General features: G+C 62.4%; 48 protein-coding genes and 1 pseudogene (2 of these 49 cut by a window edge). 19 read left to right on the top strand and 30 right to left on the bottom strand.

Annotated elements, in window-relative coordinates; genetic code table 11:
- From purH to cutA, 11 genes are all read right to left on the bottom strand, one after another.
- Positions 1–1424, bottom strand: partial view of a bifunctional phosphoribosylaminoimidazolecarboxamide formyltransferase/IMP cyclohydrolase gene (purH, locus tag IE071_RS15195; protein ID WP_189442443.1) — the 5' portion only. 187 nt of this gene lie to the left of the window's left edge; the window shows 1424 of its 1611 coding nt (coding positions 1–1424); the start codon lies at positions 1422–1424; the stop codon falls past the left edge of the window.
- A gap of 81 nt (positions 1425–1505) precedes the next feature.
- A complete protein-coding gene (locus IE071_RS15200; RefSeq protein WP_189442444.1) occupies positions 1506–1745 on the bottom strand; it encodes a helix-turn-helix domain-containing protein in 240 nt (79 codons plus the stop codon).
- A 262-nt stretch (positions 1746–2007) separates the two neighbouring features.
- Positions 2008–2862, bottom strand: a complete 855-nt coding sequence (locus IE071_RS15205; protein ID WP_189442445.1) for a zinc-ribbon and DUF3426 domain-containing protein — start codon at positions 2860–2862, stop codon at positions 2008–2010.
- Between the two features lie 69 nt (positions 2863–2931).
- Entirely contained in the window at positions 2932–3831 is a 900-nt protein-coding gene (gene prmA, locus IE071_RS15210; protein ID WP_189442446.1) for a 50S ribosomal protein L11 methyltransferase, read from the bottom strand.
- A gap of 91 nt (positions 3832–3922) precedes the next feature.
- Positions 3923–5290, bottom strand: coding sequence for an acetyl-CoA carboxylase biotin carboxylase subunit (gene accC / locus IE071_RS15215; protein WP_189442447.1), 1368 nt, complete (start codon positions 5288–5290; stop codon positions 3923–3925).
- Positions 5291–5300: 10 nt separating this feature from the next.
- Positions 5301–5762 carry an acetyl-CoA carboxylase biotin carboxyl carrier protein gene (gene accB, locus IE071_RS15220; protein WP_189442448.1) on the bottom strand — a complete coding sequence of 154 codons (462 nt, stop codon included), beginning with the start codon at positions 5760–5762 and terminating at the stop codon, positions 5301–5303.
- Between the two features lie 75 nt (positions 5763–5837).
- Positions 5838–6296 carry a type II 3-dehydroquinate dehydratase gene (gene aroQ, locus IE071_RS15225; protein WP_189442507.1) on the bottom strand — a complete coding sequence of 153 codons (459 nt, stop codon included), beginning with the start codon at positions 6294–6296 and terminating at the stop codon, positions 5838–5840.
- 143 nt (positions 6297–6439) lie between these two features.
- Complete coding sequence (locus IE071_RS15230) at positions 6440–6982, bottom strand: TlpA family protein disulfide reductase (protein ID WP_189442449.1); 543 nt, start codon at positions 6980–6982, stop codon at positions 6440–6442.
- Complete coding sequence (locus IE071_RS15235; protein ID WP_189442450.1) at positions 6982–9183, bottom strand: protein-disulfide reductase DsbD family protein; 2202 nt, start codon at positions 9181–9183, stop codon at positions 6982–6984. The genes IE071_RS15230 and IE071_RS15235 overlap by 1 nt, the downstream gene beginning before the upstream one ends.
- A 98-nt stretch (positions 9184–9281) precedes the next feature.
- On the bottom strand, positions 9282–10193 hold the full coding sequence (locus tag IE071_RS15240; protein WP_189442451.1) for a DMT family transporter: 912 nt from the start codon (positions 10191–10193) through the stop codon (positions 9282–9284).
- 122 nt (positions 10194–10315) lie between these two features.
- Positions 10316–10654: a divalent-cation tolerance protein CutA gene (gene cutA, locus IE071_RS15245; protein ID WP_189442452.1), complete on the bottom strand. Its 339-nt coding sequence runs from the start codon at positions 10652–10654 to the stop codon at positions 10316–10318.
- Between the two features lie 246 nt (positions 10655–10900).
- Here cutA and IE071_RS15250 point away from each other — a divergent pair, with 246 nt between their 5' ends.
- The 6 genes from IE071_RS15250 to IE071_RS15275 all read left to right on the top strand — a co-directional run bounded on the left by IE071_RS15250 (position 10901) and on the right by IE071_RS15275 (position 18636).
- Positions 10901–11194 (top strand): co-chaperone GroES, encoded by a 294-nt coding sequence (locus IE071_RS15250; RefSeq protein ID WP_007081521.1) that lies wholly within the window; start codon positions 10901–10903, stop codon positions 11192–11194.
- A gap of 127 nt (positions 11195–11321) precedes the next feature.
- Positions 11322–12974 (top strand): chaperonin GroEL, encoded by a 1653-nt coding sequence (gene groL / locus IE071_RS15255; RefSeq protein ID WP_189442453.1) that lies wholly within the window; start codon positions 11322–11324, stop codon positions 12972–12974.
- Between the two features lie 1084 nt (positions 12975–14058).
- A complete protein-coding gene (locus IE071_RS15260) occupies positions 14059–15423 on the top strand; it encodes a DNA cytosine methyltransferase (RefSeq protein WP_189442454.1) in 1365 nt (454 codons plus the stop codon).
- Positions 15359–17086: an ATP-binding protein gene (locus IE071_RS15265; protein ID WP_189442455.1), complete on the top strand. Its 1728-nt coding sequence runs from the start codon at positions 15359–15361 to the stop codon at positions 17084–17086. The genes IE071_RS15260 and IE071_RS15265 overlap by 65 nt, the downstream gene beginning before the upstream one ends.
- A 235-nt stretch (positions 17087–17321) precedes the next feature.
- Positions 17322–18077 carry a hypothetical protein gene (locus IE071_RS15270; RefSeq protein WP_189442456.1) on the top strand — a complete coding sequence of 252 codons (756 nt, stop codon included), beginning with the start codon at positions 17322–17324 and terminating at the stop codon, positions 18075–18077.
- 220 nt (positions 18078–18297) lie between these two features.
- Positions 18298–18636 carry a hypothetical protein gene (locus IE071_RS15275; protein ID WP_189442457.1) on the top strand — a complete coding sequence of 113 codons (339 nt, stop codon included), beginning with the start codon at positions 18298–18300 and terminating at the stop codon, positions 18634–18636.
- 104 nt (positions 18637–18740) lie between these two features.
- On the opposite strand, the gene IE071_RS15280 is transcribed toward IE071_RS15275, so the two are convergent.
- Positions 18741–19436 carry a hypothetical protein gene (locus tag IE071_RS15280; protein ID WP_189442458.1) on the bottom strand — a complete coding sequence of 232 codons (696 nt, stop codon included), beginning with the start codon at positions 19434–19436 and terminating at the stop codon, positions 18741–18743.
- Between the two features lie 899 nt (positions 19437–20335).
- On the opposite strand from IE071_RS15280, the gene IE071_RS15285 reads away from it, so the two are divergent.
- The gene (locus tag IE071_RS15285) at positions 20336–21505 is read left to right on the top strand and encodes an IS1595 family transposase (protein ID WP_189442459.1); all 1170 of its coding nucleotides are present in this window, start codon (positions 20336–20338) and stop codon (positions 21503–21505) included.
- 597 nt (positions 21506–22102) lie between these two features.
- Here IE071_RS15285 and IE071_RS15290 read toward each other — a convergent pair.
- Positions 22103–22660, bottom strand: coding sequence for a hypothetical protein (locus tag IE071_RS15290; RefSeq protein WP_189442460.1), 558 nt, complete (start codon positions 22658–22660; stop codon positions 22103–22105).
- A gap of 213 nt (positions 22661–22873) precedes the next feature.
- Positions 22874–24772: an LTA synthase family protein gene (locus tag IE071_RS15295; RefSeq protein WP_189442461.1), complete on the bottom strand. Its 1899-nt coding sequence runs from the start codon at positions 24770–24772 to the stop codon at positions 22874–22876.
- 196 nt (positions 24773–24968) lie between these two features.
- Between IE071_RS15295 and glnE the strand changes: the two genes are divergently transcribed.
- Positions 24969–27812 (top strand): bifunctional [glutamate--ammonia ligase]-adenylyl-L-tyrosine phosphorylase/[glutamate--ammonia-ligase] adenylyltransferase, encoded by a 2844-nt coding sequence (gene glnE / locus IE071_RS15300; RefSeq protein ID WP_189442462.1) that lies wholly within the window; start codon positions 24969–24971, stop codon positions 27810–27812.
- Positions 27813–27848: 36 nt separating this feature from the next.
- On the opposite strand, the gene IE071_RS15305 is transcribed toward glnE, so the two are convergent.
- On the bottom strand, positions 27849–28835 hold the full coding sequence (locus tag IE071_RS15305; RefSeq protein ID WP_189442463.1) for a mitochondrial fission ELM1 family protein: 987 nt from the start codon (positions 28833–28835) through the stop codon (positions 27849–27851).
- Between the two features lie 137 nt (positions 28836–28972).
- Between IE071_RS15305 and IE071_RS15310 the strand changes: the two genes are divergently transcribed.
- On the top strand, positions 28973–29566 hold the full coding sequence (locus tag IE071_RS15310) for a malonic semialdehyde reductase (protein WP_189442464.1): 594 nt from the start codon (positions 28973–28975) through the stop codon (positions 29564–29566).
- 39 nt (positions 29567–29605) lie between these two features.
- Positions 29606–30199 carry a YceI family protein gene (locus IE071_RS15315; protein ID WP_189442465.1) on the top strand — a complete coding sequence of 198 codons (594 nt, stop codon included), beginning with the start codon at positions 29606–29608 and terminating at the stop codon, positions 30197–30199.
- A gap of 68 nt (positions 30200–30267) precedes the next feature.
- Here IE071_RS15315 and IE071_RS15320 read toward each other — a convergent pair whose 3' ends face one another.
- Entirely contained in the window at positions 30268–31560 is a 1293-nt protein-coding gene (locus IE071_RS15320; protein ID WP_189442466.1) for a Yip1 family protein, read from the bottom strand.
- 198 nt (positions 31561–31758) lie between these two features.
- Here IE071_RS15320 and IE071_RS15325 point away from each other — a divergent pair, with 198 nt between their 5' ends.
- The 4 genes from IE071_RS15325 to IE071_RS15340 all read left to right on the top strand — a co-directional run bounded on the left by IE071_RS15325 (position 31759) and on the right by IE071_RS15340 (position 35252).
- Positions 31759–31968, top strand: coding sequence for a zinc-finger domain-containing protein (locus IE071_RS15325; protein WP_189442467.1), 210 nt, complete (start codon positions 31759–31761; stop codon positions 31966–31968).
- 78 nt (positions 31969–32046) lie between these two features.
- Positions 32047–33174, top strand: coding sequence for a glycosyltransferase (locus tag IE071_RS15330; RefSeq protein WP_189442468.1), 1128 nt, complete (start codon positions 32047–32049; stop codon positions 33172–33174).
- A gap of 70 nt (positions 33175–33244) precedes the next feature.
- A complete protein-coding gene (locus IE071_RS15335) occupies positions 33245–34510 on the top strand; it encodes an O-antigen ligase family protein (RefSeq protein WP_189442469.1) in 1266 nt (421 codons plus the stop codon).
- Positions 34497–35252: a glycosyltransferase family 2 protein gene (locus IE071_RS15340; RefSeq protein ID WP_189442470.1), complete on the top strand. Its 756-nt coding sequence runs from the start codon at positions 34497–34499 to the stop codon at positions 35250–35252. Before IE071_RS15335 ends, IE071_RS15340 begins: the two co-directional genes overlap by 14 nt.
- Before the next feature lie 14 nt (positions 35253–35266).
- On the opposite strand, the gene IE071_RS15345 is transcribed toward IE071_RS15340, so the two are convergent.
- The 3 genes from IE071_RS15345 to lpxL form a co-directional block, all read right to left on the bottom strand.
- Complete coding sequence (locus IE071_RS15345; protein WP_189442471.1) at positions 35267–36343, bottom strand: glycosyltransferase family 4 protein; 1077 nt, start codon at positions 36341–36343, stop codon at positions 35267–35269.
- On the bottom strand, positions 36340–37080 hold the full coding sequence (locus tag IE071_RS15350; protein WP_189442472.1) for a polysaccharide deacetylase family protein: 741 nt from the start codon (positions 37078–37080) through the stop codon (positions 36340–36342). The genes IE071_RS15345 and IE071_RS15350 overlap by 4 nt, the downstream gene beginning before the upstream one ends.
- A 186-nt stretch (positions 37081–37266) precedes the next feature.
- Complete coding sequence (gene lpxL / locus IE071_RS15355; RefSeq protein WP_229792939.1) at positions 37267–38184, bottom strand: LpxL/LpxP family Kdo(2)-lipid IV(A) lauroyl/palmitoleoyl acyltransferase; 918 nt, start codon at positions 38182–38184, stop codon at positions 37267–37269.
- 100 nt (positions 38185–38284) lie between these two features.
- Here lpxL and waaA point away from each other — a divergent pair, with 100 nt between their 5' ends.
- Complete coding sequence (gene waaA / locus IE071_RS15360) at positions 38285–39550, top strand: lipid IV(A) 3-deoxy-D-manno-octulosonic acid transferase (protein WP_229792940.1); 1266 nt, start codon at positions 38285–38287, stop codon at positions 39548–39550.
- A gap of 75 nt (positions 39551–39625) precedes the next feature.
- Here the strand turns inward: waaA and IE071_RS15365 are convergent, their stop codons facing one another.
- Positions 39626–40927, bottom strand: a complete 1302-nt coding sequence (locus tag IE071_RS15365; protein ID WP_189442475.1) for a TolC family outer membrane protein — start codon at positions 40925–40927, stop codon at positions 39626–39628.
- 32 nt (positions 40928–40959) lie between these two features.
- Positions 40960–41619: a protein-L-isoaspartate O-methyltransferase family protein gene (locus IE071_RS15370; protein ID WP_189442476.1), complete on the bottom strand. Its 660-nt coding sequence runs from the start codon at positions 41617–41619 to the stop codon at positions 40960–40962.
- A 265-nt stretch (positions 41620–41884) separates the two neighbouring features.
- Here IE071_RS15370 and IE071_RS15375 point away from each other — a divergent pair, with 265 nt between their 5' ends.
- Both IE071_RS15375 and IE071_RS15380 read left to right on the top strand, forming a co-directional pair.
- The gene (locus IE071_RS15375; protein WP_189442477.1) at positions 41885–42535 is read left to right on the top strand and encodes a TetR/AcrR family transcriptional regulator; all 651 of its coding nucleotides are present in this window, start codon (positions 41885–41887) and stop codon (positions 42533–42535) included.
- Between the two features lie 211 nt (positions 42536–42746).
- Positions 42747–43346 (top strand): ferritin-like domain-containing protein, encoded by a 600-nt coding sequence (locus tag IE071_RS15380; RefSeq protein ID WP_189442478.1) that lies wholly within the window; start codon positions 42747–42749, stop codon positions 43344–43346.
- 45 nt (positions 43347–43391) lie between these two features.
- On the opposite strand, the gene IE071_RS15385 is transcribed toward IE071_RS15380, so the two are convergent.
- Together IE071_RS15385 and IE071_RS15390 are read right to left on the bottom strand one after the other, a co-directional pair.
- On the bottom strand, positions 43392–44408 hold the full coding sequence (locus IE071_RS15385) for a zinc-binding alcohol dehydrogenase family protein (RefSeq protein WP_189442479.1): 1017 nt from the start codon (positions 44406–44408) through the stop codon (positions 43392–43394).
- Between the two features lie 120 nt (positions 44409–44528).
- Positions 44529–45746, bottom strand: a pseudogene (locus IE071_RS15390) (MFS transporter).
- A gap of 100 nt (positions 45747–45846) precedes the next feature.
- On the opposite strand from IE071_RS15390, the gene IE071_RS15395 reads away from it, so the two are divergent.
- Positions 45847–46767 (top strand): LysR family transcriptional regulator, encoded by a 921-nt coding sequence (locus tag IE071_RS15395; protein ID WP_189442480.1) that lies wholly within the window; start codon positions 45847–45849, stop codon positions 46765–46767.
- Between the two features lie 28 nt (positions 46768–46795).
- Here the strand turns inward: IE071_RS15395 and ppa are convergent, their stop codons facing one another.
- The 3 genes from ppa to pdxR all read right to left on the bottom strand — a co-directional run bounded on the left by ppa (position 46796) and on the right by pdxR (position 49788).
- A complete protein-coding gene (gene ppa, locus IE071_RS15400) occupies positions 46796–47341 on the bottom strand; it encodes an inorganic diphosphatase (RefSeq protein ID WP_189442481.1) in 546 nt (181 codons plus the stop codon).
- Positions 47342–47432: 91 nt separating this feature from the next.
- Positions 47433–48287: a prolyl hydroxylase family protein gene (locus tag IE071_RS15405; RefSeq protein ID WP_189442482.1), complete on the bottom strand. Its 855-nt coding sequence runs from the start codon at positions 48285–48287 to the stop codon at positions 47433–47435.
- 37 nt (positions 48288–48324) lie between these two features.
- A complete protein-coding gene (pdxR, locus tag IE071_RS15410; RefSeq protein WP_189442483.1) occupies positions 48325–49788 on the bottom strand; it encodes a MocR-like pyridoxine biosynthesis transcription factor PdxR in 1464 nt (487 codons plus the stop codon).
- Between the two features lie 243 nt (positions 49789–50031).
- On the opposite strand from pdxR, the gene IE071_RS15415 reads away from it, so the two are divergent.
- Complete coding sequence (locus IE071_RS15415; protein ID WP_189442484.1) at positions 50032–50859, top strand: DoxX family protein; 828 nt, start codon at positions 50032–50034, stop codon at positions 50857–50859.
- Between the two features lie 10 nt (positions 50860–50869).
- On the opposite strand, the gene IE071_RS15420 is transcribed toward IE071_RS15415, so the two are convergent.
- The 4 genes from IE071_RS15420 to IE071_RS15435 all read right to left on the bottom strand — a co-directional run.
- A complete protein-coding gene (locus IE071_RS15420) occupies positions 50870–51874 on the bottom strand; it encodes a redoxin family protein (protein ID WP_189442485.1) in 1005 nt (334 codons plus the stop codon).
- A 291-nt stretch (positions 51875–52165) separates the two neighbouring features.
- Positions 52166–55291 (bottom strand): TonB-dependent receptor plug domain-containing protein, encoded by a 3126-nt coding sequence (locus tag IE071_RS15425; protein WP_229792941.1) that lies wholly within the window; start codon positions 55289–55291, stop codon positions 52166–52168.
- A gap of 255 nt (positions 55292–55546) precedes the next feature.
- A complete protein-coding gene (locus IE071_RS15430) occupies positions 55547–56206 on the bottom strand; it encodes a helix-turn-helix domain-containing protein (RefSeq protein WP_189442487.1) in 660 nt (219 codons plus the stop codon).
- 611 nt (positions 56207–56817) lie between these two features.
- Positions 56818–57671 carry the end of a prolyl oligopeptidase family serine peptidase gene (locus tag IE071_RS15435; protein WP_425503475.1) on the bottom strand. It continues 1237 nt past the right edge of the window, so the window shows 854 of its 2091 coding nt (coding positions 1238–2091); the start codon falls outside the window, past its right edge; its stop codon occupies positions 56818–56820.

Here is a 57671-nt window from a genome sequence, read left to right on the forward strand (position 1 = left end):
ACCTCGAGCTTCTCGTCGGCGGCCTTGATGCCGGCGATCTTCGCGCTGTAGACGCGGCTCATCTGGCCGGCGCCGATGCCGATGGTCTGGCGGTCGCGGGCGTAGACGATGGCATTGCTCTTGACGAACTTGGCCACCTTCCAGGCGAAGATCAGATCGTGGATCTGCGCTTCGGTCGGCGCACGGCGGGTGACAATCTTCAGATCCTCCGCGCCGACCATGCCGAGGTCGGCGCTCTGGATCAACAGGCCCGAACCCACGCGCTTGGAGTTGTTGCCGGGATGGGCGTGCAGCAGGCTGCCATCGTCCGGCAGCGGGATCACCAGCACACGCACATTACCCTTCTTGGCGAACGCCTTCAGCGCCTCATTCGCGTAGCCCGGTGCCAGCACTACCTCGACAAACTGGCGCTCGACGATCGCGCGTGCGGTGGCGCCGTCCACTTCGCGGTTGAACGCGATGATGCCGCCGAACGCCGAGGTCGGATCGGTCTGGTAGGCCAGGTCGTACGCCTTGCCGATGCCGTCCAGACTCACCGCGACTCCGCACGGGTTGGCGTGCTTGACGATCACGCAGGCCGGCTTGGTAAAGCTGCGCACGCATTCCCACGCGGCGTCGGCGTCGGCGATGTTGTTGAACGACAGCTCCTTGCCCTGCAGCTGGCGGAAGGTGGCGAGCGTGCCGGGCGCCGGATACAGGTCGCGATAGAACGCGGCTTGCTGGTGCGGGTTCTCGCCGTAGCGCAGGTCCATCAGCTTGACGAAGCGACCGTTGACCTGGCCCGGGAAGGCGGCATGAGCGGTGATGGCGTCCTGCGTCTCGTTGAGTTCGAGGCCGGACAGGTAGTCGCTGATCGCGCCGTCGTAGCTGGCGACGTTGTTGAATGCGGCGACGGCGAGCTTGAAGCGGGTGGTGCGGCTAAGGCCGCCATGCTGTTCGATTTCGGCCAGCGCGCTTTCGTACTGCTCGGGCGAGGTCAGCACACCGACGTCATTCCAGTTTTTCGCCGCCGAACGCAGCATCGCCGGGCCGCCGATGTCGATGTTTTCGATCGCGTCCTCCAGCGTGCAGGCAGGCTTCGCCACAGTCTGCTCGAATGGGTACAGATTCAGTACCAGCAAATCGATTGGCGCGATGCCCAGCTCGGCCATCACCGCGTCGTCGGTGCCGCGCCGACCGAGCAGGCCGCCGTGCACTTTCGGGTGCAGCGTCTTGACGCGGCCGTCCATGATCTCGGGAAAGCCGGTGACGTCGGCGACGTCGGTGACCGCGATGCCAGCTTCGCGCAGCGCCTTCGCGCTGCCGCCGGTGGAAAGCAGTTCGATACCCTTGTCGGCGAGACGGCGGCCCAGATCGATCAGGCCGGTCTTGTCGGAAACGCTGAGCAGGGCGCGACGGACCGGGACGAGCTGGGGCGTGGACATGAGCGGGTTTCCAGGAGGGGAAAGCCGCTCATTATAGCCGTCTGATTGATGGGCGGCCTTGGTGGGCGGCCCTGATAAGAATTACAGCAGGCCGTGAGCGGCCAGTTTCTTGCGCAAGGTGGCGCGGTTGATGCCCAGTGCACTCGCCGCACGGCTCTGGTTGCCGTCATGGAAGGCCAGCACTTCGCGCAGCAGGGGCAACTCGACTTCGCGCAGCACCAGCGCGTGCAGACCTTCGGCACACTCGGTATCGCCGATGTCGGCGAGGTAGCGACGTACCGTACGGCTGACGCACTCGCTCAGCGCACTGGAAGATCCCACGCTGTGCGGTCCGCCATGCTGAGGGCCGGCGCTATGTGAGCCTGCACTCTGCGACGAGGTCGGTATGGCGGCCTCGACAACAGGCAGTCTTGCGGCATTCACGGACATCTTCCCTCACGTACGAAGCGGCCGCTGTGCGGGCCACTGCCTATGGTTATGACTGACGTTGCAAGTCGCGGCGTGTATCGAATGCTGGTCGGCACTCTGCGCGAGGGACCGAGTCTACCCGTGCCAGCCGATAATTTTAAGTACCAGGGCCGCTCTATTCGAAGTTGAATTCAAACGCCACCGCCTTGTCGCCGGGGTCTTCGAGCTCCAGCAGCAGCACGGCGCTGGCGCCTGGCGCCAGGCCGTGCTGCAGAATCGCGCTGTCGTCGAGGTACTCGCGTGGCTGCAGTCGGCGCATCGCGATGCGCTGACCCTGTGCGTCCGACAAGGTGATCGTCACGATCGGATACGGTTGCGCAAAGACCGCGTCGTTACGCACGCTGGCGCTGATCATCAGTGCACCGGCAACACTGGGATGCGCCTGCACGTTGCTGGCGAGCAGTTGCAACTGCTGTGGTGCGGCGACCAGCGGCACCTCGCAGCCGAGCACGGCACAGCTGCTGCGCAGCCAGCCACCCACGGTGGGATTGCGGATCAGCGGGTCGCGCTCGGCCCAAGCCAGCTGGATGGCGAGCAGCAGCATCAGCAGCACGCACGCGACAAGCCACGGCCAGCGTCGCTCGCCGGACGAGCGCAGGCGGCGGCGAGGCTCACGCTGGCGTGATCGCCTGGGCTGTTTCGCCCGTGGCTCGCGGGCAAAGCGCGGTGCGAACACCAGCTGCGAGAAATCTTCGGTGGCCGGTGTCGCTGCCACGACGGCCTCGTCCTGGACGACAGCCGCGGGAGCGGGTCGCGGTCGATAGACCACCAGATCGAGGCGCGGCGGTTCGAGCGCCGGCTCGTTCACCGCCATTTCGATGAACGGTTCAGGTGGCAGCTGTTCGGTGAGCGTGGCGACGCTGTCGAAGCTGGCCTCGCAATGTCCGCACACGACGTGGCCGTGCGCCTTCGCGAGCGTCTGCGCATCCAGCGAAAACACGGACAGGCATTCGGGGCATTGTGTATACATGCAGGCCGTTTTGAATCGGTGTCCGGCAAGCTTAGCAGGGTGATCGCGCCGACAAGCCGGCGGGCAGTCTCAGCCGCGGCGGCGACCGCTGATGCGGACCCAGTCTTCGCGCGTATCCACACGCAGGTCGTCGAACCATTCGGCGTAACGCTGCAGCAGTTCGTCCTGCTGGCCAATCAGGATGCCGGAGATCGCGAACGGTGCGCCGGGCTTTGCGGCGGCGGCGAACGTCGGCGCGAGTTCGCCGAGTGGGCCGGCGAGGATATTGGCGATGAATACGTCGGCTTGCTCGACAACAACGTCTTCGGGCAGGTACACGGCAAGGCGATCCGCCACGCCGTTGCGTTCGGCGTTGTCGATGGAAGCGGTGAGTGCCTGCGGATCGTTGTCGACGCCGACCGCGCTGGCTGCGCCAAGCTTCAATGCGGCGATCGCCAGGATGCCGGAGCCGCAACCGAAGTCGGTCAGTGTCTTGCCGGCCAAATCCAGGCCGTCCAGCCATTCCAGGCACAGCGCGGTGGTCGGGTGGGTGCCGCTGCCGAATGCGAGGCCGGGATCGAGCCGGACCACCACGAGGTTCTCATCGGTGGGTGGTTCGATGTTCCACGGATAGATCCACAATCGGCGCCCGAATGGCATTGGCTTGAACTGATCCATCCATGCGCGCTCCCAGTCCTGGTCGGCGATGTCGCGGAACGTCAGCTGATCCGGTTCCAGCCACGGCAGCAGTTCGCCGAGTGCTTCGGTGAGGCCACGACGGTCGGTGCCGGCATCGAACAGCGCGTTCAGCGTGATCGTCGGCCACAGCGGCAACTCGCCCACGCCGGGTTCGAAGATCGCCTGCTCATCCGGCGTCTCCGCATTGGCGTCCTGCAGCGTGATCGACAAGGCGCCGAGATCGTCCAGCGCTTCTTCGGTGCCGGGCTGCTGCTCGGTGCGGACAATCAGGGAGAGTTCGAGCCAGGGCATGCGATGTCCGTGGGTGAGGCGTGGCGATAGGCGACATCCGCTGCGCGGCGAATGATGGCTCGCGCAGCGGACGGTTCTTGCGGCGCGGCGGTCAGTGACCGGCGGCGGGGTGTTCCTTCTGCTCTGCCATCCGCTTTTCCAGATAGTGGATGTTCTGCCCACCGTGCTGGAAGCCGACGTCGGCCATGATGCGCTGCTGCAGCGGGATGTTGCACTTCACGCCTTCGATCACCGTCTCGGCCAGCGCCAGACGCATGCGTGCAATCGCGGTCTCGCGATCGGGGCCGTGCACGATCAGCTTGCCGATCATCGAATCGTAGTTCGGCGGAATCTTGTAGCCGTCGTACAGATGCGTGTCCACGCGCACGCCGGGACCGCCGGGTGCCTCGAAGCGCTTCACCGTGCCGGGACTCGGCATGAAGGTGTCCGGATCCTCGGCGTTGATGCGGCACTCGATCGCGTGGCCACGGATGACGATGTCTTCCTGCCTGATCGACAACTTTTCGCCGCCGGCGATCAGCAGCTGTTCGCGCACCAGGTCGACGCCGGTGATCAGCTCGGTCACCGGGTGCTCGACCTGGATGCGGGTGTTCATCTCGATGAAGTAGAAGCGACCGTTCTCGTACAGGAACTCGAACGTGCCGGCGCCGCGGTAGTTGATGCGGATGCAGGCGTCGACGCAGACCTTGCCGATCGCGGCGCGCTGTTCGTCGGTGATGCCCGGCGCCGGCGCTTCCTCGACCACCTTCTGATGGCGGCGCTGCATCGAGCAGTCGCGTTCGCCGAGATGGATCGCGTTGCCTTGGCCGTCGGCGAGTACCTGGATCTCCACGTGGCGCGGATTCTCCAGGAACTTCTCCATGTAGACCTGCTCGTTGCCGAACGCAGCCTTCGCCTCGGCCTTGGTCATCGTGATGGCATTGCCCAGGTGCGCCTCGGTACGCACTACGCGCATGCCGCGACCGCCGCCACCGCCGGCGGCCTTGATGATCACCGGGTAGCCGATTTCGCGGGCGATCTTGATATTGGTATCGACGTCCTCGCCAAGCGGACCGCCGGAGCCGGGCACGCACGGTACGCCAGCGGCCTTCATCGCGCGGATCGCCTCGACCTTGTCACCCATCAGGCGGATCACGTCAGCGGTCGGGCCGATGAAGATGAAGCCGGACTGCTCCACCTGCTCGGCGAAGTCGGCGCGCTCGGACAGGAAGCCGTAGCCCGGATGGATCGCCTGGGCGTCGGTGATCTCCGCCGCCGCGATGATGCGCGGGATGTTGAGGTAGCTGTCGACCGACGGCCCGGGACCGATGCAGATCGACTCGTCGGCGAGGCCGACATGCTTCAGATTGCGGTCCACGGTGGAGTGCACCGCCACAGTCTTGATGCCCAGACTGTGGCAGGCGCGCAATACACGCAGCGCGATTTCGCCGCGGTTGGCGATGACGACCTTCTCGAGCATCCGGGCGGCCTCAGGCAATCACGAACATGGGTTCGTCGAATTCCACCGGCTGGCCGTTCTCGACCAGAATCGCCTGCACGGTGCCGGCCACGTCGGCCTCGATCTGGTTGAACATCTTCATCGCCTCGATGATGCCCAGCGTCTCGCCGGCCTTGACCTGCTGACCGACCTTGGCGAAGGCTGGCGTGCCCGGTGTGGCCGACGCGTAGAACGTGCCGACCATCGGCGCCTTCACTACGTGGCCGGCCGGCAGCGCGTTCGCGACCGGAGTCTCGACGACGGCAGCAACGGGTGCGGCGACCGCGATCGGTGCGGGTGCGGCCGCCACAGCCACGGGCGCGGCGGCGACCGGCGCAGCGCTCTTCGGTACCCGCGACAGGCGGACGACTTCCTCGCCCTCCTTGATCTCCAGTTCGGCGAGGTTGGATTCCTCGAGCAGGTCAATCAGTTTCTTGATTTTGCGCAAATCCATCGGATCAGCCTTTGTCAGTCATGCCACCGGGGTGGCTGGAATTGAATGGGTTGGCCATGTGGCCGTATTTTGTTGTCACGCAGCGCCGGGCGCTGGCGCCTGCAAACGCTGGATCGCCGCATCCAGCGCCAACCGGTAGCTGTCGCCGCCGAAGCCGCAGATCACACCGACCGCGATGTCCGACAGATACGAGTGATGGCGGAAGGCTTCCCGCGCAAACACATTGGACAGGTGCACTTCGATGAACGGGATCGCCACCGAGGCCAGTGCATCGCGCAGGGCAATGCTGGTGTGGGTGAAGGCGCCGGCGTTGATCAGGATCATCGCGGTCCGGTCGTCGCGGCCCTGATGGATGCGGCCGATCAGCTCATGCTCGGCGTTGGACTGGCACCAGGCCAGTTCGTGCCCAGCTGCCTGCGCACGTTCGGCCAGCCGCTGATTGATATCAGTCAGCGTTTCGTGGCCGTAGATGTCCGGCTCGCGTACACCCAGCAGGTTGAGGTTGGGTCCGTGCAGGACCAGGATCTTCGCCACGGCATCGTCCAGCTTGCGTCCGGAGGCTCCGGCACCCGGCGCAGTGTGCGCGTAGTCGTGGATGTTGTCCAGTTCACTGCAGATCGACGATGTTTGCCGGAGAAGTGCAGGATTTCCATGCGTAGGCGTATGTCGACCCTTGATCAGGGCGTGGCGTGCATCGGTTCGAACCACTGTTCCAGTTGCTGAGTGGACAAGGTTCCAGCATGTGTCGCCAAAATGCTCCCATCCGCGTCGATAAGTACGCTGTATGGCAATATTTCACGGGAATTGCCAAGCTGCAGCGAGGTGCTTGGCGGAGTCAGTTGGCCCAGTAAAATCGGGTAATTCACCGGATGTGCGGCCAGAAAGGCGCGCGCATGGGCGGGCTCATCCATCGCAATACCAATCACGATCGGTGCATGTTCGCCGAACTTTTCCTGTACTTGATTCAGTGCCGGCATTTCTTCCAGGCACGGCCCACACCAGCTGGCCCAGAAATTCAGCAGCACCCGCTGGCCGCGGTAATCGCTCAACCGGTGCAACTTGCCGTCGAGGTCGGGCAAGATGAGTGCGGGCAACGACTGGCCGATCAGTGCCGAATCCATCGTTGTTGCTGGCTGCTTGCCGCGATGTTCGGCGTAACCACCCACGGCGGCGGCCAATACAGCCAGTCCCAGGATCAGCCAGTTGCTGCGACTCAACATCAGCGTGCCGCCTCGGTCAGCGCCTGCTCGACCAGCGAGGATGTCAGTACCGTCGACAGCTGCTTGCCTGGGCCACCGTTTTTCGGGAACACGACATACAGCGGCACACCGGGGGAATGGTATTGCTGCAGGAACGCACTGATGGTGGGATTCACGTCGGTCCAGTCGCCTTTCATGTAGACCGCGCCGGTGCGCTGGAGCAGATCGCGGAACGCCTGGGTGTTCAGCACGGTGTGCTCGTTCGCCTTGCAGGTGACGCACCAGTCGGCCGTCATGTCGACGAATACCGGCGTGCCGGCGGCGCGCAATTCGGCCAGTTTTTCCGGGCTGTAAGCGATAACGCCGTCCTCGCTCGCGGCGACGCTGGACGGCGCCGGCACGTGGGCGAGCAGATACATCGGCACCAGCGTGGCGATCGCCAGGATGGCGACCAGCGTCTTGCTGATCACGCCGCGCGAGCGGCTGCGTTCGAACCACCACAGCGTCATCGCCAGCAGCACCATCGCCACCAGCACCAGGCCGACCGCATCGGCGCCGCGCTGGTTCGCCAGCACCCAGACCAGCCATGCCGCGGTGAGGTACATCGGGAACGCCAGCACTTGCTTCAGCGTTTCCATCCAGCGACCGGGCCGCGGCAGCAGACGCGCCAGTGCGGGTACGAAACCGATCAACAGGAACGGCAGCGCCAAGCCAATGCCCAATGCCAGGAACACCAGCAGCGCGGACAGCATCGGCGCGGCAAACGCATACGCCAAAGCGCTGCCCATGAATGGCGCGGTACACGGGCTGGCCACCACCACCGCCAGTACGCCGGTGAAGAAATCGCCGGCCGGCCCGGAGCGGTTGGCCAGGCTGGCACCGGTATTGCCCAGCGCGGCGCCGAACTGCACCACACCGGACATTGACAGTCCGACCGCCAGCATCACCAGCGCCAGTGCGCCGACCACGAGCGGTTGTTGCAGTTGCGTGCCCCAGCCCAGCGCGTGGCCGGCCGAACGCAAGGCGAGAATGCCCAGGCCCAGCGCGGCAAAGCTGACCAGCACACCGGCGGTATAGAACAGGGCGTGTCGACGTGCAGTGGCTTGGTTCTCGCCGCTTTCGAGCACGCTGACGGCCTTGATCGACAGCACCGGCAGCACGCATGGCATCAGGTTCAACACCAGGCCGCCGCCAAGCGCGAGCAGCAATGCGGCGATCAGGCTGACCTGCAGCGGACCTTCGCCGGCGCTGGCCGGCGGCAATTCCGGTGCTGTCTCGATGGTCTGGCCGGCAGCGGCGACACCGCTGCCGAGATCGACGCTTGCCGCGCGGGTCATCAGCGGATAGCACAGGCCGCCGTCCTGGCAGCCCTGGAAGCTGGCCTCAAGCGTCAGTTGCTTGCGCCCGGCGAGGTCGCCATTGACCGTCACCGGCAATTCGACCTGATCGAAGTACACAGTGACGTCGCCGTAGTGCTCGTCATGATGTGCGGTGCCGGCCGGCCATGCCGGCGTCAGGCTGAGACCGTTGGCATCCTTGAGCTTCAGCGAGGTCTGATCGCGATACAGGTAGTAACCCTTCGGCATCGTCCAGCGCAGCAGCAGCTGATGCGGGTTCTGCGCCAGCGCTTCGAAGCGGAACGCCTGTTCGGCCGGCAGCGGCGCACTGTCCATGCCAGCGGTCGCGCTGTTGGTACGGCTGCCCAGTTGCCCGAGCGCGGCGCCAAGCGGATTGTTGCTGGCCGGTGGGGTCGTGTTGCCAAGGTTAGTCGGCAACGGCAGATCCAGTTGCTCGGTATGCGGCGGGTAGCAGATCTTCGGATCGACCTCGTGGCAGCCCTGATACTGCACGCTCAACTTCAGTCGCGTAGTGCCGGCAGCAACGGTGTATGGCAGCGTGGCATCGACGCCGTGGTGGTACGTCTCGACATCGCCCAGGTATTCGTCGTGATGCTTCTCGCCGTCGGGCAGTTGTGCCTCGCCCAGCGTCACTCCGTTGGCGCCCTTGAACTTCATGCGGCCGCGGTAGAGGTAATAGTCCGGCGCGATCGTCCAGTGCAGCTTCAATACGCCGGGCGAAGAAGCGTCAGCATTGAGCTTGTACGCCTCGGTGACCGGCAGCAGATCGGCGGTGTCCTGCGCAAGAACGGTCTGCGCGCCCGCCAGCAGGGCGAACAGAAGCGACAACAGCGCGGCCCGGCGGCCGTGGAAAATCGAGCGCATTGCAACTCCGCGTTCTGGATCGTGTTTCGACGTGAAAGCGGATTATGGCCCAGCTTTCGATCGGCGCCCGGATATGCGGCATTAGAGCCTGTTTACGATCAGGCCTTTTCGACCTGATCAAGGGAAACGGCGGCATTCGCCCCGAAACGCAGCATGCCGGTGGTCAGCGCCACGCCGAGCAGGATCACCACGCAGCCGCCGGCCATGGCGACGGTGACCGTCTCGCCTAGGAACAGCGCGCCCCATAGCACGCCGAATACCGGAATCAGGTACAGCACAGCCATCGAGCGGGTCGAGCCGATGCGCGCCATCAAGCGGTAGAACAGCACGTAAGCGAGCGAGGTGCACGCCGCGGCGAGGCCGAACATGGCGAACCAGGCTTGCGCCGTGGGCGCTTTCGCCGGCCATAGCCAGACGGTGAAGGGCAGCAGCAGGAGCGCGGCTGCGAACTGGCTGCCGATCGCCACGGTCATCGGTGTCACCACCTGCAGGCGGCGATGGCTGTAATGGGCGCCGAAGGTGTAGCAGAGATTGGCGCCGACACAGGCGGCCATCGCCCAGCCGACCGAGCTGTCGCCATGACCGAAACCAAGGCTGCCGCCGATCAGCCACACCACGCCGGCCAGACCGATCAGCAAGCCGCTGGCACGGGGAAGGTCGAGCCTTTCGCCTAGCCACAGCCAGCCGGAGGCTGCCACCAGCAACGGCGCGATCGCGTCGAAGATGGCTGAGAGACCGGCCGGCAGGCTTTGCGCCGCGTAGGAGAACAGGATGAACGGCAACGCCGAGTTGGCGATGCCGACGATGAGCACCGACCGCCAGTGCGTGCGCAGCTCGGCCAGGCGCTCACGCGAATTCAGCAAGGGGATGGAGCAGATGGCCGCGCCAATGGCGCGCATGCCGGCTAGCGCCATGCCGCCGAACTGGTTGGCACCCATGCGCATGAACAGGAACGAGGCGCCCCACAAGGCGCCAAGCAGCAACAGGGCGGCGGCGTCGGACTTTTTCATGGCATCGGTTTGAAGGTGGCGGAGAACACAGGCTAATTCCGTGCACTGACAGGATCTGTCAGCAGTCTTGCCCGACGCTTTCCGTGTGAGTGGGTCGTCAGGCGTGCCGGACGGCCGCTGCGTCAGCCGCCGACGGTTTGCCGTACCCAGTCCAGATAAGCGGTGTGACCGAACGCCACCGGTACGGCGATCAGCTCCGGCAGCTCGTAGGGGTGCAGTGCCAGCAAGCGTGTTTTCAGCGCGTCGAAGCACCCGGCGGTGGTCTTGATCAGCAGCAATTCCTCGTCGTCGGTGGTCACGGCGCCTTGCCAACGATAGGTGGAACGGATGCCGGCCAGCCGGTTGACGCAGGCGGCCAGCCGTTCGTTGACCAGCGTCTCGGCGATCGTCTGCGCGCAGGTGCTGTCGGGGCAGCTGCAATAGCAGAGCAGGACGGTGTCAGGACTTGTCTGTGGCGCCATCGGCCAAGCCTAAAGGGAAACGGGCCAGTCGCGCGCGGCACAGCTGCCAAAGCCGAGGTGATTTTGCTGATCGCCCTTGAAACCCGTCCCCGTCCACCCAATTAGCTGTCCATCCCTGGTTCAAATGTTCTTGCAGCGGCGTTGCATACCCGTAAAATTGGCACTCATTTACTCAGAGTGCTAACAAGACTGCCGATCCGGGTCTTCAAAGCCTTGTCCCACCTCAATAGTCAGCTGGAGTTGTCCATGAGCACACTGCGTCCGTTGCACGACCGCGTCATCGTCAAGCGTCTCGAAGAAGAGCGCGTCTCCGCCGGTGGCATCGTCATCCCCGACAGCGCCACCGAAAAGCCCACCCGCGGCAAGGTCGTCGCCGCCGGCACCGGCCTGATCATGGCTGACGGCAAGGTGCGCCCGATGTCGCTGAAGGCTGGCGACACCGTGCTGTTCGGCAAGTACGCCGGCCAGGAAATCAAGATCGACGGTGAAGATCTGGTGTTCCTGAAGGAAGACGACATCGTGGCTGTGATCGAAGGCTGATCAGCCTGATCGGGATTCGTGAGCGCGTATATCCGCGCACGCTGCCTTTCCCCGGTTCCTGATCTTTCGCGCTACCGCTTGAAAAGCAAACCCCATTCCTATTCAAAATTTTTGAGGCAAAAATTTTATGGCTGCTAAAGAAGTCCGTTTCGGCGAAGACGCCCGCGCCCGCATGCTCAAGGGCGTGAACACCCTGGCCAACGCGGTCAAGGTCACCCTGGGCCCGAAGGGCCGCAACGTCGTGCTCGAGAAGAGCTTCGGCGCCCCCACGATCACCAAGGACGGCGTGTCCGTTGCGAAGGAGATCGAACTGGCCGACCGTTACGAGAACCTCGGCGCGCAGATCGTCAAGGAAGCCGCTTCCAAGACCTCCGACGTCGCCGGTGACGGCACCACCACCGCGACCGTGCTGGCGCAGGCGTTCATCCAGGAAGGCCTCAAGGCTGTTGCCGCCGGCATCAACCCGATGGACCTGAAGCGCGGCATCGACAAGGCCGTTGCGGCTGCCGTCGGCGAGCTGAAGAAGCTGTCGAACCCGACCGCGAATGACAAGGAAATTGCCCAGGTCGGTACGATCTCGGCCAACTCCGACACCAACATCGGCGACATCATCGCCACCGCGATGAAGAAAGTCGGCAAGGAAGGCGTGATCACGGTCGAGGAAGGCTCGGGTCTCGAGAACGAGCTCGACGTCGTCGAGGGCATGCAGTTCGATCGCGGTTACCTGTCGCCGTACTTCATCAACAACCAGGCTTCGCAGCAGGTTGAGCTGGACGACCCGTTCATCCTGATCCACGACAAGAAGGTCTCCAACGTTCGCGAGCTGCTGCCGGTGCTGGAAGCCGTTGCCAAGGCTGGCAAGCCGCTGCTGATCGTCGCCGAGGAAGTCGAAGGCGAGGCGCTGGCCACCCTGGTGGTCAACACCATCCGCGGCATCGTCAAGGTCGCCGCCGTGAAGGCGCCGGGCTTCGGTGACCGTCGCAAGGCGATCCTGGAAGACATCGCGGTGCTGACCAACGGTCAGGTCGTGTCCGAGGAAGTGGGCCTGTCGCTGGAGAAGACCACGCTCGCCGATCTTGGTCGTGCCAAGCGCATCGTCATCACCAAGGAAAACACCACGATCATCGACGGTGCCGGTGAAGCCGAGAAGATCCAGTCGCGCATCGGCCAGATCAAGGCGCAGATCGAGGAGACCTCCTCCGACTACGATCGCGAGAAGCTGCAGGAGCGCGTGGCCAAGCTGGCCGGCGGCGTTGCGGTCATCAAGGTCGGTGCCGGCACCGAAATCGAAATGAAGGAAAAGAAGGCCCGCGTCGAAGACGCCCTGCACGCCACGCGCGCAGCCGTCGAAGAAGGCGTGGTCCCGGGCGGCGGCGTTGCGCTGATCCGTGCACTGAAGGCCGTCGAAGGCCTGAAGGGCGACAACACCGATCAGGACCTGGGCATCGCGATCACCCGTCGCGCGCTGGAAGCGCCGCTGCGTGCGATCGTGTCCAACGCCGGCGAAGAGCCGTCGGTCATCGTCAACCGCGTCAAGGAAGGCACCGGCAACTTCGGCTACAACGCCGCGACCGGTGAGTTCGGCGACATGGTGGCGATGGGCATCCTGGATCCGACCAAGGTGACCCGCACCGCGCTGCAGCACGCTTCGTCGGTTGCCGGCCTGGCGATCACCACCGAGGCGATCGTTGCCGAGCTGCCGAAGAAAGACGACGGCCACGGCCATGGCGGCGGTGGCATGGGCGGCGGTATGGGCGGCATGGGCGGTATGGACTTCTAAGTCCAGCCTTTCCAGGCAGCACTACGGAAAACCCCGCCTCGGCGGGGTTTTCTTTTTTTGCGCGGCGCTAAGCGGTAGCTGGCGCACACAATAGTGTTTATGGCAGCTCAGCACCCAGATTTGAGGGCCTCAAGTGTCGTCCGCAGAGGCTACCCGACTTCAAATCGGACAAGTAGCAATGGCAGTTGATGCGTGGAAATGAAGAAATCTCAGCCATACGGTTCATCCCAGCGAACTAGCTCGCTCATGCTGACGTTGTGGTCGACGAAGGGCAGCAGGTACCACCGCATACCTTGCAGAGCATTGTAGGCATTTCAATGCCAACCCTTCCTTTCCCCAAACGCTAGTCTGACATCTGGGGCAGCGGTAGCAAACTTTCCGCTTGCGCTTAGCGTGATCGGTATTGATCACGGAAACCAGTCGCTGGAATCCATCGCACACCGGCAACAAAAGATGCCGGCGCGTTGCGGCACGTAGGTGTGCGCCAGTCAATGAAAGTACATTTATTTCGCTGGGCACAAATCCTTGATCGAGCCAGTCGATAGCCGATCCTTGTTCGATCCACTCAACGCAGGAGGCGACGAATGGCCCTCGCGCGACAGGAGTGACAATTACATGTTGCCCAGTCTTGCGATGTGGAGCACCGGGCACGCTCACGGTAAAACCAAGCGTCTCCATTTTTGAGGACCACTCAGAGTTGTGGTATCCCGCCCGGCTCGGTGATCCGTACGTGTGCTGCCACAAATGGCATTGTCCCTGCACAATTGCTTGAAGGATCATCAACAACGGTCGCTCCGCGAATAGCGCGGGATTCAACGCTACCTCATGCATCGTGCTGCCGGTCGTCTTTCGCCAGCGGCTCGGCAGGAAGAGCGACAAAGCGCGCATGTGCCGCTGCAGACTAACCGTATGTGGTGGCAGTTGCCCCTCGAATAAAGTGTGGTTGAAATGCTCGGCGGCCCGAAGAAAAGGTTGGGCCGTGTCGACTAAAGGGGTGCGAGCTTGCGTCATAGTGAAATTGTATCGTACGATACATTTATAGACAATTGTACTTGTCTCTGCACTTTGGCTAGGGCGGGAGCTCATGGGGAAGCAACAGGAGGCGAGCGCAAAAATGGCATGCAGGCCAAAACGCTTTGTTGATTTTTTTGCCGGCCTAGGTGGCTTTCATGTTGGTTTGTCGGCCCTCGGGCATGAATGCGTCTTTGCCAGCGAGTTAGACGAGGAACTGCAGCAGCTTTACGAAAACAACTTTGGCTTGCGGCCCACGGGCGACATTCGCCTTGTTGACGTTAACGATGTCCCGCAACATGACATTCTCTGTGCCGGCTTTCCATGCCAACCCTTCTCTCTGGCAGGCAAAAAAAAAGGTGCCGCATGTCCTGAATCTGGCAAGTTGATCGACGACGTCTTTCGTGTAATTGCGCATCACACCCCGGAATATGTGATGCTTGAGAACGTCCCTAACGTGCTCACAATTGCGGATGGAGAGTTCTGGAACCACATCACAAAGTCTTTTGGCCGACTCGGCTATGAGCTGCAACACCGCATATATTCGCCCATGCAGTTTGGTTTTCCGCAACAGCGGCTGCGACTTTTCGTAGTAGCCTCGCGAACTGGTTTAGACCATTTCGTATGGCCTGAAGGACAACCACAGCCCGTCACACCACTGTCGCGCTTTATCAGGCGCACCACGGCAGACCATCGCCCTGTTGAACCAGCAAAACTTGCAGTGTTGGAACACTGGAATCGACTCTTGGAGCGATTGGAAGTGTTCTCCCACGTAACTTTGTTGGCTCCGGAGCTTGGTGCAACCTATCCATTGGACGGTCTTCCCTATCGCGGATGGCGAGCATGTCGCGGCGCCTTTGGTGACAAACTCGACGATGCAGCATCACGCGTTGAAGCGCAAACGATGTTGCCTCACTACGTCTCTGATCGTCCCGATGGTCGCCCTCCGCAATGGTTGCTCCCATCTATTGAATATTCGCGCGCGGTTTATGCAACAAACCCCGAGTTCTACGACAACTGGAAGCGCGATATCCGGGGGGAACACAATAGTTGGCAAAAACTCGAATGGCGCAGTGATAGGTCGGTGCGGGATATTTGGCAGCACACCTTACAGTTCCGGGCATCTGGCATTCGCGTCATGCGGCCAGAGTTGGCACCTTCCTTGGTCGCCATGACGCCTACGCAGACTCCTATCATTGGTTCTCAACGGCGCTATATTGCAGTTCGCGAGGCCGCTGCGTTACAGGCTCTACACGCGCTGCCAACACTACCGAAGAATACCGCTAAAGCGTTTAAGGCATTAGGCAATGCCGTCAATGCACGGATTGTCCATGAGATTGCTCTTGCGCTAACAGCTCAAGGAGGAAGGGGAAATGTTCGAAGTCAATGTGGCGCCAGATATGGCGATGTACAGCCTTCTGCGCAATCAAGGCTATGATCCAGCCTATGCGCTAGCCGAGTTCGTTGATAACGCTGTTCATGCATACCAGGTGCACTGTAAACAGCGCCAGAAGAAAGGCGATCCGCTTCGCCTAACATTGAAGGTCTACTCCGCCGATTACCACGATGCAACATTGCGGAACAGTATAACTATTGAGGACGATGGTCCGGGCATCAGTCGGGAGCGCCTCCCCGATGCACTTAAGCCGGCCCGCGGGCATGGTGGTCGAGGTCTGAGCGAATTCGGCATAGGCATGAAAGCGGCGGCGGTCTGGTTTAGTGACGCATGGCGGCTTGCCACGATACCCGTCGGCGAGGCCAAGCGGTATGACTTCGCTTTTGATCTCGACGACTTGCTGGATAGTGGCAAGGACACCCTTAAAGTTCATGAGCATACTGCCAAACAGGGATCCCCTAGTGGCACCACGATCACTTTAAGCAATTTGCGTCAGATATTAGACACACACAAATACAAACATGTGTGCGATCTACTTCGAGAGCTCTATCAGAGATTTACTGCAGGCGATTCACCCCGACTCGTCCTGACTGCTTACCTCAACGAAACGCCTCATGCGTTGCAGTACTTGCCCCCTGCACGCAAGGTCCTTTTTGCACCTGTACATCGCCTGGTAGGAAAGGTGACCTATGCGATTGGTGAAGATCGCACGTGGACTGTCCCCATCAGCATGGATTTTCAAGGTCGCCGCATTACCGGTCATATCAGCTTACTGGAGACAGGCAGCTACAAAGATAATCCCGGACTGGTTCTTTATCGCAATGAACGGGTAATTGTCGGCACCACGAAGAAGCCATACTTACCCCAGACCCTATTTGGTACCTCAAATAAGTACGCCCGCCAGCGTGTTTTTGGTGAACTCCATATGGATGGACTGCCTGTTACCTACACTAAGGATGGTTTTCTAATCGACGAGCAGGCTTTTGTGCAGCAGTTGCGCGCTGATCCGAACGTGGCGGCTTTGATCAAGCAAGCTGAGTCGTATCGGACTGATAACGACAAAGTCACCAAGGTTGCGGATGAGGCAGCTTTTGAAGCAGTAACGAAAGGTAAATCCAGTCCAGCTTCAAAGTCTAAGGATCCTACGAAAACCGACGGGAATGTGGGAAGTGGAAAGGAGAATCCTGCTGAAGCACCTGGCAGCCAGAATTCACCGCCAGGAACAGGAGCGCCGCCAGTTCCAGGACCGGAAAGGCCGAGCAAGAAGCCGCAAGATGGCCCATTTGTCTCGACGCTCAAGCGGCTACATGACACAGCCTCATCCCACGGTCTTAAAACAATCATCAACGAAGCGCTTTATCAATATAACTGGCGACGTGATGTCGCCGCCGCTCTGTGCTTACGCATAGTTGTGGAACTTGGCGTGCTGGAGCGTCTAAGACGCGACTTTTCTGTTCACTATGCTCGGGTCGCGGATCAGGGTATTAAGAAGGTACTCAACTATCTTCATACGAACGGTAACGGCGTTTTCGATACAAAACTTGATCATCGTGTAATTAAGTGCGTGCAAAGCGCTGTAGGCGGGCAGCAAATGGCGATCATTTTGCTCAATAACATCGCACATGGCAGCTATCAGCCTACCCACAGTGAGCTAGACAAATTCGTGACGACGCTTGAGCCGTTGCTGCTATGGGCCTACACGTGACAGGCGATATCGCTGGCAATTTTGTTAGGCCCGCTTTCGATCAAAACGGCAGTACCCTACTGATTCGCTTCGCTGGGTTACCAAGGGCGCATCCGGCCATGGTTTTGTAGCCGATTTTGCGCGGCGAATATGCCGTGACGAGAGTAGCTCTTCCAAGCCTGAGATCAACCGGTGTCGGCGATTTGAACACCGTGTGCTACTAAGCTTGCTCTTGAATTCGAGGGAGGGGCCTGCAATGGATGCAAATAGAATCTGGGCGCGCATCGATTTCTTGGGTGCCTTTGGCGGCCTATGGTTTGGAATTGCCGCTAGGGATGCGCTGAGCGCCGCTTTCGGCTGGGCCACGATCGTAAACGTGGCTGCGCTTGCCTACGTCGGTCAAAAGCTAGGGTTTTCAGTCAGCGCTGGACAGGGTTGGAGCCAAGTTCTATTTTACGCGGCGATCTGTTTTTCCGTCGGTGTGGCGATAGCATTCGCCGTCAATTTGGCTTTTGTCTCCCACTTCAAGGCCTATCGCGAGCTTCGTCCTTTGGCACTGGGCATTAGGAACAACCTGAGATCCCCAGATTTCGTATGCAACAATACAGCCCGCGGCTACAATGCCTCCGTAACGGTGACAAACCGGTCAAGTAGGCACCTGCTCGATTGCGTTGTGCACATACTAAACGCTCCGCAAGTCGACGGCTCGATCAGACCACGATTCGTGGAGAAGTTTGATCTTCCACCGAAATCCACAAGGACGATCTTCATCGCGTATTGGTTCTCTCGGCAGCTACCCAATAGCGACGATCCCGCCGTGAATCTTTCGGGGCCAGTCGGTGCAGGTTTCGGCGGCAATCGAAGCGCCGTATCGAGTGGTTCCGTTTTGCAAGTCCGGGTGGCAGCTCCAGATGTGCCCACCAAACATATAGGTTGCACGGTGTGCATTGACAATCAACAACGGTTGCTCAGAACGACTGCGATGAAGCTCAATACTTTGTTTGAAGTTTAGCTCCCGCTACGGATTCCGGTCACGCCTGAACACTGCGCTGATATTGATTAACGCACGAAGGCGGCTTGCCGATTGCTGGCCGACGGGCGTTGCCAGCATCTAATTTTTATCACATCAACGGACTTTTTCGCCGCATTTGCCCTATCTTGGTAGGCGGAACATTGCCTCTTACGTCATGATTGTTACGCGCAACACCTTGCATATCCTGTTGGAGACGGCCATGAATATCGACAAATTCGACACTGCCGTGATTCCGCCTCCCGAGTACGACGGCAGACTCTACCAAGTACCCAATGGGCAATGGGGATTTGTGATCGAAGCTGATGGTGAATTTATCCTGCGCGCTGGTGGTTATGACGACGAGGACGAAGCCCGCGCGGGTATGTGCGACTTCTTAGAGCCTTACGTGAACGAGGCGTTCGTGGCCAAAATGTTCGCGGAAGGCGGCTATGAGGGCGAGGACGAACAGGGACGAATGGTGCGTACGTTGCCCGGCTGGGGAGTGGAAGTGATCGACGGCAGCGAAGCCAAGTCCCCATGCACGACCTCGCGACTGTAAGGGGCTAACGCGGAGCGCTGGTCGGCCTGACCGGGGCGCTGCCTGGACTCCACTATCACTAGTTGGTGCGCGCATATCCGCGATCTTTTTGGTGGTTCCTTCGATCATCGTTGTGCCCGCGCCTGGTTTCCTCGAATGAGCCTAGCCTCCAAGATCGGGTCTTCGAACTCGATCGTTTTCCGCGTAGCGGGATCAATCCGACGCTCATAGCCCGGCTCATAATTTGGGTCTGCCACGTGACGAGCAATTACGGGCCAGTCAATGTCGTACATGACCGCGGAGATCGGCATTCGCCGACGTACGCTGTTCACACACTCCTGGAGGAGCTCGGTCGATGGGGCGATCCATGGAAGCTTTAGAGCTGCGGGAAGCGCTCGGTACATGTCCATGCTAAGCAGCAGATGCGACAGCTCGTCGCCCTGTATTTCCGCCTGCCGGACCAGCGCGACGATGGCGATAAATCCCCATAGGTCGCCGCGCGAAGCAAGCGCCGATGAGTCATTTGGAAGAGCGTTGTAGTAGCCGCTCGGGGAACCAGGGAAGCGCCATTCCCAACCCATATCGACCTTCTGTCGAAGCGATGTGATCACGTCTTCGACTTGGTGCGCAGGCAGCGCCCGATCGCCAAGAAGTTCGTATAGGGGGAGATCAAACATATGCAGCGTACTGGGCAGGTGCTTTTCGAGCATGACTGCCGAGGAGCGTGATGGAAGCGTGCTCCCCGCCTTCCACTTGGTCACCAAATTGGATTCCGTTCGGCCTCGATGGACAAAGCGCTCGGCGAAGGCTTTGAGTTCCATGCCACTAATCCAGTGTGCGTGGTCTAGCCATACCGCTCCACGAAGTCGCCGCCAGGCCGATTGCCTCGATGAGGGCTTGCCCGAAGGTTTGCCAAGCAGCTCAAGAAGGATTTCTTGCATCGGTCAACTTTGAGGTCGAATGCCGGCCAGAACTTGACAGCCCACGGCGGCGTCAGGCTGAACGATACTGCAAAGGACAGAACAGGATCGAGCGGTATCAAGGCTATGAAGCACGAAGCTCATCAGCACTTCGGTATAGATCAAACGCGGGAATCTGCCCTGAAGGCTCGATATGGCGAACTATTGAGTTTGGCCGACCTGGCCGGCGTGCTCCGGTACCCGAGTGTCCAGGCGATACAAAAAGCGCGTTTGCGTGGTGCGCTCGGGCTACCCATGTTCCAGATCCCGGGAAGACGAGGGTGGCTCGCTACTGCGCGCGCAGTCGCCACCTACTTAGAGGATTTGGATGCCAAGAGCAATTGCGCAGTGGCTATAGACGAGTTCCGCTAAGTTCCGCGAGTCGATCTTAATCGCTGGTCGCTGCTCAACTGATAGTTCAGACGCGAAGGCTATAGGTGCCTTGAATCTACTTGCTACCGCGGTATCCGGCTGATGCCATAGCGTTCTATCGAAGAGGTGCTACACGACCCAGTGAGTCGAAACAACGCAACAAAACCATCCCGGCCAAAAACGACGAAGCCCGCACCTCTGGCAAGGTTACGGGCTTCGAAAAAGCGCAGCTGTTCAAGGACTGCAGCGCGATCGTGACCTTCCCATGATCCAATGTCAATACGCCAGCGGCGTGTTAGGAAGGCCTTGCCCGGAAACCTGAACTAGCTGTCTGGCTGGAAGGAGAGGTCTTGCCTCTTCGAAGCCAGGTGGCCCAGAGGCAACCCACTATGGCTAAGAAGAGTTGTAATTCCGTGCGCGGCGCTTCGCGCCGCGATTTCGCGCGTGAAGCGCAGTATTTCACCGAGGATGAGGCCGAGCAGATGCTCGCTGAATTTCGGTGGCTATCACCAGGTCAGCAAATCTGCCCCAGCTGCGGCGTTCTGGATCGTCACTATCGCATTGCTTCACGTCGGCAGTGGCGGTGCAGGCATGTTGGCTGCAGTCATACATTCAGTGTGACCAGCGGGACGCGGTTCGACAGCCACAAGATCTCCTTCCGGAAGATCATTCGCCTCCTCATACACGCCGAAGCATCACCCAAAGGCAGCACGTTAGTCGCGACGTCCAACGCGGTCTGCATGGTCGAAAAGTGCTCCCAGCAAAACCTCATGAAGATCCGCGAGGCCATCATGGACAACACCGACAGCCCAGGCCAGTTGAAGCTTTCGGGCACTATCCATGTAGACGGCATTCATGTGTGTGGCAAGTTCCGGCGCTCGAATCGGCGCATGAAGGCGACTTCTGGCTCAGTCCTTGCGGTACATGGAACCACCGAGGTCAAGCGCCGTCTCCGCTCGATCAACCCTCAATCGAAAGGTAATCAACGGCGCGCAAAGAACAAGCGTGTCGCGATCGCGATGGTCGAGGTCGATTCCCAGCTGGGAGGAGCCAGACGTGTCGTTGTCGCCATGTGCCGCTCGGAAAACGCTAGCGATGTGATGACACTGGCGCAGCAGTATATCGAGCCGGGTTCAAGGGTCTTCACCGACGAAAATCCAGCCTACAACAAGCTGGGTAGCTGCTTCGAACACTTTGTTGTCAATCACAGTGTGGAGTATTCAACGCCCGAGGGCGTCAACGAAAACCTCGCAGAGAGTTTCTTTTCTCGGGTTCGAAGGGGCGAGTACGGCGTGCATCACGGCTTTCGCCCAATGTACATGGCCTTCTATGTACATGAATATGCTTGGCGCGAGACGTATCGCAGGAGAACTCAGCGCGAGAAGGTCAAACAACTCGCCTCATGGTTGTTGGCCCCTGGCTACTCTCGTTATTGGCGCGGCTATCACGGCGGGAATCGCCGTCGTCACTTGCGGCAGCCGCGTCCAGAGATCGTCATGGGTTCCGTGGACGCTCCGTGGCAAGATGCCAGGAGCACGGCTCGCAAGGCCCCCGGTTAGGGGACCTCGTAAGCATTCCGCGTTGCGCCATGATGCAGAGCCTTACCCGGACACGCACTTTCACCCGTTCCATCTGATCTGGGTCTAAACAGACAGGCAATGCATCCGATACGGCCGCCACGAAGTCCCTCGTGGTGGCCGTACCGTTTTCAGATCCTCGCAATGTCGCATAGATCAGGCGAGTAAGTCCGCCATGGCCAAGCAAGGATAGGTGGGAATGAGGACGGATCGGCCGCAGCTCCTGCGCATTGAGCTTGATCTCATGCATCCGCATGACAGCCTCAATTTGCAGCTGCTTGGCCTGTAGCCCAGCAATCTCTTTCTTGCAGACGGCCATCTGTTCGCGCAGCTGGATCAACTGATCCTGTTTCTGAAGTATCTGACCTGCAAATCGCGTCTGCTTATTGATCAGCCACTTGAGTGAGGAAGGTGTACCAGGCATGCCCAAAGAATAAGGCCAGCTCGATGCCTGGTCTTGTGCATCAGCTACCGCTTACCGTTGCGCGGTGGAAGGTTCGTGCGCATGCCTTCTACTCAGCAAAAGGCCTCGTGAGTTTCCTCACGAGGCCTGGTCTTGCGCGGACCAACTATTGAAGATCAGTGCCCGTTCGTAGCCGCCTTGGCATCCACCTTGGCATCGGCGCCGACCGATTGACTGGTGGCGGTCTGCTTGACGGCATCGCCGACCGAGCCGGCGGTGCGGTCGGTGGACTGGATGGCCGAGTGTGCGGCGTCGCGTACATCGCCACCCACGCCTTGACCGGCTGCACCAGCCTTGCCAGCGGTGTTGGCGGTATCGATGCCTGCGCCGGCATCGACATTGGCGTTTGCGTCGGCATGCGTATCGCCTGCGCCAGCTCCGGCCGAGCCGCCGGCATTCACGCCGGCATTGGCGCTACCACTGTTGTTGATAGTGGAACGGGTCGTGTCGACGGTCTTGTGCGTCATGTGCTTCGTCTTGTGCTCGGCACGATGCAGAGTCTGTGTGGTCTGGGCGCCGGTCTGATCGACCGCATGCATGGCGTTGGGCACAGCCGCACCGGCATTCACGCCGGCGCCGACGTGTGCAGCGCCACCGAGGTTGACCTGGGCGAAGGCAGGAATGCTGAGCGCACTGGTGGCAACGATGAGGGCGGCAAGCATGGTCTTGTGCATGACATGTTTCCTTCGGATGAGAGGGGTGCGCTGAAGCACCCGGCTCCAACGCTGCATGGACGCTAGGCGTCAGCACCCCACTGCGACATGAACGTGCTTGTCCCCACTTCAGTTGGCAGACAGCTCGCTGAATCGCCACTCAGAATCCTTATGTGGCGATAACGTGGCTTTCACTAGGCGCATGCATGGTGGACGTCTGGGCGTCCGCCATGTTCATCGCGGCAGCGCGGTTGCCGTTCGTGGTTGCGCCGGCTCGACGCTGTTGTGGGCCGTGCCGCCGTTGGGCGGCGAGGTGGGCTTTGGCAGGAGTTTGTCGAGTTTGCCGTCCATGCGCAGCTGATCGATGCTGGCCATGGCCTGGTCAACACTCTGCTGCTCGCTGCCCTCGTCAGGCGGTGGTGCGCCGGGGGCCGCGGTCAGTGCGGCGAGCTGTGGGCCGATCAGTCCGGTCAGCGCGAAATAGGCATCATCGTGGATGCCGGCCTGTTCCAGCAGCTTGCCGGGCAGCAGCCATGCGGCGGTGTCCTCCTGCGCGGACTGACCCTGCTGGTGCGGATCGACCAGCAGCCAAGTGCCGGCTTGCGACAGCATGTCCTTGTCGTCGATGAAGCCGGTGATCTGATAACTGTTGCTCAGTGCCGGCAGATGATCGCCATAGAACAGCACCAGGCTCGGTCGATGGCGCTGGGCCAGCCATGCGACCAACCGACCGAGTTCGGCGTCGGCATGTTGCAGATGGTAGAGGTAGGTCTGCAGTTCTTGCTTGTCCATGCCGGTGATGCCGTCGGGCACGGGAATGGCATCGCGTTCGGCGACATTGGCAGGCTCGACATCGTACGGGCCATGCGCCTCGATGCTGATGGCGAAGATGAATTGCGACGGCCCGGTATCCTTCAGTTGGCGCATGATCTCGTCGGTCATCGCGCTGTCGGCCATGTATTTACCGTCCATCGCTGCATTGGCGGGGAACGATGACTGCGACACGAAGCGATCGAAGCCGAGCGACTTGAACGCGGTGGTGCGATTCCAGAACGCCGGGTCGTTGCCGTGCAGTGCGATGGTTTCGTAGCCATGCCGCTTGAGCGTGTGCATCAGGCTGGGCACGGCTTTGTGACTCATCTGCAGATAGGGAAACTGCAGGTTGTCGAAGTAGCGCAGCGACAGCCCGGTGAGCACCTCGAATTCGGTGCGGATGGTGCCGCCGCCGAAGGTCGGCACATGCAGCTTGCCGCTGATGCCGTGCGCAGCCAGGCGACGCAGGTTCGGCGCGAAGTTGCTGGTTTCGTAGCCACGCATGATGGCGGGATCGAAGAACGATTCGCTCTGCACCACCACGATGTCGGGCAACGGACTGCTTGCCGTCGGCATCTGCATGGACTGTTGCAGCGATGCCGCAGACTGCTCGATCAATTGCGTGGCGGCCACGCGATCCGGCTTGTGCTTGCCGTGACTGTATTGCAGACGAAACATCATCAGCGAACTGAGCAGGCCGGAATGCGTGCTGGTGGACGAGGCCGACCATGGTTCCAGCCACAGCACCTGACCGTTGTAGATTTTCCCCCAGGCGGGCAGGCCGGCCAGCAGGCTGATCAGTACAAGCGTCAAAACGCCACCGGCGAACAACCGTTTGCCGCGCGTACGCCGCGGGAACAGCGGCGGCTCAAAGTGCCACATCGCGACGATCAGGGCCACCCCGGCCAGCAGTCCCAGATACGGCCACGGACTGTGCGGCAGGTAGCCGGCGAGCAGATGCATGCCGCCCTTGCGCAGCTGGCCGACCATGCGGAAATCGTCCGGCAGCAACGGCGTGCCGAGGTTCGCCACCTTCAACACGTTGACGCCGTATACCAAGCCTTGCAGCAGGAACGCCAGCCCGAACGACAACAGCACCCGGCGGCTGAGCACCAGCAGCAGGCCGGCCAGCAGCAGGCCGGGCCACGCATTCGCCAGCGGGAAACGTGGTTGATCGAGCAGTCGCAACGGAGTGACGCCCATGCCGCCATCCACCACGCCGGTCAGCAGCACGAACGCCAGTGCCAGCAGCAGTACCAAGGCAGTACGTGGAGCCAGTGTGTGCCAACGGCCGGGCGGATTTGCGGGGCTCAGAGGCATGGCCGTCCTGCAGTTTCTGTCATGGGATGGACACGTGAATGTAATGGGATGCAGATGAACAGCGTGTAGGCGGCGAACGGCGAGTTTCGGGCTTGTCCGCGGGTTAATCAACGCGCCTGGGCGGAGTCGGTGCACCGAGCTTCATGGCGCATGCCAGCTCGGGTCGGTCAGCTGTCCTTTACGGCACAATGGTCCGATGCCTGCCCATGAATCTCCCGCGCTGCGTGCGCTGATCGACGACCGCTACGGCGACCTTGCTGCCCGCTGCCGCGCCGCTGGTGTGCCGCTGCACGACGACGCCGGCGTGGCCGAACGGATCCGGCGTACCCTGCTGGCCAGTGACTTCGCGTTCGACGTGTGGTGTCGCCAGCCGCAGCTGCTGGCGCCGCAGGGGCTGGAACGGCTGCGTTCCGGCAGCGATGCCAGCGCGCGCATCGACGCGCTGAAACTGCCTGACGACGAAGCCGCCTGCATGGTCGCGCTGCGCCGCTTCCGTCACGCCGAGGCACTGCGGCTGGTGTTTCGTGATGTGAACGGGCTGGACGAGTTGCCGGAAACGTTGTCCGCCACCAGCGTGCTGTACGAAGCCTTGCTGGACGTGGCACTGGGCTGGTCCGAACACGCGTTGGCGACGCGTTACGGCCACAGCCGCAATCACGACGGCGTGCGGCAACGCCTGCTGGTGATCGGCTTCGGCAAGCTCGGTGGCAGCGAACTGAATTTTTCCTCCGACATCGATCTAGTACTGGCCTATCCGCACGGCGGCCAGACCGACGGCGCTCGTCCGCTCGACAACAGCGAATATTTCATCCGGCTTGGCCGCCAGCTGGTGCGGCTGTTGAACGAGCCGACCATGGACGGCATCTGCGCGCGGGTCGACCTGCGCCTGCGTCCGTTCGGCAATGCCGGTCGGCTGGCGCTGTCGTTTGCCGCGATGGAGCAGTACTACCAGAGCGAGGGTCGTGACTGGGAACGTTATGCCTGGATCAAGGCGCGGCCGGTGGCGGGCGATCGCGCCGCCGGCAAGCAGCTGCAGGAACTGTTGCGGCCGTTCGTCTACCGCAAGTACCTCGATTACACCGCGTTCGCCGGCCTGCGCGAGATGAAGGCGTTGATCGATGCGGAGGTGGCGCGCAAGGATCTGGCCGACAACCTCAAGCTCGGTCCCGGCGGCATCCGCGAAATCGAGTTCATCGTGCAGCTGACCCAATTGATTCGCGGCGGTCGCGAACCCAGCCTGCGCGTGCGCGGGCTGTTGCCGGCACTGACTGCGTGCGAGGCGCGCGGGCACATTGCCGCCGCGCGCGCACGGATGTTGCGCGAGGCCTACGTGTTGCTGCGCCGGGTCGAAAACCGCGTGCAGATGTTGCGCGATGCGCAGACCCACGACATTCCCGACGATGCTTTGAGCCGCGAGCGCATCGCGCTGAGCCTGGACTACCCCGACTGGGACACGCTGGATACGGCACTGGCAAAACACCGCGCCATCGTCAGCGAGGAATTTGCCGCCGTGCTGATGCCGCAGGGCGGTCGCGCGGCCAGCGTGCCGGCCGCGGACATGGTGTTGTGGCAGCGGGCCTGTGACGAATCGCTCGATGCGGCTGTGCTGGAAGCCTCCGGTTTCGTACCTGGTGCCGAACTTGCTGATGCGTTGCTGAAATTGCCGCAGGCCGCACCGGTGCGGGCGATGTCCGCGCGTTCGCGCGAGCGGCTCGATCATCTGATGCCGCAGTTGTTCAGTGCCGCACGTGGGACGCCCGCGCCGGTTCCGAGTCTGCTGCGTCTTTGCCGGTTGATGCAGGCGGTGGCGCGGCGTTCGTCGTATCTGGCGCTGCTGGAAGAACAGCCGGCCGCACGCAAGCGGCTGGTACGCCTGTTCGGCGAAAGTGCGTTCCTGGCCGAGCGGGTGATCGCACAACCGCTGTTGCTGGACGACGTACTCGATCCACGCATCGATCAACTGCCGTTCAAGCGTGCCGATATCGCGGCCGAGATTGCCCGCGTGCTGACCACGCTGGACGAACGCGAGGCGGAAGCCGAGCTCGACCGGATCAACGAGTTCAAGGCGTCCACCGCGTTCCGGCTAGGGCTCGCCTTCAACGATGGTCGCGCCGATGCGGTCGCCACTTCACGTAGGCTCGCCGCACTGGCCGAGTCGGTGGTGGGTGCGGTGCTGGCGCTGGCCGAACGCGAGCTGATCGCCCAACACGGACGCTTGCCCGGCGAGGGTTCCGGTTTCGGCGTGCTCGGTTACGGCAGCCTGGGCGGCGAGGAGCTGGGCTTCGCCTCGGATCTGGATCTGGTGTTCGTCTTCGATGGTCGCCGTGCGCAGGCGTTAAGCGACGGCGCGCGCCCGATTGAAGGTTCGCGCTGGTATCAGCGGTTGGCCCAGCGGGTAATGAACTGGCTCACCCTGTTGACCCGCGGTGGCCGTCTGTACGAGGTCGATACGCGACTGCGTCCCGACGGTTCCAAGGGCTTGCTGGTCAGCAGCCTGGATGCGTTTGTCGCGTACCAGAAAAGTCGTGCGTGGACGTGGGAGCACCAGGCCTTGCTGCGTGCGCGCCCGGTGGCCGGCGATGCGGCACTCAACCGCGAGCTGGCCGACGTGCGGCGTGAGATTCTGGCCGTGCCGCGCGAACTCTCCGCAGTGCTGACCGACGTCAGCAGCATGCGGCAACGCTGGCGCGCCGAGCGTGACCGCTCCGAGGCGCGCCAGCTCGATCTCAAGCAGGGCCACGGCGGTCTGCTCGATATCGAATTCGCGCTGCAGGGCTTGGTGCTGGCGCATGCGACGCAGCGACCGGACCTGCTTGGTGTCACCGCGAACGCCGGCCTGATCGAAGCTTGTCGCACGGCCGGTTGGCTCGATGCCGATCAGGCCGCGATCCTGACCGTGGCACATGCCGACCTGCTGCAACGCGCGCTGGCCTGCACGCTGGATCTGCGCCCGCGCGTCGCGCCGCGCGATGCGGAACTTGAACAGCTGTGCGGCAGCGTGCGCGAGATTACCGCCGTGCTGGGATTCACGTTCGGCTGAGCGGAAGTTTCTCGCTGCCGATCGGGCGCCGCGGGTTCAGCTCGAGGCGGACTGGGATTGCCGCTGCTGGATGCGCATGCGCAATTCGGCGGCGATGCTGGTGGTCTCGCGCAGCGGCACAGACGAACCGGTGGCCGTGCTGTCGAGATCGTGCAAGCGTCCGGCGTCGCGCAATGCCTGATGAAACCGCGCGATCTTCGCCGGCAGCGGCGCGGTGACGAAGGTCTGCACCGGGCAGCCGACCGCGCAGGCCTCGCTGAGCATGTTGACCGAATCGGGCGTGACGACGAGACGATCGGCCCAGCCGAGTACGCCGGGATACGGGTTGCGGCCATCGTCGCGACCGGCCCAGAACATGCCGGCCACGCCTTTCAGGGCATGGCGAAAAACCTCGATCAGCGCCGGCGAGGTGCGTCGCGAGGCCAGCACCAGCAAGCTGCCGCCTTTGAGACGCTGGCGTTCCAGCAGGCGTGCGGCCAGTTGGCGGGCGTACTCGGCATCCAGCGCGATGCCCTGACGCGGACCGCCGAGCAGCACGCCGACGCGCGGCTGCGGCAGCTCGGCGAAGCTGGGGCAGGATTCGCGGCCGTCGGCCAGCCAGGCATCGTCCACCGAATTCAGCGAGCCGAGCGGTTGCAGCACGTTGGCGCCGTCGATGCGGTCGTGTTGTGGCGCGATCACCGTATCCCAATGGGCCGGATCGATGCGCGGATCGAGGATCTGCACGGTGTAGCACTGACGATCGGACAGGCGACGCAGCAGGCGGGTGAACAGCGCCGCCGCGCGACCGCAACCGATCGCCACGCTGGGCCACGGCGGCGCAAACAGTTCGCGCTGGCTGGCGGGCAGGGCGAGCTGGCCACCGAGCGTGAGGCGCGGCGCCAGCCACGACCATGGCGCGTGCGGCTCCAGCACCAGATGGCGGATCGGCATCTGCAGCGGCTCGGCCAGCGCCAGTGCCTGACGCTGATTGCCGGCGGCCGCGTCGGTGATCACCCAGCATTCGCCATGCAGCTTCAGCATGGGCGCTGGCACCGTGGCATTGTTTCCCGAATGAACACAGTACGTTCCCCGCAGCCGTCATCTGTTGGCGTACGCCCGCCTATACACTTGTACGCTATGGCGCCATCGTCGGCGCGTCCATGCAGCAGAGGATACCCATGAGTGAGTTGCTTTCCGAGGCCAGCCTCGACCAGTTGTTCCGCAACGCCCGTACCTTCAATGCCTGGTTGCCGAAGGATGTGAGCGACGAGCAGCTGCATCAGCTCTACGAGCTGGCCAAGTTCGGGCCGACCAGCGCGAACTCCTCGCCGATGCGGGTGGTGTTCGTGAAATCGAAGGAAGCCAAGGCGAAGCTGGCGCCGTTCTTGTCCGAGGGTAATCGCGCCAAGACCATGGTGGCGCCGGTGACCGCGATCATCGCCACCGACCACGAGTTCTACGAACGGCTGCCGAAGTTGTTCCCCCACGCCGATGCGCGCAGCTGGTTCGTCGGCAACCAGCCAATGATCGACACCACTGCGTTCCGCAATGCGACCCTGCAGGGCGCCTATGTGCTGATGGCGGCACGCGCACTCGGGCTCGACTGCGGACCGATGTCCGGTTATGACCAGGCTGGTGTGGATGCGGCGTTCTTTGCCGGCAGCGCGGTCAAATCCAATTTCCTGATCAATATCGGTTACGGCGATGCCAGCCGCGATCTGTTCCCGCGCAGTCCCCGGCTTGCGTTCGACGAAGCCTGCACGATTGCCTGAAGCACCCCCAGCATTTCCCCTCTTCCAAGGAGTCACCTCATGCGTGCATTGAAGTATCTCGTTCTCGCCGGCCTGCTCGGCGCCGCCGTATCGGTGCAGGCCGCGCCGGTCACCTACAAGCTCGATCCGGGCCACACCATGGTGCTGTTCAGCTGGAACCACTTCGGCTATTCCAATCCCGTCGCTGACTTCGGTCTGGGCGAGGGCACCCTGGTATTCGACGAGCAGCATCCAGCCCAGTCCAGCGTGGACGTGACCCTGCCGCTGGCCAACCTCGACACGCATGTGCCGGCACTGGACAAGCATCTGAAGGAAGCCGATTTCCTCGATGCCGACAAGTACCCGACGGTGACGTTCAAGAGCAGCAAGGTGCAGCCGCTGGGCGGTCACAAGTTCAAGGTCACCGGTGACCTGACCGTGCATGGCGTGACCAAGACGGTGGTGCTGGACGCCACGTTGAACAAGGTCGGCCCGCATCCGATGACCAAGGCGCAGGCAATCGGCTTCGACGCCACTGCCAGCATCAAGCGCTCTGACTTCGGTGTCGGTGCTTATGTGCCCAACGTCAGCGACGCGATCACCATCCGCATCACCACGGAAGGCGCGGTGCCGAAGGCCGACGCAGCGCAGTAAGCTTTCGCAGCCCACAAAAAAACCGCGCCGTCACCGGCGCGGTTTTTTTTGTGGGTCGCGCGCCGGCGTCAGTTGGACTTCACACCGGCATCTTTCAACGACTCCAGCTTGCTCACGTCGACGCTGGACACTGCCTGCTTCAACTGGTCGATGCTGTCCGCGTTGCCGGTCGCCTTGACCGTGAAACGCTGGCCGAGTACGACGCTGTACTCGCCGGACTTGGACTGGGTATCCCATGCCTCGTGCACCATGTTGCCGTCGACGGTGTGGGTCTTGTCATAGCCGTGGTCGGTCTCCTTCTCCTCTTCCGGCGCCATCGCGGCGTCTTCCGGCGCCATCGCGGCGGCCATCGCCACGAAGCCCTTGGCGCCGCCGGTGTCGGTAACCTCCAGCGTGATGTGCTGATTGCTGTCGTTGCTGTATTCGGCACTGGCATCGGACACCTGCATGCCCATTGCGCTGTTGCGCTGGGCCGAGATGCTGGTCCGCTTGAGGCCGCCCAGGCTGTCGGGCAGGAAGGTCTTGATCTGATCCGGGGCGAGCGCCTCGACGCTGCCGTTGGTGCCGGATACCGCGCCCAGCATCTTGCCCATCGCGGCCGATTGCGCGGCGCTGTCGCCGGATTTCTGTGCGGCATCCATATCCTTGCTGGCCTGTTCGGCGCGCTGGCCCATCGCGGCGAGTTTGCCGAGTGCGCTGTTGCTGTCGACGGTGACGCTGCCGTTGTCACCGTTGCTGCCGGTGATGTGCATGCCGCTCATCGCCGCGCCACCCATCATCGCGGTGCCGATCACGCCGCCGACGATCAGCGCGATGATCCAGCTCAGCACGAACGCGATGATCACGCTGACTGCGGTGTAGCCACCGGCTTTTTCCGCCGGGCACTTCATCGTGTGCGGCAGGCCCAGATACAGCAGGTAGATGGCGTAGACGGCACCGGCAATCGCGACCAGCATGCCCAGCCACGGCACGATCACCGCGATGCCGGCGATCCAGCTGGCGGTCCACGCGTAGGCGACGGTCTTGAGCGCCTGCACCATGTCCTTCTGGCCGCCGAAGGTGGGCGCCAGCGCATTGATGATCAGCGCCATCACGTAAGCCAGCCCCAGGGTCAGCGCGTAATGCAGCACCATGCCGACGATGCCCATGCCGATCGGCGTGCGCACGGTGATGCCGAGGAAGCTGGTGCCGATCAGACTGCCCTTGAGGAAGCCGGCGATGATCGGAAAGGCGGCGACGATCGCGATGTAGCCAGCGTAAAGGCTGCTGGTCGTGGCCGGCTCGGTCGCAACGACGGGCCATTCGGTCTTGGGTGTAGTCAGGATGGCCTTGACGCGTTCGATGATTTTTCCGAAGTCCATGATCTGCTCCCGAATAGTTGCAGTTGACCCGGTGCGCGGCGCCGGGTTGAAGATGATGTGCCCGTTTCGTGACAAAGCCTGCAGCCACCTGTCGGCCGAATGCCGCGGCTGATTCCCCAGCGCTACCCCCTCTGTCCCCCGACAGAAGGCTGCAGCCTGCTACCATTTACGGCTTGATGTCCAGTCTGGAGTTCACCGATGTCGCCCTCTCTTTCCGCGACGCTGCCGCTGGTGCCGGCAAATGCCGAAAATCGTTACGAAGTGACGCGCGCCGACCTGCCGCTGTCGTGCCCGATGCCCGGCATGGCGCTGTGGAACTCGCATCCGAAGGTGTATCTGCCAATCGTCGATGACGGCGGCGAATCAACCTGTGCCTACTGTGGCGCGCATTACGTGCTGCGCGACTGACCCTCTGGCGGCATTCGGTCCGCTGGCGGCACCATTTTTGCTTGTCTTCAGAGAATGAAAGCCTCCAGCCCAGAGCTCATGTCCAGCATTGCCGTTCCTGCCAAGCTGCTGACGGTGGTCCAACTGATCCCCGCACTGCATTCCGGTGGCGCGGAGCGATCGGCGCTGGAGATTGCCCGGGCGCTGGTGCAGGCCGGGCACCGTTCGGTGGTGATCTCGGCCGGCGGCCGACTGGTCGAGCAGTTGCAGGCCGAAGGCAGTGAGCACATCACGCTCGATCTGGGCCGCAAGTCGCTGCGTACGCTGGGCCAGCTCGGCGCGTTGCGGCGGGTGTTGCGCGAGCTGAAGCCGGACATTGTGCACGCCCGTTCGCGCTTGCCGGCCTGGCTGGGTCGGTGGGCGATGAAGGGGATGGCACCGCAGCCGCACTTCGTCACCACCGTGCACGGGCTCAATTCACCGGGACGCTACAGCGCGATCCTGCTGCGTGGCGAACGGGTGATCGCGGTCTCGCAGACCATGCGCGATTTCGTGCTGAGCCATTATCCGTGGCTGGAGCCGGTCAAGGTGCGGGTGATTCCGCGTGGCATCGACCCGGCTGATTTTCCCTATGGGCACCGACCTGACGACGCCTGGCAAAAGGCGTTCTTTGCCGAATATCCGACGCTGACCGGTGCGCCGTTGCTCACCCTTCCCGGGCGCGGCACGCGCCTGAAGGGGCATCACGACGCGATCGAGCTGCTGGCCGACCTCAAGCGCCGCGGTATCGAGGCGCGCCTGCTGCTGCTGGGCGTGATCGAACCCGGTCGGGAGGCGTATGTGGCCGAGCTGCACGAGCTGATTCGCCTGCGCGGGGTCACCTCGCAGGTCGTGCTTACGCCACCGCGCCACGACATCCGTGACATCTACGCGGTATCGGCGCTGGTGCTGCAGCTGTCGAACAAGCCCGAATCGTTCGGGCGCACCGTGATCGAGGCGCTGTCGCTGTGCCGGCCGGTGCTTGGCTATGCGCATGGCGGCGTCGGCGAATTGCTGGCTGAACTGTATCCGGCTGGTCGCGTGCCGCCGGGCGATCGCGAGCGGCTGGTTGAACGCGCGGCCGAATTGCTGCGGGTGGCGCCGCCGATTTCGCCGCTGCAGAGTTACCGCCTGATCGACATGCAGCAGGCCACCCTGGCGCTGTACGACGAAGTGGCTGGCGGCTGAGAGCCCGCTGCGGGTCCGCGAACGTTTGCGCTCGCCTACAATGCGTGACCACTTTCGCTCCGGTTCGCGCATGAATTCCTTCGGTACCTCACTCAAGGCCGCACTGGGTTCCCCGTTGCTGCCGTTCTGGTTGGTGATTGCGTTGCTGCCGTTCGGGCGCAGTTCGGAACTGGGCACGTTCCTGTGCCTGCTCGGCGTGATCATGCTGTTTGCGCGAAACCGGCACGCGCTGCGGGAGCATGCGGGTGCGCGCCTGTTGCTGTGGTTGCTGGCCGCCTATGTTGGCGCGGCGCTGCTGTCCGCCGTCGACGCGATCATGCCAGGCAAGAGCTGGAGCACCGTGGCCGCCCTGTTGCGCTACACGCCGCTGGGCTTGTATGCGTGCTTCGCGATCCGGCGCGAGCACAAGTTGCAGGCGCTGTATGTAGCCGTCGCACTGGTATTGGCGCTGTGGTGTGCCGATGCGTGGGTGCAGGCGTTGACCGGCTGGAGCCTGGGCGGTCACGCCGAGGCCGAGCGCGTCTCCGGCATTTTCGGCGCCGACAATCTCAAGCTGGGCCCGACCCTGGCGGTGCTGTCGCCGTTTGCGCTGTGGGCGGCACGACGACGCTGGGGTTTGCCGGGTCTGCTGTGCGCCTTCGTGTTGGTACTCGGGCCGGTGCTGTTGGCCGGTTCGCGTGCGGCGTGGCTGTGCTACGCGCTGGTGGCGCTGGGCTTTGCCTGGCGCGAGGCCCGTTCGCCGCTGCGCTTTGCCGGGTTCTGCGTGGTTGCGGCGGTGCTGCTGGGATTGGCCGGCGGCATCGCCTGGAAAACTTCCACGCGCTTCCAGGATCGGATGCAGCTCACCCTGCTGGCGCTGCACGGCACCAACCAATCGATCGATAGCGCGCTCAGTGGCCGGCTCGATATCTGGCACGCCAGCGCGGGCATGATTGCGGCGCATCCGATCAATGGCGTCGGCGTGCGCGGCTTCCGCTATGCCTATCCAAGCTATGCGCCGGCGAATGATCATTTTGTGGCTACCGAAGAAGCCTGCGGTGTCGGCGAGGGCGCCTGTCATGCGCATCAGCTGGCGCTGGAGATCCTCACCGAAACCGGTGCGATCGGCTTGCTGCTGTGGCTCGCTGCGGTCGTGCTGGCGCTGCGTGCTTGGCGGCGCGTGGGCGCGGCCGCACGTGCCCGGGCCTTTCCGGTCAGCCTGGCGCTGGGCGTGATGCTGTTCCCGTTGAACACCCACCTGGCGTTCTATTCGGCGTGGTGGGGGTTGTTGTTCGCCTGGCTGCTCGGCTTGTGGTGCGCCGCGTTGTATGTGGAGGGCGACGATGAGCGAGCGTGAACCACTGTCGGTGGTGGTGACCACGCTCGACAATGCCGACACGCTTGATGCCTGCCTGCGCGGGGTGAGCTGGGCCGACGAGATCGTGGTGCTGGACTCGGGTTCGACCGATGCCACCACGGCGATCGCCGCGCACTACGGCGCGCGCATCCACACCCAGCCGTTCGCTGGCTACAGCGCGCAGAAGCAGGCAGCGATCGACCTGGCCAGTCATCGCTGGGTATTGCTGCTGGACTCCGATGAGTCGCTGGAACCGGATGCCGCCGCGCTGCTGCAGCAGGCGTTGCGGATGCCGGTGCATGCGGGCTATCAGCTGTGGCGGCGCGAGTGGCAGTTCTGGCGCTGGCAGTCGCGGCGCAGTCGGCTCAATCATTACGTGCGGTTGTTCGACCGCCAGCGCGCGCGGATGAGCGATCACGAGGTGCACGAAGAAGTGCAGGTGGACGGCTCGGTAGGTGTGCTCGACGTGGTCATCGATCACTACGGCGAACCCGACATCGCCGGGCGCGTGGCCAAGGCCAATCGCTACTCCGGCATGCAGCTGGACGATCTGGCTCGACGCAAGGTGACGTGGTTGCGGCTGCGCATGGTGGTCTACCCGACGGTGGCGTTCCTGCGTTACTACGTGCTGCGCGGGCATTGGCGTTCCGGCTGGGCCGGTTTCATCGCGGCGCGAATCCACGCGTTCTACGCGTTCCTGAAATACGCCAAGTTGTACGAATCGCGGCAGCGGCGGGACTGATCCCGCAAAGAGAGTCACCCGTCGATCAATATCTGCTGGAACGTATCGGCGATCACGCGCGTGCTGAAATGCTGTTGCACGTAGAGGTGTGCAGCCACGCCCATCGATATCCGCAGGGATGGATCGCACAGCTTCAGGATCGCCTCGCGCCAGGCCGTCACGTCGCCTGGCGGTAGCAGCAGACCGGTCACGCCCGCTTCCAGTGTCTCGGGAATCCCGCCGATATCGCTGCCGAGCACGGGAACGCCGGCAGCTTGTGCTTCGACCGAGACACGGCCGAACGTTTCCGTCGCTACCGATGGAAAGGCCAGCATGGAGAACGCGCTGTAATACGGATGGACGTCGTGGATCCAGCCTAGGAAGTGGTGCCTGGCTACAGTCGGATGGGCAGCGGCGCGGTTGCGCAGCGCCTGCGCCTCCGGTCCGTCGCCCAGCCACACGCAGTGCAGTCGGGGCTCCACTGCCATCGCCGCTGCGGCCGCTTCGAACAGGGGGGAGATGCCCTTGCCGCCCTGGATGCGCCCGGAATAGCCGAGCACAATCGCGTTCTCGTCCAGGCCGAGCGAGCGCAGGATCTCGCTGCGCTGCTGCGGATTGTGCTGGCACAGCTCCATGTTGACCGGGTTGTAGAGCACCCGCACTAGATCGCCTGGGACACCGCGGTCCAGATAGGCCTGACGAGCGTGCTTCGAGACGGCCAGGAATCGCTGCGCCAGACGCGGGATGAGATAGGCGGAAAACCGCTTCATCGGCGGCGTGCGATGGCGGAACAGCGCCACCGGCACGCGCAGCAATCGTCCGGCCAGGATCAGCGGCCAGTATTCCTTGCCGAAGTTGCCGACCAGCCAGTCGGGTTTCAGCGCGCGCGCGGCCTTGAAGACGGCGGCATAGCCGCGCAGGTCGAGCACATTGCGGAACTTCGCCTTGTACAGACGCACATTGGACTGCGCCAGCCCCTGCCAGATCAGGCCGTCCGGATAGACCACCGCACCGACTTCATGCCCAGCTTCGGCCATCGCCTGCACCAGGGCGACGAAGTGGCTGGCGGCCCCGGTGTTCTCGGGGTTGGTACCGACAAAGAGCAGTTTCACGCCCGGCGATCCTCGTAACCCGACATCACGCGCATGGCGAACTGTGGCAACAGGTGATGGCGCGCGATCTGCACCCGCGGCAGCTGCCACAAGTCCATGCCGGCGCTGACACGGCCGCGTGCCGTGGTGGTGGCTGCGGCAAAGCCGGCTTCGCGCACCACGCCAGCCACGCGATCATCGGTATCGCCGTATGGGTAGCAGAATTGCGTGACCGGTACGTCGAGGTGATCTTCCAATGTTGCCTTGCTGCCATGGATCTCGTCGTGCAACTGCGCGTCGCTGCATCGGGTCAGCCGGGGATGGTTGCGGGTATGTGCGCCGATCTCCATGCCGCCGCGTTGCCAGCTGCGCAGCTGCTCCACCGACATCAACGGTTTGCGCACACCCAGTTTTTCGTCGTCCCACTGGTTGTACTGCCCGATGCTGCCGCTGACGACATAACAGGTGGCGCTGAAGCCGTAGCGCTGCAGTACCGGCAGCGCAGACTCCAGGTTGTCCACGTAGCCATCGTCCAGCGTGATGATGGCGATGCGACCGCTGCGCTCGCCCTGCAGGTAAGGCATCGCGGCGGACATGGACAGTCCGGTGTAGCCGAACCGCCGCAACAGCCACATCTGCCGCGCAAACGCACCGGGGCTCACGTACAGGCTGCGCCAGCGGCGGATCTCGCGCGGGGCGTTCGCGATGTTGTGGTAGGTGAGGATCGGCAGGGCAGTCGCCGGCGTATCGCGGCTCATGCCGTACCCCGTGCTTCACGATGCGCCGGTGGCGTCCAGGCCATGGCGCCGGGTTCGCTGAAGCGGGCGTGCTCGTGCTGACCGAAGCAAGGCCAGGACGGACAGAGTGGGGTCGACATGGGGTGATCAGGCCTTCGAATACTGGTGCAATTTCACACCAGGCAGCCTTTCGTCGACCTGTCGACTTCAGTACGGCGGGAGGGTGTCCGCCGGCCGCGTCTTGAAGCGCTTGTGCACCCACAGATACTGCTCGGGTGCTTCGCGCACCATCTGCTCGATGCAGGCGTTGACGCGGGCGGTGTCGTCCAGCACATCAGTGCCCGGAAAGTTTTCCAGCGGCGCACCGAGCCGCAGGGCATAGCCCTGGCCATCGGGCAGTCGACGATGGAAGAACGGGATCACCACGGCGCCGGACATCCGCGCCAGATGGTGGGTCGCCGTGATGGTTGCCGCCGGCACGCCGAAGAACGGCACGAACACGCTGTCCTTGCTGCGCATGTCCTGATCCGGGGCGTACCACAGCGTGCCGCCGCCGCGCAGGTACTTCACCGTGCCGCGGATATCGTCCTTGTCGAACATCGCGGCGGCGTAGTGCAGGCGTGCCCGCAACACGACCCACTCGAACACGGCCGAATCCATCTTCCGGTACATGCCGGCGATGCGGATGCGTTGCGAGACCAGTCGCGCGCACAGCTCCAGATGCGAGAAGTGACCGCCCACCAGCAGCACGCCCTTGCCCTGCGCGCGCGCGGCTTCCAGATGCTGCAGCCCTTCGATGCGGGTTGGAATCTCGGCCATGCGGCGGTCGCTGCCCAGCCAGCCCAGCGCAAACTCCACCATCATCAAGCCGATGTCGCGCAGGTTGGCGTCGACCAGCGCGGCGCGGTCGCGGGCATCGAGCTCGGGGAAGCACAGCGCGATATTGGTCTCGGCGATATGTCGTCGGGCGGAAGGAATCCGCAATACCAGCGCACCAAGGCGGCGCCCCAACCACATCAAAGCGGCCTGTGGCAGTCGCGCGATCAGCCAGACCACGGCCACGCCCAGCCATGCCGGCCATTGGCGCGGCGCCAGCAGGGAGCGAGTGAAGGTGGGGCGGGGCATGCCGGGCATCGTCGGCATTGTAGCGGGCTGTCTTCGATATCGAGCCAGTGAGGGTCGGCGGCTCTCGCTATACTCGCGCGTTCGTTGCAAGGATCGACGGTTGCGCTATCTCTATACCCTCGCGATGTTTCTGGTAACGCCGCTGCTGGTGCTGCGGTTGCTGGCGCGTGGAGTACGTTCGCGGCCCTATCATCACCGCTGGCCCGAACGGTTCGGCTTGTTCGATGCGCCCGGGTTCAGTGGCAGCCTGTGGGTGCATGCGGTGTCGGTCGGCGAGGTCAACGCGGCCGAACCGATGATCAAGGCGTTGCGCCGGGATTATCCGAACGCGCCGCTGGTGATCACCACGGTGACCCCGACCGGTACTGCGCGAGTGCACCAGCTGTTTGGCGACAGCGTGTTTCATGTCTACCTGCCGTATGACCTGCCATTTGCCGTGCGCGGCTTCCTGAAAAGGATACGGCCGCGACTGGCGTTGATCGTGGAAACCGAGATCTGGCCGAACCTGTACTTCGCCTGCCGGCGGCGCGGCATTCCGCTGATGATCGTCAATGCGCGACTGTCCGAACGTTCGTTGCGCGGCTACAAACCGATGCGTGGACTGGCACGCTCGGCGCTGCGCTGCGTGCGCCTGATTGCCGCGCAGTCGCGCACCGATGCCGCACGTTATCGGCTGCTGGGTGCGGATCCAGAGCGGATCACCGTTACCGGCAACATGAAATTCGACATGCCGATCCCGGAAGGAGCCGTGGCGGAGGGTGCGGCCATGCGCAACCACTGGGGGCCGAGGCGTCCGGTTTGGATGGCGGCGAGTACGCACGAAGGCGAGGAACTGGCGGTACTCGAGGCGCACCTGCAGGTATTGAAGCGATTGCCCGATGCGCTACTGCTGCTCGCACCACGTCATCCGGAGCGCTTCCGGATCGTTGAGCACGCGGTGCGCAGTCTGGGTTTCACATGTGCCACACGCAGCAACGATGAAGTACCGTCGCCATCGCATCAGGTCTTCGTGATCGACGCGATGGGTCAGTTGATACCGTTCTTCGCGGCGACTGAAGTGGCTTTCGTCGGTGGCAGCCTGGTGCCGATCGGTGGCCACAACGTGCTGGAGCCGGCGGCGCTGTCGGTTCCGGTCGTGGTGGGTCCGCACACGTTCAACTTCGAGGAAATCACCCATAGTCTGATCCAGCAAGGTGGCGCCGAACGCGTGACTGGTGCCGATCGACTCGGCCCGGACGTGCTGAAGTTGTTGTTCGACACCAGCAAGCGTGCACGGATGGGGCAGGCTGCGCAGCAAGTGTTCGAGCGCGAACGCGGCGCGGTGCAGCGGATCATGCAGCTGATCGATACGATGCTGCAGGAATAGTCCACGTGCGCAAAGTGCTGACAGCAAAACGGCCGGGTCTGATCCCGGCCGTTTTGGTATGCAACGCGCGGCGGTTTACTGCAGCAAGGCGTTGATCGTCTCGATGTCCTTCAGGTCGGCGGTGCCAGCAGTTTCCCTGAGCAGCAGCTTGTTCAGGATGAACTGATGGCGGGCCTGCGAGTAGGTGCTTTCCGAGGAGGTCAGGGTCTGGATCGCCAGCAGCACGTTGGTCATCGTCTGGGTGCCCACCTCGAAACCGGCGCGGGTCGCGTCCAGCGCTTTCTGGCCGGAGTCCACCGAGGCCTTGGCTGACTCCACCTGGGCGATGCCGGCGATCACCGAGCGGTAGTAGTTGAGCGTATCGCGGATCACCTGGCGACGCTGCGATTCCATCGCGTCGGTGGCGGAGTCGCGCTCGTAGATCGACTGGCGCACGCGCGACTGGGTCGCACCACCGGAGAAGATCGGCACGGTCAGGGTCAGCCCGATGGTGGTCGAGGCGGGGTCACGATAGCGGCTGGCGGCGTCGGTTTCGGACCAGCCGGCGCCCTTGCCGTAGGTGACGCCGGCACTGATCGTCGGCAGATGGCCGGCGCGCGCCGCGGTGATGTTGTGCTGCGCGGTTTCCACGTTGTTTTTCTGCGCCAGCAGGCTGGGGTTGGTCTGCAGGGCCTGCTTGACCCAGCTGTCCTGATCGGCCGGCGTGGGCGGATCCATCGGCAGGTCGTCGCGCAGTTTCTTCAGGTCGCCGGTCGGCTTGCCGGTGATCTGAGTGAGTGCCTCGCGGGCATCGTTGAGCGTGTTCTGCGCGGTGATCGTCTGCGACTTGGCCGCTTCGTAATAGGCCTTGGCCTGATAGACGTCGGTGACCGCCGAGAGACCTACCTTGAAGCGCTGGTCGGACTGCTCGTACTGCTGCCGGAATGCATCCTCGTTGGCCTTGGCGAAAGTCAGTGCGTCCTCGCTGGTCAATACGCCGAAGTAGGCCGTGGCCACGCGCACGTACAAGTCCTGCGCTGCCGCCTGGTACAACTCGTCCTGCGCGGCCGAAGCCGAGTGCGCGGCCTTGAGGTTGGCGTACTTGCTGAAGTCGAACACGGTCTGGCTGAGTGTGCCGCCGATGCTGCGCGAGCGGCTATGCCCCATCAGGTTGCCACCGTTGGTCTGGTTCAGGCTCATGCTCCCGTTGATCTGGGGCAACAGCAGCGCACGTGCCTGATCCACACCCTCGCCGGTGGCCAAACGGGTGGCGTCGGCTTGTGCCAGCACCGGATCGTTGGCGCGCGCGTCATGGTAGGCATCGAGCAGATCCGTACCGTGGCTGGGCAGCGAAATGGCGGCCAGTGCCAGGGCCAGGGTGAGCAGCTTCAAACGCATGGGTTGCCTCATGGGGATCGGTCGGGGCTTATTCAGAAGACGAACCGTTGTGGGGGTTCGGCGTGAGTCAGATAAGGCAGGTCAGTTTCGAACAGGGTTTCTTCGCGGTAACGGCCGGCCCCTTCGTGGGTCAGCAAGGTGGCGTGCTGCACCGGCGACAGCCCGCGCACGACCAGCGCACGCGCACCGGGCTTGAGCCAGGTCAGCCAGCGTGGCGGAATTTCGAAGACGGCGCCGGTTACTACCAGCGCATCGAACAAGCCATCGGGCTGCCATGCCTGGACGGCCTCAGCGGTGACCAGGCTGGCGTTGGCGATACCTACCGCTTGCAGCCGCTGCGCCGCCGCCGTGGTGAAATCCGCGTGGATGTCCACGCTGGTCACCTGCGCTGACAGCGTGGCCAGACAGGCAGTGAGAAAACCCGAGCCGGTGCCGATTTCCAGCACGCGATCGGTCGGCTGCAACTCCAGCGCCTGCAGCACCCGACCTTCCACCACCGGCTTCATCATCACTTCGCCGTGGCCCAGTGGCAGGCACAGGTCGGCAAAGGCCAGCTGGCGATGCGCGGCGTCGACGAAATCCTCGCGGCGCACGCGGCTGATGACGTCGAGCACGCGGCCGTCCAGCACTTCCCACGGGCGCACCTGGTTTTCCACCATGTTGAGTCGCGCCTGCTCGATATTCATCGCCATCTGCTCGTGTCCCGTGCGGATCGAAAAAGGTCAAAAAGGATAAGCGTTTAGGCCCACTCCCACAATGACACGTCCGACATGACAAGCCTGCGGGTTGTGTGTCAGCCCACGAAGTGCCGGAAGTCATCGCAAGCAGTTGACGGACGTCACCCGTGATCGGATGCGCGCATGAATGCGCAGAAACCGTGGAGTCGGCGGCATTCTGGAAAATAATTGAACCGCTGCGTATAATAAAGCTCGAATTCCGTTTTGTGAAGGTGGAGGCATGAATACCAGCGCGCAAATCAAACCCCAGGGTCCCGGTCGTCCGAAGGACATGGAGAAGCGTGCCGCGATTCTCGCGGCAGCCAAGGCGCTGTTCATCCGCAATGCGTTTGCCGGCACCAGCATGGACGCGATCGCCGCCGACGCCGGCGTATCCAAGCTCACCGTCTACAGCCACTACGGCGACAAGGACAACCTGTTCCGCGAAGTGATCCGCTCGCGCATCCAGGATCTGCTGCCGGAAGAGACTTACTTCTTCGATGCGCAGGTCGATATCAAGGAAACCCTGTTGCGCGTCGCGTTGACGCACGCCCATCTGGATTGCAATGCCGAAACCGTGGGTACCTTCCGCGCCATCCTCAGCGACTGCCGGCAAGGCAATCCGCGCTACGGCAAGTTGATCTGGGAAGAGGGCGCCATGCGTACGCATGGCTTGATGGAACGTCTGCTGCAAAAGGCGGTTGACGCCGGACAACTGGAGGTCGACGACGTAGCGCGTGCCAGCGGACAGTTCCTGGCCCTGATCAAGGGCAATCTGATGATGCGTCAGATGTTTGGTTGCATGGATTGTCCGCAGAGCTATGCCGAGGAAATCGAAGCCACGGCGCGAGACGGTGTCACCATGTTCCTGCGCGCCTATCGGCCGCGCTGAGCCAACCCTCACCTGCCCGCTCGGTGCAGGAATGGTTTGGATGAAGGAGTGGCACCGCAAGATCTGACCCAGCGAAACGTCATGCGTCGAGTCCAAGCCGGGTGAAGGTTCCTTCACCCGGCTTTTTCGTGTGCGTGTCTACGCTGAGGGAACTCCCACGACATCGATGCGTGTCGTCGCTGTCCATTCCCTCGCACCGCAGGAGCAAGCCATGGCCAAGAGCAAGCCGTTCGTCAGCGACATCGAGAACATCCGCAAGCGCGCCCGCAAGGATATCGAGAAGGGCGCGATGACTGCGGGCTACAGCGCCGACCGCGCCACCGTGGTCAAGCTGCTCAACCATGCGTTGGCGACCGAGCTGGTCTGCGTGCTGCGCTACAAGTACCACTACTACATGGCGTCGGGCATCAACTCGCAGAGCGTCAAGGCCGAGTTCCTGCAGCACGCGAACGAGGAGCAGGCTCACGCCGATCTGATCGCCGAGCGCATCACCCAGCTCGACGGCAAGCCGAACCTGTCGCCAGACGGTCTACTCAGCCGCAGTCATTCCGATTACGTCGAAGGCGACGATCTGGTCGACATGATCAAGGAGAACCTGGTCGCCGAGCGCATCGCGATCGACAGCTACCGCGAGATCATTGACTACATCGGCACCGACGACTCAACCACCCGTCGCATGCTCGAAGGCATCCTGGCGATGGAAGAGGAGCACGCCGAAGACATGAACACGCTGCTGGAACAGCTCGGCAAGAAAGGCGAGCCGGCCAAGCCGGCACCCGACAAGAAGGCAGCCGCCGGCAAACGCGGCTGATCGTCGGGAGCGAAAGAAGCGCATGCGCTTCTTTCGCTCGGTGCATCACCAGCCTGCCAGCGCCAGTTTGCCGATGCTGGTGCCGGACTCCAGCCGACGATGTGCTTCACGCAGGTTCGTGGCGTTGATCGGCGACAGAGTTTCTGTGCGCGTACCGCGCAACTCGCCGGCATCGATCAGCGCGGCCACGCGATCGAGGATGCGGCCTTGCTCGGCCTGGTCGGCGGTTTTGAAGCGCGGGCGGGCGAACATCATCTCCCAGTGGATGCCGATGCTCTTGGCTTTGTACGGATCGCCGATCTTCAGTGCGCTGCTCGGTTCGACGATCAGGCCGACGTGGCCCAGCGGGGCCAGGATCTCGCCGAGGGTGTCCCAGTAACGAGAGGTATCGGCGAGGTTGAGTGCGGCATCGACCTGGTCGAAACCCAGTGCGGCCAACTGCGGACCCAGCGGCTGGCGATGGTCGATCACGTGCTGCGCGCCCAGCGAGCGACACCATGCGATGGTCTCGGCACGCGAGGCGGTGGCGATCACGCTGAAGCCGGCGCGCCGCGCCAGCTGGATCGCGATCGAGCCGACCCCGCCGGCGCCGCCGATGATCAGCAGTGACTTGCCCTCGCCGCCGTGCTCGCTGTCGAACGGCATGCGCTGGAACAGCAGCTCCCACGCGGTGATCGTGGTCAGCGGCAGCGCCGCCGCGTCGGCCAGATCCAATGACTGTGGCGCGTGGCCGACCAGTCGCGCATCGACCAGCTGGTACTCGGCATTGCTGCCGGAGCGGGTGACATCGCCGGCGTAGTACACGCGATCGCCCGGCTTGAAGCCGCTGACCGATTCACCGATCGCCTCGACCGTGCCGGCGGCGTCGTAGCCGAGCACTTTCGGCTGCGCCTCGACCTGCTGCTTCGGCGAACGGATCTTGGTATCGACCGGATTCACCGACACGGCTTTGACGCGAACCAGCAGGTCATGTTCGCCGGGTGCCGGCTTGGGCAGTTCGACATCGATCAGCGACTGCGGATCGTCGATCGGCAGATAGCGGGTGAGGGCAACAGCTTTCATGGCGACTCCATAACCGAGGTGTGGCGGATTTCGGACGGTACTTGCTCAACGTTCCACGACAGAAGCATCAAGCATAGGCCGATGGTCGTGAGTGGTGATGCTGGTAAAACCGAAGCCGTTCTAAACAGCGGTTTCCGGGCATGCCAGCGCGATAGTGCGGCGTGGTTGGCGGCTGTCCAGACGAACACTCCACAGTGCGACGGCAAGTCCAAGCACCAGCGCCGCCACCCACGTCACCGCGCCGAGGCTCGCCGGGCCGTGGCTGATCACCACGCCGCCCAGCCATGCACCGATCGCGTTGCCGAGGTTGAACGCGGCGATGTTGAAACTCGACGCCAGCACCTGGCCGCCGGTGGCCTTCTGCAACACACGCAATTGCAGCGGCGCCACGGTGGCAAATGCGGCGATGCCGAGCAGGCCGCTGAAGGCGATCATCGCCGGCTTGCTGTGCAGTGCAAACGTCATCGCCCCGAGCACGATCGCCAGCGCGGCCAGCGAGCCCAGCAAGGTCGCCACCAGTCGCTTGTCGGCAAGTCGGCCACCGAGCAGGTTGCCGACCACCATGCCACCGCCGAACACCAGCAGAATCGGCGACACCGCTGAGTCGGCGAAACCGGTGACGCGGGTCAGGATCGGTTGGATATAGGTGAACACCGCGAACACGCCGGCAAAACCGAGCACGGTCATCAGCAGGCCAAGCAGCACTTGCGGATGCGCGATGCCTTTCAGCTCCTCGACGAATTTCATTGGCGCGTGGTCGCCGCGGTCGGCCGGCACCAGCGTGGCGATGATCACGGTGGCGAGAACGCCGATCGCGCTGACCGCCCAGAACGTGGCGCGCCAGCCGAAGTGCAGGCCCAGCCACGCGCCGGCCGGCACGCCGAGCAGGGTCGCCACGGTGAGGCCGGTGAACATGATCGAGATCGCCGAGGCCTTGCGGTCCTCCGCCACCAGCCCGGTTGCCACCACCGCGCCGACGCCGAAAAAGGTGCCGTGGGCCAGCTAGGTGATCACCCGCGCGAGCATAAGCACGCCGTAGCTTGGCGCCAGTGCGCTGGCCACGTTGCCGATGGTGAAGATCACCATCAACGCGATCAGTGCGGTCTTGTGCGGCAATCGGCTGGTTGCTGCAGTCAGCAGGGGCGCGCCGACGAACACGCCCAGCGCATAGCCGGAGATCAGCAGGCCGGCCGCGGCGATGCTGACGTGCAGATCGGCTGACACCTGCAACAACAGGCCCATGATCACGAATTCGGTAGTACCGATGCCGAACGCGCCGGCGGTCAGCGCGTACAGCGCCAACGGCGTGCGGGGTCGGGTGGAGGCAAGGCTGGGCATGACGACAGTCCGGACAGAAACGATGCACCAGCTTAGGCAGTTGCCTTTTCTCAAAAAACCACCAAGATGGCTAATCATTATCAATGAATGATTGATAGTCATGGATCGTGTCGGCGACCTCAGCCTGTTCCTGCGCGTGCTCGACCTCGGTTCGATCAGCGCGGCCGCGCGCAGCCTCGACCTGTCGGTGGCGGTGGCCAGCCAGCGCCTGAAGCGGCTGGAGCGCGACCTCGACGTGCGCCTGCTGCATCGGACCACCCGCCAACTGCACGCCACACCGGAAGGTGCCGCCCTGGCCGAACAGGGGCGTGCTCTGGTGGAGGATCTGGAAGCACTCACCGGTGGCTTGCGCCAAGGCGCCACCGAAGTAAGCGGTACCTTGCGCGTCACGTTGCCGGCCTCGTTCGGCCGTCAGTACATCTCGCCGCTGTTGCCGGAATTCCTCGCCCTGCATCCGCGGGTGAAGCTCAGCGTGAACCTCAACGACCAGATGCTGGATCTGGTCGGTTCCGGTTTCGATCTGGGCATCCGCGTGGGCGCACTGGGCGATTCCGCCCTGGTGGCGCGCAAGCTGGCGACGAACCGGCGCGTCCTGTGCGCGTCACCGGATTACCTGCGCCGACACGGCATGCCACACACACCGGCGGATCTGGCCGGGCACGACTGTCTGCTGTTGGTCGGCAGTCAGGGGCGGCAGGACGTGTGGCATTTTGGTGATGGCAACGGCGGCGAAATCGCCCAGCGTGTGCACGGTCGCTTCGAGAGCAATCAGGGCGAACTGCTGCGTGATGCGGTGGTGGCTGGGCTGGGCATCGCCCTGCACTCGATCTGGCACGTGCATGAGGAGCTGCATGCGAAGCGGCTGCGGGTCGTGCTGCCGGATTATCCGCTCGCCGAAACCGGCATCTACGCGGTGATGCCGCAGCGCCGGCTGGTACCGCCGCGGGTGCGCGCCTTCATCGATTTTCTGGCTGCACGGCTAGGTGAGAACCCGCCGTGGGAGCGGGCGCGCCACCGCTGAAGGTGACGCGCCGCCGATCGGTCTGGTATTACGCCTTGGCCGGCTTGCTCGCCTGGTAACGCTCGATGCCAGCCACGATCTCGGCCTTCGCCTCGTCGGCGCCGACCCAACCTTCAATCTTCACCCACTTGCCCTTCTCCAGATCCTTGTAGTGCTCGAAGAAGTGGCCGATGCGCTCCAGCCAGTGCGGCGAGACGCCTTTCATGTCGGTGATGTGTGCATAGCCCGGGAAGATCTTCGGCGCGGGCAGCACGATCAGCTTCTCGTCACTGCCGGCCTCGTCGGACATCTTCAGCATGCCGACCGGAATGCAACGGATCACCGAACCGGGGATCAGCGACAGCGGCAGGATCACCAACGCGTCCAGCGGATCGCCGTCGCCGCCCAGCGTGCCCGGCACGTAGCCGTAGTTGCACGGGTAACGCATCGGGGTGGACAGGATGCGGTCGACGAAGATCGCGCCGCTTTCCTTCTCCACCTCGTACTTGATCGGCTCGGCATCCTTGGGGATTTCAATGATGACGTTGATTTCGTGCGGCACGTCGCGGCCGGCGGGGACGAGATGCAGACCCATGGGATGTCCTTGCTGCGGAGAGGAAAGTTGGCCTGCAAGGATACGCCAAACGCTGCTGCGGCGCAGCAACACCGCATCGGCCCGATCGAGCTCAGGTCTTTGCCGATGTCTTGTAGGGCCGCTCGCGCAGCCACTTGGTGGCGATCCATTTCTCGCCGCGCAGCACCGGCAGACCGGCGTGCAGCGAGCTGCGGTCGCCGCCTTCGTAGGCGAAATAGACGGCCGAACCGCGGCGGGCGGTGACGGTCAGGCCGATCTCAGGGAACGCGGTGCCGCCGCCCTGCGCGGGCGTATTCAGATACATCACCACGCTGGCGATGCGTTGCCCACCGGCGGCGGTGATCGCGCCGTAGCCGGGCTGTTCCGGATCGAACCAGTCGTAGTGCGGTTCGTACTCCTGGCCGGGCAGGTAATGCAGGATCTGCAGGCCCTCGCCGTGATTCACCGGCACACCGAGCAGGCTGGCGAGGCGTTGCTCGATGCGGCCGACCAGCGGCAACTCGTTCAAGGTGAAAAACATGCCTTCGCTGGTGCGCCGGTGGTCCACCTGATGCTTGCCTTCGCTGTCGACGGTGAGCGCGCGTTGCAGCCGCGGTCGCGCCAGTTCGATCAGCTCGGCGCATTCCTGCTCGGTAAGGATGCCGTCCAGCACCCGCAGCATGGGAGCTTCCACGCTGATCGGGATCTGGATGATGTGTCCGTCGACGCTGACTTCGGGTGCTTCGGGGTGTTTCGTGCGCAGCCCGGGCGGCGCCTGCTTGCCGGTACTCGCATGCAGTGCGGCCAGCGGCAGCTTCAATACCTCGGCGACGATGCTGCGGCTCTGCCGCGGGTCGTAACCGTTCTCCTTCATCAGCCGCAGTACTTCCGGCACGCCGTGGCCTACTCGGGTCGTGGCAAGAATCCATTCGCGCAGTTCGGGGCTGATCGTGATGCGTGTCTGCATGGCGGGTTTGAGTGGACTGACAAACCGAAAGCTTACTTCACGCGTGGTCGCGGGTGCTGTCGGAAATCATTCGGGCATCGATCTCGTTCATGCAGGCACCAAACAGCTTCATGGCGTCACGCAGCTCACCGGTCGACAAGCCGCAATAGCCGAGCAGCAGCCCCTGGCGCGATGGCGGGTTCAGATAGTGTGGCGCCATCGAATACATGCCCAGACCACGCGAGCTGGCAAGTTCGAGCAGCGCCTCCGCACGAGCCTTGTCGTAATCGCGGAACCACACGACCACATGCATACCGGCCGGCGAATCGACGATCTCCACACGCTCGCCGACATATTCGCGCAAGCCTCGGATGAGTTCCTGATGACGGGCCTTGAGCTCTTTGCGAACCACCCGCAGGTGCCGCTCGAATCCACCGTCCTCCATGTAGTGCGCCAACGCTGCCTGCTCGAAGCCCGGGCAGGAAAAATCATTGAGGAACTTGGCGGTGATGAAGTCTTCCCGCAGCGCGACAGGAAGGATCATGTAGGCCAGTCTCAAGGTGCCAAACAGGACCTTGGAGAACGTCCCGACATAGATCACCCGGTCGGCCTGATCGAGCGAACGCAAGGCCGCCAGCGGCTTGGCGTCGTAACGGAATTCGCCGTCGTAGTCGTCCTCGATGATCCAGCATTTCTTCGCATCGGCGTAGCGCAACAGTTCCAGTCGGCGCTGCAGCGACAGTACGGCGCCCGTCGGGAACTGGTGCGAGGGCGTCACGCAGATCAGCGAAGGCGCGGCTGCAGGCAGTTCACTGCACACCAGTCCGTCGTCGTCGGTGCGGACCCCCTGTACGCGGGCACCGTGCGCGATCAGCGCTTGATAGGCGCCGAAATAATGCGGCTCCTCCAATACCACGGTGTCGCCTTCGTTCAGCAGCACGCGGGCGGCAAGCGAGAACGCCTGCTGGGTGCCACTGACGATGAGTACATTTTCCGGCTGTACCTGCACACCGCGGCGGCGGGCGAGATAGTCGCAAACCTGCTGGCGCAATGCCGGCAAACCCTGTGACCCCGCGCCGCTTGCCGGCATGTAGGTTGCGGCCCGCGCCAGTTCGCGCGCCCAGACGCTACTGAGCATGGGGTTGATGGTCGGCTCGCCGTAGTTCATGTGATAACGCAAGCCGCGATGCAGTATGGCCATCCGGCGATCCTGCACTCGTCGCGCGCGTTCCGCGTAGAGCGAAGGTGCAACGATGGCATCAACCGGCGGTTGCAATGCCGCCCCCGGCTGCAGCGTGGTGACGTAGCTGCCCGAACCCACGCGGGCGTCGATGAAGCCTTCCGCCCGCAGCTGGTCGTAGGCGGCCAGCACCGTGGTACGTGACAGCTCGAGTTCGTGCGCAAGCTCGCGTGTAGGTGGCAGCCGCGAACCGGCGACGATGCGGCCATCGAGAATGGCGGACTTCATGGCGCGGGTGAGCTGCGCATACTGCGGCCCGCGGCCGTCGAGTTCCAGAAACATGCAGATTGGCTCCGGGAAACTTTGCGAAATTGGCTATGGATGAACGGTGCGGCTATACCTATTCTCGGTGACAGCATGGCTGGCCGGGCGTGCCACCGCCATCGACATTAACCTTCCCCACGGCCCTGCGGATGTGACGCCCCCCATCAATGTTCCGCAGGGCCACTTTTTCCAATCGGATGGTTCACGCCGCGCCCGCAATCCGGGTACAGCGATCGCGCATTCTTGAGCAAGGGAGAACACATGGAAAGCTTGACCAGGCTCGGCCGCATCTTCTTCGGCACCGGCATGCTCGCATTCGGGCTGATGAACGTCGTCACCGGCATCCCGGTGCTGGGGATCGAGCCGATACCCGACGGTGCACCCGCGCACGCATTCTGGGCTTACGCCACGGGCGTGCTGCTGATCGCTGGTGGCGTCGGTGTGTACTTGGGGCGCCAGCGGGCCCGGATCGCCGCCGTGGGACTCGGTGTACTGCTCTTCCTGTGGCTGATCGTGCTGCATCTACCGACGCTGGCCATGCATATTCACAACGGCAGCGTGTGGACCTCTGCGTTCGAATGCTTTGCCCTGTGCAGCGGTGCCTGGATCCTGGCCGCTGCACTCGCCGATGGGAACTCCGACCGGAGTGCTGCTGCCGATCGACTTCGGCGTATGGCGGGAACCGGCCGTTACGCCTTCGGCGTGTCGCTGCCCGTATTCGGTGCGCTGCATTTCATCTACTGGCAATACGTAGCCAGCGTGATACCGGGCTGGATACCGGGATCGCCTGTGTTCTGGGCGTACTTCACTGGCTGCGCGCACATCGCCGCCGGGCTGGCGATCCTCAGCGGCGTGCAGGCCCGGCTGGCGGCAACGCTGCTGGGCAGTATGTTCACCAGTTGGGTAGTCCTGCTGCATGTACCGCGGGTCTTCGCACATCCGGACCATCTGGATGAATGGACCAGTCTGTGTGTGGCGATCGGCCTTAGCGGCGTGGCCTGGCTGATGGCTGGTTATTTTGCGAGGCAGGCTTCGGGCAGACAGGCCCACCTCGAGCGGCCCGACCAGCGGGAGCCAGCCTCGGCGTAAGCAACGCCGCTCAGCCGAACGAGAAGGTGTACGCGTGCAGCCCCGCTCCGGGGACGCGCAGTGTCAGTTGGTGATCGCGATAGTCGTGGCTGTCAAACAGGGTATAGAGCTGGCTTGGCTGCACCGTCACCGATGGCTGTGGCTTGCCATCGACCAGGATCTCGAGCGTGACCGGTTGATCCGAACTGGCCACCATGTGCAGCTTGCCGGCTTTGAAGTGCAGGTGGATCTCGCCGTGGTCGCCGGTCAAACGGGCGTACTGGTCGGTGATTTCCCACTGACCCGACAAACCGAACTGGTTCAGGGCAAGGCGGCCGGGCATCGTGAAGCGCTGGATGCCGTTGCGTGGTGTATCCACGCCGGCCAGATTCTTCTGGTGCGCGCTGCCGAAGAACATTTCTGGCGAGCCGATCCGGTCCAATGCATTGTCGGACGAGGCGTCGTTCGCTAGCAGATTCATGCCCAGTAACAGGCGGACGGCATTTTCCATGCGCAGATAATTGCCTTCACCGAACTGATGACCAATCAGGTTGCCGTTCTGATCAATCAAATATTGAGCAGGCCAATACTGGTTGTGCCACGCATTCCAAGTATCCAGGTGGTTGTCCAGCGCCACCGGATAAGTCACGCCAAGACGCCTGACTGCGTGGTCGACATTGGCCGCGTTGCCTTCGAAATCGAACTCTGGCGAATGCACGCCCACCACCACCAGTCCCTTATCCTTGTAAGTCTCGTACAAGTGTTCCGTTCGCGGCATCGCGCGCAGGCAGTTGATGCACGAGTAGGCCCAGAAATCGACAAGCACTACTTTGCCGCGCAGCGTGGCCATGGTGAGCGGAGGCGAATTGATCCAGCGATCGATGCCGGCAAAGTCCGGTACTTGGGCAGCCGTGACGGGTATCAGAGCACGGGTGGAGAAACTTGAGGCGAGCGCGAAAAACAATGCCAGAAGCATACGAAGCCTGTGGCGGCTGGGGCGATAGGACCAGCTCATTGATCGTATTGAGAGAATCATGTCCGTTTCATGCCTGGTTTCGAGCTGCGCGAGTCGATGCATAGCGCCGAGCATGGCTCCGCAGACTGCGACCGGATTTCAGGTTGAGGTGGCGGTATTCTTGATCCCGCCCGATGCGGCTTAGGTTCCGGTACACCCAGCGACTAACGGAGCCACGACTCAAGTCTTCGACTTCCCTGTGTCTGAACTTGCGGCCATCCATGGCCGCGCATTGCTGTGCTTCGTTGCATCAATTGAAACGAGACTTCTCACTATGGTGTACGGGCCACATCGGTAGTGATTTGCCGGTCATCAGAAGTCGTAGGTCACGCCGAATTGCACGTAACGTGGTGCTTCCGTACCCAGCGGCCGACCGTAACTGGCATTTGAATACACGGGTGTGGGATTAGTAGGGGTTCCGTTCGGGAAATACTGGTTGTACCTGGGGTAGTACTGAACCACCTTCTGTTCGTTCAGCACATTGTGGATCTGCAGCTGGACTGCAAACTTCTTGTCCGCCCACAACGGTCGATACTCAAAACTCAGATCCAGCTGATGGATCCACGGCGTGAAGCCGGTCGAACCACCTGGGGTCGGCACGCCACCGCACCAGTGATAGAAGGTGCCGTAACCCAAGCCTGGGTTGGTCTGATCCGGACCGTAGTAACCAAGGCAGCTCTTGGGTGTACCCGATGCCACGGTGACGACGCCGCTTATCAGCCACTCCGACGCGACCTGGTATGTGCCGTAAGCCTTGATCACATGCCTGCGATCATTGGCCTGATCGCCGTTCGCGTACTGCATGAGCTGGCCGTAATCCCACTGCGTGGTGATCGAGCCGGAAGAACCGCCCTGACCAATGTTCGATTGCACCGGACCTTCCGTGCTGCCGTAGCTCTTGGAGAAGACGTAGTCGAGCTTGCCGGTCCATTTGTCTGCAAACTGATGCTCCAGGAAGCCTTCGAGCGAGTAGTAGTGACGGGTCGCCTTCGGGAAACCGAACTGCTGCGGCGTCACCGTGTAGTGGTAATAACCACCTGCCGGATTGACGACACTGAAGGTATTGGTTGAACCCGGATTGATCAGTACGCTGCCCTGGATGCCGTAAGTGGACGGATTGGCCTTGCAATCATCAAGCGCCGAAACACCCGGTGTCAGCGACGCTATGCCCGGATTCTGTGCGAGCAGTTGCACGCATTGCGTGGCTCCGTCGCCGACATCGTCGATGATGCGGCCCAGCTTGCGATACGTGGCCTGCACGCCATAGGTCCATGACGGGGCGAACTGCTGCTGCATGCCCAGCACAAACTCGTCCTGGTATTCAGCCTTGATATTGGTGGAATGCACCGTGTAAGGGTTGAGCGCCTGACCGTATTCGTTGTTCAGCGACACCGGGACACCGGGCCCCGTCGTCTGTCCGCGCGAATTGATCGGAGTCAGGCCTGTCGGATAGCCAGTTGCCGGATCGATACCCGAGTAGGTGTAGTACTCATTGGTAAAGGTCGATGCCGAGGCTTCACGCACCGCCACACCGGTCGGCAGCGCCAAGTAGTAACGACCAACATTGCCGAACACCTTCATGCTGGAGTCGCCGAACACGTCCCAGCTGAAACCAAGGCGTGGCGCCCATTGCCCATGCGTCTCGCGGATGTAGGGAACCGCGTCAGAATTGAGGTTGGTGAACTGATCGTTGCGGATGCCGAGATTCAAGAGCAGGTTGGGGGTGACCTGCCAGTTATCCTGCACATACTGCGCGCGCTGTTTAACCGACACCGTTGCGGCCGTAAAGAACTGCTGCTTGCTGACTGTGTAGCCACCCGCGCCGTTTGCATAGGCTCCAGGCGCATCGACCCACGGAGCCGCACCCGGGTCTTGACCAACCAGGTAGGTCGACGGACTGCCCTGCGCATATACCCACGAGTAGCCCGGGCCCGTGGTGATGCTGCCATCGCCACTGTCAAATGTATTCTGGTTGTCGATACCGAACTGGATATCGTGCGAACCGATCTTCCAGTCCAGATCGACACGCAAATTGTTGTTGCCACCTGTGTGATTCGTGTTGGGGATGATGCTGTTCTGATTTGAGTTCTGGATGCCGTTCGGATTGCCGCCGGTGAGTGCGGGGTTTTCCTGGTTCGGCTGAACAATGCCGGCCAACTGCGAACCCGTATCCGCACCCGGCTGCACTGTGTAATAAGTGCCCTTCATCTTGCCGTACATCGCATTCAGGGTCAGATTGTCAGTGATGTACGAGGTGTATTTGGCGATCCAGATACCAAACGAATTCTTGCCCTGCGGCTCGTAGCTGTTGAAGGCTCCGGTCTTGTGCGCCACGTTGTCGTAGTCGTAGTAATCGCCTTCGAAATGCTGAGCGTTGCGAATGCCGGTGACGGACACGGTGTTGCTGTCGTTGATGTTCCAGTCCACCTTGCCGTAGAACTTGGGCAGGCTGAACTTGTTTTTCGCGATCAAGGCCGAGCCAACAGGCTGGTTGTCGTCCGTCTGCTGTTTATCGACTTCGGCAGACAGGAAGAAGAACAGCTTGTCCTTGATCAGCGGGCCGCTGACATAAGCGTCATACACGGTCTCCCAATTCGAATTGGGCTGTCGGTACGTGTACATCTTCCCCACATTGCCGGTCGCGCTCGAATGGGGATTGTTGTAGTGCCAGTTGACGTAGTTGCCTTCGGCGAAAGCAGGGCGCCACAAGGCCTGAGCGCCGAAATGCCACTCGTTGGTGCCGCTCTTGCCGATCTGGCTGATAACGCCGCCAGCGGAGCGACCGTAAGCAGCTCCATAACCGCTGGTCAGCGTCTCCTGCTGTTCGATCGAACCGTACGGCAACGTAATGCCGCCCTGGTTATAGAGCGGATCGGAGCTGTTGTAGCCGTTGATGTAATACGCGTTCTCCTGCACCGACGAGCCGCCAAAGGAGACCATCGGTGCGCCAGTCGGACCGCCGCCGCTGGTCATGGCCATATTCAGTGCCACAGCGCCCGCCACCGAACCCGGAGCCAGCAAGGCGATGGCTTCGCCCGAACGCGCAAGCGGCAGATGCGACAGCTGTTCGGAGGTGATGACTTGACTCTGGCGGGTTGAAGAGACGTCGATCGCGAGAAGCGAATTGGCCGTGACGGTTACCGCAGTCAGGTTCTGCGCATCCTTGTTGGCGGCTGCCACAGTGAAGTTGACTGCTGCTCCACTCGACGCATTGGGAGAGACATTCGCCTGCGACTGGATGGTCTGACCGTTCTGCACCAGGTTAACGGTGTAAGCACCAATCGGCACCGTGATCGAATAGTGGCCGGTGCTATCCACCGGCACCGAACGATTGAATCCGGCGCCGCCGATGATTTGGACAGATTCGCCGCTGGCTACTGGCGCGGTACCAAAAATACTGCCGGTTGTGGCTTGTGCGAATGCAGATGAGGTTGCCATGGTGCCGCACAGGCCAAGAGCAATCGCAACAGTCAATCTCGAGACGGATGGTATTGGGCGGCCATTGCAGTAATTCGCTTGACTATATTTTCTGCTTTTCATGTAACTCCCCATTTTCATCGGTGAAACGCGAGTTGGACGCGAACCCTGAATGACTGTCTGGTTCGTCCGAGGTGTGGTGCTTCAGAATCTTCTTGATCGGCTTTCGCTCGGTGCCGAGCCGGTCCTTTTGTCTGCGGAGCAGGACGGTTCCAGTCAGGCGACCAGTGCACTACTGCGCCGCATCTGGCCACTCAACATGCTGTGGAAGGCGATCAGGCGATCGATGTAGCCCGGCTCGTCGGCGCTGCGAAGGATGTCGTAGAGCTCTGCCAAAACATCAGCACGCTGCATGGGGTTCAACGAACCGCCGAGCAGTCCGACGTAGGACTGCAGCAGGCGCAATGCAGCAGCAAGTACGCGTGAATCGACGGCCAGCCGGACCGATCGTGCGGAGTTGTTTTCTTGATGACTGGCTGCGGGCATCGCAAGAGACACCGGCTGTTCGCTCGAAGGTAGCGAGGCGGGCTCGTTGACGGCGGCATCAGGTCGCATCGGACCTTCGCCGGTGATCAGCCAGATCAGCGAAATATTCAAGGTTTTTGCCATGACGATGCATCGTTCACGCGAAATATCGCTCTGGCCATCGCGCCAGCTGCGAATGGCTCCTTCGGAGAATCCGCAGCGCCGCGCAATAGCCGCCATGCTTCCTTCGCTGAGGATCAGCAGCCGCATACGCGCTGCGAGGCCGTTGCTGCTCGCTGCCGGCATTGAAAGCGCGGTAAGCGAAGGCGGTTCGCCATGGGCGCAAGTTTCCGTTGAATGCGTAGAGCTGACGTCCAGAAATGGTATGCGGGTGATGAAACCATCGTTCATGTATGTCTGCGCACTGCTATTTCTTCTTGCGGTTGAGCCAGCCACGCGGGACTCAGAGCCGGTTGGATCGGTGTGTGAAGCGGACATCGGCATCGTCGTAACTCCATGCAGTGGGAAAAGCCATCCATGGCCGAGGGCGATCAGCACGCGCGGTACCAGCGCGTGGGGAACTGATCGCTGGCATGTCAATCTTTCGTTACAAGAAAGTGCTTGATTCGTAGCGTAGGCATCCTGGTCGAAGCGATACATAGCCAATTCGAGCGAACTTTCAGATACCAATTCGTCAATCTGCGTCGCGCTCGTTGGAGAAGCTTGAGGTGTTGTGCGCGTTCGCGGCGGCACAGGGTCCTTTCATCGCGCACGGCGAATGAATTCAGTTGACGCCACTGGCAAATTGGAGGCACGAAATTCAGCGGCGAAGAATGCTCTGCGCCAAAATGCGGCGTAACGAAATAGCGCGCCGATATACCGAGGCTTGCGGCTCGGTAAAGAAGTTGACCGTGTGGATTGCATTGATCGCGGGAAACCCACGCCATCAACCATGACGATGAACCGATATCCGGAACGGTAGTCCCGTTCCGGATATCGTCGTTACAAAAACAAGGCGAGTCTTATTTCAGCTGATCCCACAGGAAGTCATAGGCCAGCGCGTGCATGTGCGCGGATTGCTTGTTGTCCGCGCCGGCGCCGTGGCCACCTTCGAGGTTCTCGTAGAACCACACGTTCGAGATGCCCATCGCCTGCATCTTCGCGGCCATCTTGCGTGCCTGCACCGGGCCGACGCGGTCGTCGCTGGTGGTGGTGTAGAACAGCACCGGCGGGTAATGCGTGTCCTTGTGCAGGTTCTGGTACGGCGAGAACGTCTTGATGAAGTTCCAGTCCGCCGTATCCGGGTTGCCGTATTCGGCCATCCACGACGCGCCGGCCGACAGGTGGGTGTAGCGCTTCATGTCGAGCAGCGGCACTTCGCAGGCGATCGCGCCGAACAGCTGGGGATACATCGTCAGCATGTTGCCCATCAGCAGGCCGCCGTTGCTGCCGCCTTCGGCGCCGAGATGTTTCGCCGATGTCACGCCGCGCTTGACCAGGTCCTCGGCAACGGCCGCGAAATCCTCGTAGGCATGCGGACGATTCGCCTTCAGCGCGGCCTGGTGCCATTGCGGACCGTATTCGCCGCCGCCGCGGATGTTCGCGATCACGTAGACGCCGCCACGTTCCAGCCAGGCGCGGCCGATGCTGCCGCTGTAGTGCGGCTGCAGCGAGACTTCGAAACCGCCGTAGCCATACAGCAGGGTGCGGTTGGAGCCATCCACCTTCATGTCCTTCGGCGCGATCTCGAAATACGGCACGCGGGTGCCGTCTTTCGAGTTGACGAAGTGCTGGCTGACGGTGAATTTCGCGGCGTCAAAGAACGCGGGCTCCTTCTTGATCGTCTCCGCCGGCACGTTGCCAAGCACGCCACGCT

Source organism: Rhodanobacter panaciterrae (assembly GCF_014651895.1).
In the GTDB taxonomy this organism is placed as follows: Bacteria; Pseudomonadota; Gammaproteobacteria; order Xanthomonadales; family Rhodanobacteraceae; genus Rhodanobacter; species Rhodanobacter panaciterrae.

What these genes read in the sequence shown, in the direction of transcription:
- IE071_RS15205 (WP_189442445.1), bottom strand. Translation starts at nt 2,862, where the DNA reads ATGTATACACAATGCCCCGAATGCCTGTCCGTGTTTTCGCTGGATGCG.
- prmA (WP_189442446.1), bottom strand. Translation starts at nt 3,831, where the DNA reads ATGCCCTGGCTCGAACTCTCCCTGATTGTCCGCACCGAGCAGCAGCCC.
- accC (WP_189442447.1), bottom strand. Translation starts at nt 5,290, where the DNA reads ATGCTCGAGAAGGTCGTCATCGCCAACCGCGGCGAAATCGCGCTGCGT.
- accB (WP_189442448.1), bottom strand. Translation starts at nt 5,762, where the DNA reads ATGGATTTGCGCAAAATCAAGAAACTGATTGACCTGCTCGAGGAATCC.
- IE071_RS15230 (WP_189442449.1), bottom strand. Translation starts at nt 6,982, where the DNA reads ATGTTGAGTCGCAGCAACTGGCTGATCCTGGGACTGGCTGTATTGGCC.
- IE071_RS15235 (WP_189442450.1), bottom strand. Translation starts at nt 9,183, where the DNA reads ATGCGCTCGATTTTCCACGGCCGCCGGGCCGCGCTGTTGTCGCTTCTG.
- IE071_RS15240 (WP_189442451.1), bottom strand. Translation starts at nt 10,193, where the DNA reads ATGAAAAAGTCCGACGCCGCCGCCCTGTTGCTGCTTGGCGCCTTGTGG.
- cutA (WP_189442452.1), bottom strand. Translation starts at nt 10,654, where the DNA reads ATGGCGCCACAGACAAGTCCTGACACCGTCCTGCTCTGCTATTGCAGC.
- IE071_RS15250 (WP_007081521.1), top strand. Translation starts at nt 10,901, where the DNA reads ATGAGCACACTGCGTCCGTTGCACGACCGCGTCATCGTCAAGCGTCTC.
- groL (WP_189442453.1), top strand. Translation starts at nt 11,322, where the DNA reads ATGGCTGCTAAAGAAGTCCGTTTCGGCGAAGACGCCCGCGCCCGCATG.
- IE071_RS15260 (WP_189442454.1), top strand. Translation starts at nt 14,059, where the DNA reads ATGGGGAAGCAACAGGAGGCGAGCGCAAAAATGGCATGCAGGCCAAAA.
- IE071_RS15265 (WP_189442455.1), top strand. Translation starts at nt 15,359, where the DNA reads ATGTTCGAAGTCAATGTGGCGCCAGATATGGCGATGTACAGCCTTCTG.
- IE071_RS15270 (WP_189442456.1), top strand. Translation starts at nt 17,322, where the DNA reads ATGGATGCAAATAGAATCTGGGCGCGCATCGATTTCTTGGGTGCCTTT.
- IE071_RS15275 (WP_189442457.1), top strand. Translation starts at nt 18,298, where the DNA reads ATGAATATCGACAAATTCGACACTGCCGTGATTCCGCCTCCCGAGTAC.
- IE071_RS15280 (WP_189442458.1), bottom strand. Translation starts at nt 19,436, where the DNA reads ATGGAACTCAAAGCCTTCGCCGAGCGCTTTGTCCATCGAGGCCGAACG.
- IE071_RS15285 (WP_189442459.1), top strand. Translation starts at nt 20,336, where the DNA reads ATGGCTAAGAAGAGTTGTAATTCCGTGCGCGGCGCTTCGCGCCGCGAT.
- IE071_RS15290 (WP_189442460.1), bottom strand. Translation starts at nt 22,660, where the DNA reads ATGCACAAGACCATGCTTGCCGCCCTCATCGTTGCCACCAGTGCGCTC.
- IE071_RS15295 (WP_189442461.1), bottom strand. Translation starts at nt 24,772, where the DNA reads ATGCCTCTGAGCCCCGCAAATCCGCCCGGCCGTTGGCACACACTGGCT.
- glnE (WP_189442462.1), top strand. Translation starts at nt 24,969, where the DNA reads ATGCCTGCCCATGAATCTCCCGCGCTGCGTGCGCTGATCGACGACCGC.
- IE071_RS15305 (WP_189442463.1), bottom strand. Translation starts at nt 28,835, where the DNA reads ATGCTGAAGCTGCATGGCGAATGCTGGGTGATCACCGACGCGGCCGCC.
- IE071_RS15310 (WP_189442464.1), top strand. Translation starts at nt 28,973, where the DNA reads ATGAGTGAGTTGCTTTCCGAGGCCAGCCTCGACCAGTTGTTCCGCAAC.
- IE071_RS15315 (WP_189442465.1), top strand. Translation starts at nt 29,606, where the DNA reads ATGCGTGCATTGAAGTATCTCGTTCTCGCCGGCCTGCTCGGCGCCGCC.
- IE071_RS15320 (WP_189442466.1), bottom strand. Translation starts at nt 31,560, where the DNA reads ATGGACTTCGGAAAAATCATCGAACGCGTCAAGGCCATCCTGACTACA.
- IE071_RS15325 (WP_189442467.1), top strand. Translation starts at nt 31,759, where the DNA reads ATGTCGCCCTCTCTTTCCGCGACGCTGCCGCTGGTGCCGGCAAATGCC.
- IE071_RS15330 (WP_189442468.1), top strand. Translation starts at nt 32,047, where the DNA reads ATGTCCAGCATTGCCGTTCCTGCCAAGCTGCTGACGGTGGTCCAACTG.
- IE071_RS15335 (WP_189442469.1), top strand. Translation starts at nt 33,245, where the DNA reads ATGAATTCCTTCGGTACCTCACTCAAGGCCGCACTGGGTTCCCCGTTG.
- IE071_RS15340 (WP_189442470.1), top strand. Translation starts at nt 34,497, where the DNA reads ATGAGCGAGCGTGAACCACTGTCGGTGGTGGTGACCACGCTCGACAAT.
- IE071_RS15350 (WP_189442472.1), bottom strand. Translation starts at nt 37,080, where the DNA reads ATGAGCCGCGATACGCCGGCGACTGCCCTGCCGATCCTCACCTACCAC.
- lpxL (WP_229792939.1), bottom strand. Translation starts at nt 38,184, where the DNA reads ATGCCCCGCCCCACCTTCACTCGCTCCCTGCTGGCGCCGCGCCAATGG.
- IE071_RS15365 (WP_189442475.1), bottom strand. Translation starts at nt 40,927, where the DNA reads ATGCGTTTGAAGCTGCTCACCCTGGCCCTGGCACTGGCCGCCATTTCG.
- IE071_RS15370 (WP_189442476.1), bottom strand. Translation starts at nt 41,619, where the DNA reads ATGGCGATGAATATCGAGCAGGCGCGACTCAACATGGTGGAAAACCAG.
- IE071_RS15375 (WP_189442477.1), top strand. Translation starts at nt 41,885, where the DNA reads ATGAATACCAGCGCGCAAATCAAACCCCAGGGTCCCGGTCGTCCGAAG.
- IE071_RS15380 (WP_189442478.1), top strand. Translation starts at nt 42,747, where the DNA reads ATGGCCAAGAGCAAGCCGTTCGTCAGCGACATCGAGAACATCCGCAAG.
- IE071_RS15385 (WP_189442479.1), bottom strand. Translation starts at nt 44,408, where the DNA reads ATGAAAGCTGTTGCCCTCACCCGCTATCTGCCGATCGACGATCCGCAG.
- IE071_RS15395 (WP_189442480.1), top strand. Translation starts at nt 45,847, where the DNA reads ATGGATCGTGTCGGCGACCTCAGCCTGTTCCTGCGCGTGCTCGACCTC.
- ppa (WP_189442481.1), bottom strand. Translation starts at nt 47,341, where the DNA reads ATGGGTCTGCATCTCGTCCCCGCCGGCCGCGACGTGCCGCACGAAATC.
- IE071_RS15405 (WP_189442482.1), bottom strand. Translation starts at nt 48,287, where the DNA reads ATGCAGACACGCATCACGATCAGCCCCGAACTGCGCGAATGGATTCTT.
- pdxR (WP_189442483.1), bottom strand. Translation starts at nt 49,788, where the DNA reads ATGTTTCTGGAACTCGACGGCCGCGGGCCGCAGTATGCGCAGCTCACC.
- IE071_RS15415 (WP_189442484.1), top strand. Translation starts at nt 50,032, where the DNA reads ATGGAAAGCTTGACCAGGCTCGGCCGCATCTTCTTCGGCACCGGCATG.
- IE071_RS15420 (WP_189442485.1), bottom strand. Translation starts at nt 51,874, where the DNA reads ATGATTCTCTCAATACGATCAATGAGCTGGTCCTATCGCCCCAGCCGC.
- IE071_RS15425 (WP_229792941.1), bottom strand. Translation starts at nt 55,291, where the DNA reads ATGGCAACCTCATCTGCATTCGCACAAGCCACAACCGGCAGTATTTTT.
- IE071_RS15430 (WP_189442487.1), bottom strand. Translation starts at nt 56,206, where the DNA reads ATGAACGATGGTTTCATCACCCGCATACCATTTCTGGACGTCAGCTCT.